Consider the following 57,671-nt stretch of genomic DNA (forward strand, 5'->3'; position numbering starts at 1 on the left):
TCTGGCCGATCTGCATCGGCGTGTACTCGTCGATCATCCCGGTGCACTCGAGCTGTCGGCGGGAATGACTTCAGATCTCGAAGCTGCCGTTCGACATGGATCGACGTGCGTGCGTGTCGGTACCGCAATACTCGGTTCTCGGCCGATAGCCTCGCCAATAGAGTCCGCGGATCACATCAGTCACAACTGACACAGTGCGAACCGAGGGCGAGCTTGCGGAACGACCCGAATGGGCCCGAGTGACCGGAGTGGAGCCAGCGGAATGACCAGAGGGAACGGAAGGCAACATCGATGAGCACCCTGCACAAGTTCAAGGCTTACTTCGGCATGGTTCCTCTCGCGGACTACGAAGACGACTATCTGGACGAACCGGACTCGAACCGGTCGTCGCGTGGTCGTGATCCGTACGCGGATGTCGACGACCGTGACGACCGGGAGTTCGCGAAGCCCAGCTTCTCCTCGCGTCGATCCTCGCGTGCCGAGATCGACGAGCTCGAGGACGAATACGACGATTACGAGGCGCCTCGGTCTGCGCCCACTCTTGCGCCGATCGGCGGGCGTTCCTCTCGTGCGGCGTCGGTAGGAGGCCGCGGTGCACCCACCCGCGGAAATCTCGCTGTCGATACCCGAATGGATGTGCGGGCCGAGACGCGCCGTAGTCCGATTGTCGACGACGGTGGACCGCTGTCGAAGATCACCACTCTGCGCCCTCGTGACTACAGCGAGGCCAGGACCATCGGTGAGCGGTTCAGGGACGGCACCCCGGTGATCATGGATCTGGTGGAGATGAGCAACGCGGACGCGAAGCGTCTGGTGGACTTCGCAGCCGGACTGGCTTTCGCTCTGCGCGGCTCGTTCGACAAGGTCGCGACCAAGGTGTTTCTGCTCTCACCCGCCGACATCGATGTGTCTCCGCAGGAGCGTCGACGAATCGCCGAGACCGGGTTCTACAGTCAGCAGTGATCGAATTTCGATATGTCGTCACCTCGCGGCTCGATCGGGCGCAGCAAGTCTCTGACCTGCTCACTTTGATCGAGCCGCGCTTTTCGGGCAGAGTATGACCTGTGGCCTTGTTCGCGGTTCTTTACTTCGTGTTGTTCATTTTCTGGCTTCTGTTGATCGGCCGCATCATCGTCGAATTCATCAGGACGTTCGCGCGGGATTGGCGTCCGTCGGGAATTGTGGTCGTATTGCTCGAAGCGATATTCACGGTCACGGATCCGCCGGTCAAGCTGCTTCGGCGATTGATACCTCCGGTGAATTTGGGTGGAGTACGCCTGGATTTGTCGATCATGGTGCTGTTGTTCGGGGTATTCATCCTGATGACGGTCGTACGGAGTTTGGGATCGTAGAAATCGAAACTTGCCAGAAGACTTCGGGGACGTGCGCGACCTGCGCTGCCGATGTGACAGAATGGACGCCAGTTACAGTTCGATTGTTCCAAACCGTGCGGAATGGGATATGACTGAATGCTTGCTCTACCGCCTCAAGACGCGTGAAGGGATCCTTCCATGCCGCTGACTCCAGCTGATGTGCACAATGTAGCGTTCAGCAAGCCGCCTATCGGTAAGCGCGGCTACAACGAAGACGAGGTAGATGCTTTCCTCGATCTCGTCGAACAAGAGCTGTCGCGACTGATCGAAGAAAATGCTGACCTCCGTCAGCGTGTAGGCGAGCTCGACCAGGAATTGGCCGAGGCCAAGAGCGCCCCGCGTCAGAGCGGTGGGTCGCAGCAGGCGCCGGTGGTGAAGGCTGCTGAGCCTGTGCGCCAGGCCGAGCCCCCGAAGCCGCCGCCCGTGGTGGCTCCGGTTGCCGCTCCGGTAGCGCCGACTCAGAGTGGCGATTCCAACATGCAGGCCGCGAAGATTCTCGGGCTCGCCCAGGAGATGGCCGACCGGTTGACGAGCGATGCGAAGACCGAATCCGAGCAGCTACTCGGAAACGCTCGCACCAACGCCGAGCGACTCGTCACCGATGCGCGCACCAGGTCCGAGGCAATGGTGACCGATGCTCGCCAGAAGTCGGAGTCGTTGTTGTCCGATGCTCAGACTCGGTCGGAGACTCAGCTTCGCCAGGCCAAGGAGAAGGCCGACGCTCTACAGGCCGATGCCGAGCGCAAGCACACCGAGATCATGGCCACGATCAACGAGCAGCGCTCGGTGCTGGAAGGCCGGATCGAGCAGCTCAAGACGTTCGAGCGTGAATACCGTGTTCGCCTGAAGTCCTACCTCGAATCTCAGCTCGAAGAGCTGGAGAACCGGTCGTCCGCTCTGCCGGTCGACAACGGTCAGGACAGCTTCAATCAGGAAAACCAGTCGTCCGGGTACAGCCAGTCCTACGCCAAGGGCAACAACTGAGGTTGTTCGTTCCCACTCGTGGTGCGTGACGGCTCGCCCCGGATCTGAAGGACGCCGAAGGGCGCATCGGGAACGAGGAGTGTCGTGCTGGTACTGACGCTGTGTGCGGCGGCAGTGGGGTTCGGACTGCTGGTCATCGCGTTGATGACCGGGTCTGTGGTGTGGGCGTGGGGATGTATCGCAGTGTGTGTCGTCGGTGCAGTCCTGCTTCTGGCTGGTGCGCTCAAACAGAAGAGTCCTCCCGAGCAGTAGTACGTACGGTGGTTCGTTAGAATCGCGGCAGGCGTCGATCCGGCTATCACCGGGGAGCCTTCGGAAGAACGGTCCGTTCGTGTATTCGAATCGACTCAGTAGAACCGAACGGGTGGGCCCGTCACAGCCCACAGCGAGTGGCACGTCGGCCGAGTAGGGCCGTCGATGCAAACGGGGTGGTACCGCGGTGCCGGCGTCGAAACGTCGGTCGTCGTCCCCGTGCCGAACACAGTGCCGCTCGTGACGAGCGGTGCGGCACGGAGGAGTCACCGCTATGACCGAGAACAATGTGACCGAAGACCATGTGACCGAAGACCACGTGACCGAGAACAGGTCGTCGACGCGTGAGTCGTATCCGCTCGTCGACATCTCCGGAACGAGAACCGGCAGCGTCTCCTTTCCCGAACTCGAAAAGAAGGTCCTGGACACATGGGCCGCGGACGGTACGTTCCGGGCGAGTGTCGACAACCGGGAGGGTGCCGAGGAGTTCGTCTTCTACGACGGACCGCCCTTCGCGAACGGCCTGCCTCATTACGGCCACCTGCTGACGGGGTACGTCAAGGATCTCGTTCCGCGCTTCCAGACCATGCGCGGCAAGAAGGTCGAGCGGCGGTTCGGTTGGGATTGCCACGGACTGCCCGCGGAGCTGGAGGCGGAGAAGCAACTCGGCATCAAGGACAAGTCCGAGATCGACGAGATGGGTCTGGCCAAGTTCAACGCGTACTGCAAGCAGTCGGTGCTTCAGTACACCGACGAGTGGCGCGACTACGTGACCCGCCAGGCGCGGTGGGTGGACTTCGACAATGATTACAAGACCCTCGACGTCGATTTCATGGAGTCCGTCATGTGGGCGTTCAAGACTCTGTACGACAAGGGCTTGATCTATCAGGGTTACCGGGTGCTGCCGTACTCCTGGTACGAGCAGACGCCGCTGTCCAATCAAGAGACCCGTCTCGACGACGCCTACAAGATGCGTCAGGATCCGGCGGTCACCGTCACGATGCCGCTTGCTGCACCTGGCGCACCGCTCGATGGCGCGAATGCCCTGATCTGGACGACCACGCCGTGGACCCTCCCGTCCAACCTTGCGATCGCCGTTCATCCCGAGGTTCGGTACCTGCAGGTACGCGGCACGGACGGTGAACGCTACGTCCTGGCCGCGGAGAGGCTGGCGCACTACGCCCGCGAGCTCGGCGACGAGCCCGAGGTCGTGTCCGAGCACACGGGAACCGAGCTGGTCGGCTTGGCCTACGCGCCGCCCTACGACTTCTTCCTCGGCCACGAGAATGCACACCGCGTGCTGCAGGCCGATTACGTCACCACCGATTCGGGCACCGGAATCGTCCACCTCGCACCGGCATTCGGTGAAGAGGACATGGACGTCGCCACGGCCAACGGCATCGAGGTAGTGCAGCCGCTCGATCCGGGTGGAAAGTTCACCTCGCTCGTGCCGCCGTACGAAGGCTTGATGGTGTTCGACGCCAACCCCGTCATCATCAAGGACCTCAAAGCCTCGGGACGGTTGTTACGCCACGAGACCATCGAGCACTCCTATCCGCACAGCTGGCGCAGCGGTCAGCCGCTGATCTACATGGCGGTCCCGTCGTGGTTCGTCGCGGTGACGAAGTTCCGCGATCGCATGGTGGAGCTCAACCAGGAGATCACCTGGGTCCCCGAGCACATCAAGGACGGCCAGTTCGGCAAGTGGCTCGAAGGTGCGCGCGACTGGAACATCAGCCGAAACCGCTACTGGGGCAGCCCGATCCCGGCGTGGGTCTCGGACGACCCCGAGTACCCACGGCTGGATGTGTACGGGAGTCTCGACGAGCTAGAACGCGACTTCGGTGTGCGACCGACCGATCTGCATCGTCCGTACATCGACGATCTGACGCGTCCGAACCCGGACGACCCGACGGGCAAGTCCACGATGCGCCGGGTCCCCGAGGTGCTCGACTGCTGGTTCGAGTCCGGGTCGATGCCGTACGCGCAGGTGCATTTTCCGTTCGAGAATCAGGAATGGTTCGACACGCACAATCCGGGCGATTTCATCGTCGAGTACAACGGTCAGACACGCGGTTGGTTCTACACGCTGCACGTGTTGGCGACTGCGCTGTTCGATCGGCCCGCGTTCAAGACCGTTGCAGCGCACGGCATCGTCCTCGGTGACGACGGTCTGAAGATGAGCAAGTCGAAGGGCAACTATCCGGACGTCAAGGAAGTGTTCGACCGCGACGGCAGTGACGCGATGCGGTGGTTCCTGATGTCGTCGCCGATCCTGCGCGGTGGCAACCTCATCGTCACCGAGCAGGGCATCCGCGAGGGTGTGCGTCAGGCGCTGCTGCCGATCTGGAATGCCTGGAGCTTTCTGCAGTTGTATGCGGGCAAGCCAGGGCAGTGGCGGACCGATTCGACGAACGTGCTGGACCGGTACGTGCTCGCGAAGCTGTCGGCGACGCGCGACGCCATCACCGACGCTCTGGAGAACAACGACATCGCAGGCGCATGCGACGAGCTCAGGACATTCTGCGATGCGTTGACCAATTGGTATGTACGACGGTCGCGTTCGAGATTCTGGAGCGAGGACGCCGACGCGATCGACACGTTGCACACGGTGCTCGAGGTGCTCACGCGGATCGCGGCGCCGCTGCTCCCACTTGTCAGCGAAGTCGTCTGGCGCGGGTTGACCGGTGGACGCTCGGTACATCTGACGGATTGGCCTGCCGCCGAAGATCTGCCGTCCGACCCGGAGCTGGTCGGTGCGATGGACGAAGTGCGGACGGTGTGCTCGACCGTCCTCGGCCTGCGTAAGGCACAGAACCTCAGGGTTCGGCTGCCGCTGCCGGAGGTCACCGTCGCGGCCGAGGACGCCGAACGTCTTCGCCCGTACGCGGACATCATCGCCGACGAGGTCAACGTGAAGAAGGTCGACCTGACCGACGACGTCGCCGTACACGGCAAGTTCGAGCTCGTCGTCAATGCGCGTGCAGCAGGTCCGCGTATCGGCAAGGACGTCCAGAAGGTCATCAAGGCGGTCAAGGCGGGGGAGTGGACCGAGGACGAGGCAGGCACGGTCAGTGCTGCGGGCATCGAGTTGCTGCCCACGGAGTTCACTCGCAAACTCGTTGCCGCCGAGCCTGATTCGACTGCTGCGTTGCCGGGCAACACAGGCCTGGTCGTGCTCGATTCCCACGTCACCGCAGAATTGGAAGCAGAGGGATGGGCGAAGGATCGGATCCGCGAACTGCAGGATGCGCGCCGCTCGCTCGGCCTCGACGTGTCGGATCGCATCGACATCGTCGTCGACGTCCCAGAGGAACGAAAGCTCTGGTTGGACACTCACCGCGATCTGATCGCCGGGGAGGTTCTCGCATTGTCGCTCGTCGATGGTGATCCCGGTGCCGATGCGCTCGAACTCGGTGAGGGTGTTCGTGCACTGATAACCCGGGTCCGATGACGGTCCGGCAGCCGTTGGAGGACGCCGTTCGCGAGTTGATCGAGTCTGCTCGCGACGGTGTCGTCCCGATCGTCACTGTCGGGGAACCAGTTCTGCGCAGGCCGGCGGAGCCTCTGGCCGATCGACTCGAACGTGCGACGCTGGGCAGGCTCGTGGAGGTCATGCGGGCGACCATGCACGATGCCCCCGGTGTCGGCCTTGCCGCGCCGCAGATCGGAATTCCGTTGCGTATCGCGGTGATCGAAGACATGTACGAGGTGAGCCGCGAGGCAGCTGCCGAACGCGAGAGAACTCCCGTTCCGTTCCGTGTGCTCGTCGACCCGGTGTACCGAGAGATCGGAACCGAGCGTCGCTCGTTCTACGAAGGGTGCTTGAGTGTGCCCGGGTACCAGGCCGTCGTGTCCAGGGCAGCGGACGTCGAACTCGAATGCACCGACCAGAACGGGAACGCGGTCGATGAGGTGTTCCACGGTTGGCCCGCCCGGATCGTCGCGCACGAAACGGATCATCTGAACGGCACCGTCTACATCGACAAGGCGATCACCCGGTCGATTGCTGCCAACGGTGTGTATGCCGAACTGTGGGCCGATCCGTCGCCGCGGCGAGCCGCCGACGCTCTGGGTTTCGAGCTCGCGACGGAGTGACATGAGAGCCAGGTCGCGGCCGTGAGCGAAGTACGCAGTGGGCGTTGGGTGCTCCATCTCGACATGGATGCCTTCTTCGCATCGGTCGAGCAGCTGACCAGGCCCACGCTGCGTGGTCGCCCGGTGTTGGTGGGCGGTGCAGGAGGCCGAGGCGTCGTAGCGGGCTGTAGCTACGAGGCGCGAGTGTTCGGCGCTCGTTCGGCCATGCCGATGCATCAGGCACGGCGGTTGGTGGGAGCAGGAGCGGTAGTCCTGCCACCCCGGGGTGTTCTGTACCAGGCGCTGAGTCGTCGCGTGTTCGATGGTCTTCGCGCGCGGATGCCGGTTCTCGAGCAGTTGTCCATGGACGAGGCGTTCGGTGAACCGGTCGAACTCGTCGGTGCGTCGGCACGCGAGGTCGCCGAGTACTGCGAAGCGTTGCGGACTCTGGTGCGGGAAGAAACGGGACTCGTCTGCTCGTTGGGTGCGGGTGCGGGCAAGCAGATCGCGAAGATCGCGTCCGGACTGGCCAAGCCGGACGGTGTGACCGTGGTATCGCCGCAGGAGCAGACCGCCCTGATGGCAGGTCTACCGGTACGAAAGCTGTGGGGGATCGGGCCGGTCGCCGACGACAAGCTTCGCCGGCTGGGGATCGACACGATCGGCAAATTCGTCGCGACGTCGGAATCGGAAGTGGCGTCGATACTCGGTGGGACCATCGGGCCTGCCCTTCATCGACTCGCGAGGGGAATCGACGACAGAGTGGTTGCCGAGCGAGCCGAGGCCAAGCAAGTCAGTGCCGAGACGACGTTCGCGCACGACCTGGTGACTCTCGCGCAGCTTCGGGCAGCCGTCGAGTCGAGTGCGGAGGCGGCGCATCGACGGCTGCTGAAAGACGGCCGCGGCGCGCGGACGGTGGTGTTGAAACTACGCAAATCGGACATGAGTATCGTCACGAGATCGGTCACGCTGCCGTATGCCACCGTGGACAAGCAGACCATCGTCGCCACAGCGCAGCGCCAAGTTCTCGATCCCGTCGAACTCGGACCGATTCGGCTGGTCGGCGTAGGTCTCGCGGGCCTGTCGACGGTACAGCAGGGCTCTCTGTTCCCCGAGCTCGAGCACGAGAGCGTCGATGTCTCAGACGGGTCCGCTCCCACGCTCCAACCGGTGGCGTCGGCGCAGGACACAGGGCCGAAGTGGCATCCGGGCATGGACGTAAGGCATCCTGAGTACGGGCACGGATGGATACAGGGGGCAGGCCATTCCGTGGTGACGGTTCGTTTCGAGACGCGATCTTCAGGACCCGGTCGTGCTCGCACTTTCGCAGAGGGGGACGAGATGCTCGTGGTAGCGGATGCACTGGAAAGCCTGGCGTGACGGCTTTGGTGAGATCTACCTACTCGTGAGTATCGACCAACCTGGCCGGGTGCGATCTTGGATGGCATAGTGGACCGCCGAGCGAACGAACACAAGATGACCCCAGAGTGACCACGCAGTAGAACTGAAGGGACAAAGCACTTGAAGCTTCGTAACACGAGAAGGGCCATCGTTGCAGGCGTCGCCATCGCAGCGGCGCTGACGATGACGGCATGTAGCTCCGACGACGACGGCGGCGACGCCAAGACGACGACGACGGCTTCGACGTCCGCGTCCGCCGCTCCCACTGCGAGCGACTACCCGCCGGTCCCGACCGCGGAAGAACTGAACGCCGAACTGGCGCGCGGACTCGATCCGGCTGTGCCGGTCGAGGAGAAGGCCGAGCTCATCCAGGGCGCAGAGGCCGATCCGGAGCTCATCAACCAGGTTGCGGCTGCAGCTGTCCAGAACGGCGCGCAGATCCAGATCACCAGCGTCGACGATCTCGGCGACGGAACGCTCAATGCAGGCGCGACGCTGACCATCGGTGGACAGGCCAACCCGGGTAACTTCACGTTCGTTGCCGAGGACGGCAAATGGAAGCTGTCCAAGCAGAATGCGTGCAACTTCGTCCAGCTCGCTCAGCTGACGTCGCCTGCCTGCGCCTGACGCGTACGGCCACGGCTTCTGTCGATGCCGGTGTCCGATCCTGCGGGATCGGACACCGGCATCGGTCGTTCTCGCGGGGCTCAGGTTCCCTTGTTCGCCCCGCGAATGTTGCCCACCGCGGTGTTCGCCAGTGCGGTGAGCGTGTCTTCGTCGACGCCGTCCTGATCGGTCGCGACGACCTGCACGACCGTCGAGTCGACGACGGCGACCACCACGTCGGACACGAGGGTGAAGCCGCCGCTCTCGATGCGTAGCCGCACCGAGGTCGATGCGTCACCGACGGTTCCTGCTGGATTGTTGCTTTCGAGGGTGTAGTCGACCGCGACGCCGTCGGCATCCGTGCCCGAGTAGGTCCCGCATGCCGCGAAAGTGGCTTGCACGGCGGCGAACGCGTCGCTCGCGCCGCGACCGGTATAGCTCGCTGCGTCCTCGTCGATGGAGGAGAAATCCGGACCCGAGTAGCGGACGTCGGCAGAGGCGACAGCGCCGGCCGACTGTTGAGCGATCGGCGCCGCCACGTCGGCGCAGCGCTGAGGATCGGTGCCCGATCGGTCCTGGTTGTCGTAGTCGGGCGCTGGATCGAGTCCGAGATCGCGCACCGGATCCGGAATCACGGCGTAGCCGTCCGGCAGCTGCTCCAGCGAGATCATCGCCGAGTGCAACACGGCGGAGTCGGTGATCGGGGCGCCCAGAAGTGGGTCGGGAGCAGTGACCGTCGACAGCGGTGCAGTCGCGTCGGCCGTCGACTCGACCGGTGTGTTCGCGCCGCATGCCAGGCAGAGCGCCGACGTCGCAGTCAGCACGATGGCCGGTCCTGCCCGCCGTGTCATGCGGTGATCCATCCGAGCGAATCGCTGATGTCCTGACGAAGCAGGGTGGTTCCCTCCGGATCGCTGTATTGCTGCGTGCCACCGACGGTGACCTCGCCTGCCACCGGGAGCGGCTTGGTCAGATCGAGCTCGACGGTGCCGGATCCGGTCATCGTGTACGAGTCGATGGCCAAGCTGCCTGCATCGTCCGGAAGCTCGAGAGTGGTCGATTCCGGTGTCTGATCGATGCGGAGATCGACCGTGAGCCGATTGCCCTCGCGTGCCCGCAACGTGGCCGTGGTGACCTGATTCAGTGTCACTCCGCTGATGACCTGCTGCGATGCGGTCCAGACCGCGCCGACCCCGACGTCACCGTCCGGGAAGGAAATCGACCGGTACACAGCCTGATTCAAAGCCTGCTCGATCGCGGCACGCGCCGAGTCCTGGGCTGCATCCGCAGGGGCGATCGTCAATGCGGTGACAGCACCTGCGTCGGTGAGCGTCAGGCCTGCCGAAGATCCCTCGGCCGGTGTCAACGCATCGGTGAGTCGCTGGTCCGCCGAGGTCGCCGCCCCGATGGCAAGGGAAACCTCGTTGCCGTCGGGTGTGGCGGTGAGGGGCAGCGTCAGCGCCGGTGTGGAAAAATCCTGGACAGCTTGGTCGTCGATCTGCTGCGTCACCGTCGTGCGAGTGGTCAGCGATACCGACTGCTCACCGGAGTAGGCCGGAACGAGCGACGAGCGTGGTTCCGCACCCGGATCGACCAGCGTCACGGTGACGGGTGTGACGGGGAGGGACACCCCGGAGGTGGTCGCTGACGTCGAGGTGTCGGCCGAGGTGTCACCACCGGAAGAACCGCAGGCCGTCAGAACTGCTGCTGCGGCGACCAGCGCGGCGAGCCCACGAAGTCGCCGTGTCGAGGTTTCGGATGTCGAGATCACCGCACCCAGGCTACGGATGCACCCTGGGAAGGTGTGCGCACGACGGTCCGGATGCGAGATGTGGTCACCCGATGCGACACAATGGGGAGGTGAGTGACGACCGACCGACAGATTCGAACGACCCGGAGAAGCCCGCGGACACGTCCGCAGCGAACGACGAGAGCAGTACGGAGTCCCCGCTCGACGCGGGTGAGCGTCGACCGTTGCGCACTCGGATGCTGATTCTGATCGCTGCCGTCGTGCTTGCACTCGACCTCGCGACGAAGATCGCCGTCGTCGCATGGATAAAGCCGGGTGACCCCGTCGAGCTGATCGGCGACGTAGTGACGCTGCGTCTCGTGCGCAATCCCGGCGCCGCGTTCTCGATGGCGACGGGTATGACGTGGCTGCTGACCGTCGTGGCCGTCTGTGTGGTCATCGGCGTGATCCGGATCGGTCGGACTCTGCGATCCCCGTGGTGGGCGCTCGGGCTCGGGCTTGTTCTCGGCGGTGCGTTGGGCAACTTGATCGACCGCTTCTTTCGTGCGCCTGGACCGCTTCAGGGGCATGTCGTGGACTTCGTCTCGGTCGGGTGGTGGCCGGTGTTCAACGTCGCCGATTCGTCGATCGTGTGCGGAGCGATTCTGCTCGTTGCCTTGAGCCTGTTCGGATTCGAACCGAACGGAAGACGCACACACTCGAAACGCGACGATGCGAAGTCGGCATCGGCGGCGGACAAGTGAGGGAATCACGATCGATGCCGGTGCCGGACGGTCTCGACGGAATGCGCGTCGACGCGGGCGTGTCGAGGCTCCTCGGGCTGTCGCGCACCGTCGTCGCAACCTTGGCCGAGGAAGGTTCCGTCGAAGTCGACGGTGCCGCGGTGGGCAAGTCCGATCGTCTGGCTGCGGGAACGTGGCTCGAGGTGGAGCTTCCCGAGCCCGCGCGTGAGCTCACGATCGTCGCCGAACCCGTCGAGGGAATGGAAATCCTCTACGCCGACGACGACATCGTCGCGGTGGACAAGCCCGTCGGAGTCGCGGCGCACGCGAGTGTCGGCTGGACCGGCCCCACGGTCATCGGTGGCCTCGCGGCCGCAGGATTCCGTATCTCGACGTCCGGATCGCACGAACGGCAGGGGATCGTCCATCGTCTGGACGTGGGCACGTCGGGCGTGATGGTGGTCGCGACGTCGGAACGGGCGTACACCCTGCTCAAGCGCGCGTTCAAGCAGAGGACCATCGAGAAGCGCTATCACGCACTCGTCCAGGGTCATCCGGATCCGAGCAGCGGGACCATCGATGCTCCGATCGGGCGGCACGGAAGCAACGACTGGAAGTTCGCCGTGCGAGCGGACGGCAAGGCGAGCGTGACGCACTACGACACGATCGAGGCGTTCCAGGCAGCGAGCCTGTTGGACGTGCATCTCGAAACAGGTCGGACCCACCAGATTCGAGTGCATTTCTCCGCGCTTCGGCACCCGTGCTGCGGCGACCTGACCTACGGTGCCGATCCCACACTCGCGGACCGCCTCGGACTCGAACGGCAGTGGTTGCACGCCAAGTCGTTGGGATTCGCGCATCCATCCGACGGCCGCTGGGTTCAGATCGAGAGCAAGTATCCCGCGGATCTGGAACATGCGCTCGAGGTGCTGCGACACGCATGAACCGGTTGCGGGGTCTCGCCGAGGCGATGGTGCTCGTCGTCGTTGCAGTGTCGCTGTGCGCGGTCGTGGGTCTCGTCAACCCACTGCCGAAACCCGGCGTCAACACCGACAGCCTCGGTCCGGATTCCGGTGAGACCGTCCAGGACTACCTCTCCCGTGCTGAGGGCAGTATCGCGGGATCCGTGGACGCCGACGACCACTGGGCGCTCGTGTCGTTCGATGCTTATGTCGCGCCGGATCGAGCGCTCTCGATGGTCGCCGGAGCACGCGTCGCGCAGGTGGTGCTCAGGGTGCCGATCGAGCGAGTTCAAACGCGCGTGATCACCGTGGGAGTGCCCGGTACCGAGGCCTCGGTCGTCGGGGCAGCCGATGTCGCAGCGACAGAGCTGAATTCCTCGACCGGGCTGTGGGATCGTCAGTCCCGGATCGATTCGGCATCGGTGGCGCAACTGGCGGCCGGGTGCGAGTGTGTGGTCGGTCTCGTCGTTCGAGCGACGCCGACCGCGTCGGTGAAGATCGAACAGACCCCTGGAATCCGCGCGGTCGAGGCACTGCCTGCGGATGCGCGGGCCGGGCACTTCGCGGTCCGCGCTCTGCTGCCGGACTACACCGACATCGTGGGTCCGCTGCCCGACGACGGCGACATTCCGACGCCGTGAGACACGCGGGGGAGCAGACGCGCCGACGGCTGGGGATCTGTCGCCGCCAAGTAATAGAGTGGGTGCACTTCCACCGGCAATCTCGACAGGCTTACCCGTTGCTCTACCGCTCGACCTCAGGAGACATGTTTCGTGGCTGACTCGTTCGTTCATCTGCACAATCACACCGAGTACTCGATGCTCGACGGGGCGGCGAAGATCGCGCCGATGTTCGCAGAGGCGAGTCGGCTGGAGATGACGGCCGTCGGCATGACCGACCACGGCAACATGTACGGCGCGAGCGAGTTCTACAACGAAGCCAAGAAGGCCGGAATCAAGCCGATCATCGGTATCGAGGCGTATGTCGCTCCCGAGTCTCGGTTCAACAAGAAGCGCGTCCTGTGGGGTGACCGGAGTCAGAAGTCGGACGACGTCTCGGGCAGCGGTGCGTACACCCACATGACGATGGTCGCGGAGAACGCCACCGGCCTGCGCAACCTGTTCAAACTGTCCTCGCTCGCCTCGATCGAGGGCCAGCTCGGCAAGTGGGCTCGAATGGACGAGGAGATCATCGCGACGCATGCCGAGGGCATCATCGCGACAACCGGATGCCCGTCGGGCGAAGTGCAGACTCGCCTCCGGCTCGGTCAGGATCGCGAAGCCATGGAAGCCGCTGCGAAGTGGCAGGAGATCTGGGGACCGGAGAACTTCTTCCTCGAGTTGATGGATCACGGTCTGTCCATCGAACGTCGCGTTCGAGAGGGTCTGCTCGAGATCGGCAAGAAGCTGTCGATTCCGCCGCTCGCCACCAACGACTGCCACTACGTCACCAAAGATGCAGCGGAGAACCACGAAGCTCTGTTGTGCATCCAGACCGGAAAGACACTCAGCGATCCGACGCGCTTCAAGTTCGACGGCGACGGCTATTACCTCAAGTCCGCCGCCGAGATGCGTGAGCTGTGGGACGACCAGGTTCCAGGAGCCTGTGACAGCACGCTGCTCATCGCCGAACGCGTGCAGCCGTACGACGACGTCTGGGCCCACCGTGACCGCATGCCGATCTTCCCGGTTCCGGAGGGGCACACGCAGGGAACGTGGCTTCGGCACGAGGTTCTGACCGGGCTCGACCGTCGTTTTCCCGACGGGCCGACCGAGGAGTATCTCGCGCGCGCGGAATACGAGATCGGGGTCATCCTCGAAATGGGATTCCCGGCGTACTTCCTGGTGGTCGGTGACCTCATCAATCACGCGAAGGACGTCGGCATCCGCGTCGGGCCCGGTCGTGGTTCTGCCGCAGGCTCGCTCGTGGCGTACGCAATGGGCATCACCAACATCGACCCACTGCCGCACGGTCTGCTGTTCGAGCGATTCCTCAACCCCGAACGTGTGTCGATGCCCGATATCGATATCGACTTCGATGATCGCCGACGCGGAGAAATGGTCCGCTACGCCACCGAGAAGTGGGGCAGCGATCGCGTCGCACAGGTCATCACGTTCGGCACCATCAAGACCAAGGCCGCCATCAAGGACTCCGCGCGAGTTCAGTTCGGGCAGCCCGGTTTCGGCATCGCCGACCAGATCACCAAGGCGCTTCCGCCGCCCATCATGGCCAAGGACATCTCGGTGGCAGGCATCACCGACCCTGCGCACGAGCGGTACAAGGAAGCCACCGAGGTTCGGGCCCTCATCGACTCCAACCCCGACGTCGCCACCATCTACAAGACGGCCAAGGGCCTCGAAGGTCTGATCCGCAACGCCGGTGTGCACGCATGTGCGGTCATCATGTCGTCCGAGCCACTCACCGACGCCATTCCGGTGTGGAAACGCGCGCAGGACGGTGCGATCATCACCGGCTGGGACTACCCGTCGTGCGAGGCCATCGGTCTGCTCAAGATGGACTTCCTCGGTCTGCGAAACCTCACGGTCATCGGTGACGCGATCGACAACATCAAGGCCAACCGCGGCATCGACATCGATCTCGATGCGCTTCCGCTCGACGACCCTGCGACCTTCGAATTGCTTTCTCGCGGAGACACTCTTGGAGTGTTCCAGCTCGACGGCAGTGCCATGCGAGATCTGCTGCGCAGGATGCAGCCCACCGGTTTCGAGGACATCGTCGCCGTCCTCGCGTTGTACCGCCCTGGTCCGATGGGAATGAACTCGCACAACGACTACGCCGACCGAAAGAACGGCCGCCAAGAGGTCAAGCCGATTCACGCCGAGCTCGAAGAGCCGTTGAAGGTGATCCTCGGCGAGACCTACGGCCTGGTCGTGTACCAGGAGCAGATCATGCAGCTGGCACAGAAGGTCGCCGGCTACTCGCTTGGCCAGGCCGATCTCCTGCGTCGCGCCATGGGTAAGAAGAAGCTCTCCGAACTGGAGAAGGCGTACGCCGGATTCCGTCAGGGCATGTTGGACAACAGTTTCTCCGAGGCCGCCATCAAGGCACTGTGGGACACCGTTCTCCCGTTCGCCGGCTACGCGTTCAACAAGTCGCACTCCGCCGGTTACGGTCTGGTGTCCTACTGGACCGCTTACCTCAAGGCCAACTACCCGGGCGAGTACATGGCAGGTCTGCTCACCAGCGTCAGCGACGACAAGGACAAGTCGGCCATCTACCTCGCCGACTGCCGCAAGCTCGGCATCACCGTGCTGCCGCCGGACGTCAACGAGTCCGAGCTCAACTTCGCCTCGGTCGGCAAGGACATCCGATTCGGGCTCGGCGCGGTGCGCAACGTCGGTACCAACGTGGTCGCGTCGATCATCAGGGCGCGGGAGGAGAAGTCGAAGTACACCGACTTCTCCGACTATCTCGGCAAGATCGACGCTCTCGCCTGCAGCAAGAAGGTCACCGAATCCCTCATCAAGGCAGGCGCTTTCGATTCACTGAATCATCCGCGTAAGGGCCTGATGCTCATTCATGCCGATGCGATCGATTCGGTGATGGGCACCAAGAAAGCCGAGGCGATCGGCCAGTTCGACCTTTTCGGCGGCGAGGACGCCGACGAATCCATCTCCGCGGTGTTCAACGTGCGTGTGCCCGAGGACGAATGGGAGTCCAAGCACCGTCTGGCCCTCGAACGCGAGATGCTCGGCCTGTACGTGTCCGGTCACCCGTTGCTCGGCGTCGAGCACATGCTGGCTGCCCAGTCCGACACGAACATCCCGGCCATTCTCGAAGGTGACATCAAGGACGGAACGCAGGTCACGATCGGCGGCATTCTCGCGTCGGTGAACCGCCGTATCAACAAGAGCGGTCTGACGTGGGCGTCGGCGCAACTCGAAGACCTCGTGGGCGGTATCGAGGTGCTGTTCTTCCCGCAGGCGTACTCGGTGTTCGGAGCCGATGTCACCGAGGACTCGGTCGTTTTGGTGAAGGGGCGGGTCTCGGTACGCGACGACCGCATTTCTCTCATCGCCAACGACCTTGCCGTACCTGACCTGTCGGCTGTCGGCGTCGCGAAGCCGCTGGCGGTTCTCCTGCCGACGAGATTGTGCACCGCCGACAAGGTCGGTGCGCTGAAGAAGGTTCTGATGAGCCACCCGGGTACGTCGGATGTTCACTTGCGACTCGTCAGCGGGGACAAGGTGACCGCGATGAAGCTCGACGACAGTCTGCGGGTCACGCCGACGTCAGCGCTGATGGGTGACTTGAAGGCGCTGCTCGGGCCGGGTTGCCTCGCAGGCTGACCGGCCGCGATTACTTCCGAAGAGTCGAGAATCTTTCGGCTGCCTTGAGGCCCCACCATGCCGCGACGGCTGCAGCGGCGGCGCTGAGCACTGCGACCTGCAGCGATGCAGTGAAAGCAAGGGCGCCGACGAATACGAGCATCCCGAGCACCAAGGCCTCGACCTTGTAGACGGGCCATGCGGTACCGGCGATGTCGACGGTGTTCACGCGTGCGGTCGGCCGCGTCGACAGCTTGGGAACTGCGTATGTCATGGAGTGCTCCGTTCGGGCGTGCTGTCTGCTGTCCTCAGGGTATACGCACACAGGGTTTCGGGCCACCGAAACTTTTCCTCGTGCCCCAGGTCCTCCCGCAAACGCACGTGCGTTTGTGTGGGTGGTGGGGTGTTGCCCCAGGTTTGTCCGCAAACGCATGTGCGTTTGCGCGGGGGTGGGTGGGTGGGTGAGACAGGTGGCGAAACAGCTGTGACGGGTGTTGACTCGAGTGCATGCCATTGACAGGTGAATACGAACCGAGCACATCCGACTGGGCGCGCAAGCAGGCCGAGCTTCTCGAAGAATCGGGCGGCGCCAAAGGTACGACCCTGAACGGAATGCCAGTCATCTTGCTGACGACGAAGGGCAACAAGACCGGCAAACTACGGAAGACGCCGCTGATGCGCGTCGAGCACAACGGCGAATACGCGGCCGTCGCTTCGTTGGGAGGCGCACCGAAGAATCCGGTCTGGTACTACAACATCGTGGCCGAACCTCTGGTCGAATTGCAGGACGGCACAGAGAAAGCCGACTACACCGCGCGTGAAGTGACCGGTGACGAGAAAGCGGTGTGGTGGGACCGGGCTGTCGCAGCGTTTCCCAACTATGCGGAGTACCAGACGAAGACCGACCGCGAAATTCCCGTGTTCGTCCTGACCAAGGCTTAGAGGAGACCCCTGAATTGAGTCCCAAGACCGCCAAGACCGTCGCCGAACAGATCATCGCTCAACTGATCGAGGCCGGCGTCGAGCGCATCTACGGCATTGTCGGCGACAGCCTCAACCCCATCGTCGATGCAGTGAGGCGTAGTGGCGGTTCCGCATCGGGCGGCATCGATTGGATTCATGTCCGCCACGAGGAGGCGGCGGCGTTCGCCGCGTCGGCCGAGGCGCAACTGACCGGCAAGCTTGCCGTCTGCGCCGGCTCCTGTGGACCGGGAAATCTGCACCTCATCAACGGTCTGTACGACGCGAACCGCTCCGGTGCGCCGGTCCTGGCCATCGCGTCGCATATTCCGGCGGTACAGATCGGGTCGAGTTTCTTCCAGGAGACGCATCCGGACCGGTTGTTCGTGGAGTGTTCGGTGTACACCGAGTTGATCAGCACTCCCGAACAGTCGCCTCGTGTGGTGCATTCGGCGCTGCAGCATGCGGTGGCCAAGTCGGGTGTCGCAGTGGTGACCTTGCCGGGTGACATCGCGGACGAGCCGGTCGGTCGCGCCGCACCTGCGTTCGTGCGGACGGCAAGGCCGTCGTTGGTACCTGCCCACGAGGACGTCGAAAAGCTGGCGCAGGTGATCGATGCGGCAGGGACCGTTGCCATCTTCGCCGGCGCGGGTGTGCGCGACGCGCGTGCGGAATTGCTCGCGCTTGCTGAGGTTCTCGGCGCGCCGATCGGGCATTCGCTGCGCGGCAAGGAATTCGTGCAATACGACAACCCGTATGACATCGGTATGACGGGCCTGCTCGGTTATGGCGCCGCGCACGACGGAATTCACGACGCGGATCTGCTGCTGTTGATCGGCACGGACTTCCCGTACGACCAGTTCCTCCCGGATCGCGTACGAACCGCGCAGATCGACAGTGCAGCGGAGAAGTTGGGCCGCAGAACGAGTCTCGACCTCGCCGTGCACGGTGACGCGAAGGACACACTTGCAGCATTGCTGGCGCAGGTGACACGCAAAACGGACCGGTCGTTCCTGGAGCGGACACTGGATCGGCACAACAAATTGATGACGAAGGTAGTCGGCGCGTACACCAAGCCGGTCAAACAGCGCACTCCGATCCATCCAGAATACGCCGCGTCGATTCTGGACGATCTTGCTGCGGAGGACGCGATCTTCACCGCAGATACCGGCATGTGCAACGTCTGGACTGCTCGATATCTCAACCCGAACGGGTCGCGCCGCTTCCTGTCCTCGGCATTGCACGGGTCGATGGCCAATGCGTTGCCGCACGCCATCGGCGCCCAGGTCGCATTCCCGACGCGGCAGGTGGTGTCGATGTCGGGAGACGGTGGACTGTCGATGCTGCTCGGGGAGTTGGTGACCGTCGCGATGTATCGCCTGCCCGTGAAAGTGGTGGTGTTCAACAATTCGACACTGGGCATGGTGAAGCTGGAGATGCTCGTCGACGGCATTCCGGATTTCGGAGTGGACGTTCCGGCGACGGACTACGCGGCGGTCGCGTCGGCGCTGGGTTTCTTCTCGAAACGAATCGAGAGTCCGGCCGATCTCGAGAGCGGTATTCGGGCTGCTCTCGAACACGACGGACCGGCGCTGGTCGACATCGTGACAGATCCGAACGCGCTGTCGTTGCCGCCGAACATCACTGGAGGGCAGGTCAAGGGCTTCGCGTTGGCGATGTCGCGCATGGTCATGAACGGAGGCGTCGGTGAAGCCGTCCAGATGGCGAAGTCGAATCTACGCAACGTTCCACTGCCGTCGCAGATCGAGCCGCGGTCCTAGCGCGAACCCACGCCCGGTTCGGGGCGAGAACTGCGCTGGTGGCAGCATGTAGCTCGTGTCCCAATCGCCTGAAGCAGTCGTATCGAGCAGCCGCCGGTTCCCCGTGACCGCGGATGACATCGACGAGGCTGCGCGGCGAATTTCGGGCGTGGTTGCTGCGACGCCACTGCAGTACTGCGAGCGGCTGTCCGCCGCTACCGGCGCGCGTGTGTATCTCAAGCGCGAGGACCTGCAGATCGTGCGCTCGTACAAGATTCGCGGCGCATACAACTTGATGGCACAGCTGAGCGCCGAGGAACTGGCGGTCGGAGTGGTGACGGCCAGTGCGGGTAACCATGCGCAGGGTGTGGCCTTCGCCTGCCGTTCGATGAAGGTGAACGGCAGGATCTACGTACCCGCCAACACTCCCAAGCAGAAGCGCGACCGGATCCGTGTGCACGGGGGTGAGTTCGTCGAGCTCATCGTCACCGGCGACACATTCGACGCAGCCGCCGAAGCCGCGGCCGCGGATGTCGTCCGGACCGGAGCCACGATGGTCCCGCCGTTCGACGACGAACGCACCGTTGCGGGCCAGGGCACCATCGCCGCGGAGATCGTCGAGCAGTTGGGGTCGGCCCCCGATACCGTCGTCATGCCGGTCGGTGGTGGTGGGTGCATTGCGGGCATCTCGGCGTATCTGCGGGAGAGGTCGCCGTCGACCGCACTCGTCGGGGTCGAACCATCCGGTGCTGCATCGATGACGGCAGCACTTGTTGCCGGTGGACCGGTCACGCTGTCCGACATCGACCCGTTCGTCGATGGTGCAGCGGTGCGCCGCATCGGCGACGTCCCGTACGCGGCGTTGCAGTACCTCGGTGCCCAGGTGGTGTCGCATGCGTCGCTGCCACTCGTCACTGCGCCCGCGTTTCCCCGAAGTGACGAGACCGCTGGGCCGTTCCTGATGACCCAGATCGACGAGGGCGCGATCTGCACGGCGATGTTGGAGCTGTATCAGAACGAGGGTGTCATAGCCGAGCCTGCAGGCGCATTGAGTGTCGCTGCGTTGCAGCAGATATCGGTGGCGCCGGGGAGCACCGTCGTGTGCCTGATATCGGGCGGCAACAACGATGTGTCGAGGTACGGCGAGATCCTCGAACGCTCACTGGTGCACCTGGGCTTGAAGCATTACTTCCTGGTCGACTTCCCGCAGGAGCCCGGTGCGCTTCGCCGGTTCCTGGACGAGGTACTCGGCCCCGACGACGACATCACTCTGTTCGAGTACGTCAAGCGCAACAACCGCGAGACCGGCGCCGCGTTGGTCGGTGTCGAGCTCGGGGTTGCGACGGGCCTGAGCGCGTTGCTCGAGCGGATGCGATCGTCGCGCTTGACGGTGGAACAGCTGGAGCCGGGTTCTCCCGCGTACCGCTACTTGACCTGATCGCCGGTCGAGCCGAGCAGGCGTTCGACGACCCGTTGGTGGAGTCCCGGATCCACCGCGGGGAGATCGAGGAGCGCACCCAGGTAGATACCGTCGCCTACGAGTCGAACGATCTCGGCGGTCACCGGGTCCGGAATTTCGGCCCGTAAACCCTCGTCCCACAGTCGCATGACCTCGGTGACGGCCTGTTGGATCTCGCCCGGGTTGCCGTCGACGCTTCGCAGCACCGCCAGCGTCGACCGGTACAGCGCGGTTTCCTTCTCCGAGATCGAGGCGGGTGGCTGAAGATACCAGTGGGCGACGGTCGTTCCTCCCGCAGCGGCCTGCGCGCGCTGCTGATCGGAGCGGTCGCCGAGCCTTCGCACCATCGCGGCGATCATCGCGTCCTTGGTATTGAAGTGGTACAGCAGGCCACCTTTGGACACGCCTGCCTTTGCTGCGACGTTCTCCAGGGTCACCTTGGTCAGTCCCTGGTCGAGAAGCATCTCTTCGAGTGCGTCGAGGATTCGGTCTCGGGTGTCGGACGACATGACGTCGACCATACAGAATTCGCTTTACCGGCTGGACGGTCGGCTGCTAGCCTGGGCTACTGTACCGGCTGGACGGTTCAGTCGCGGGAATGGGTCGAGGAGAAATCGTGAGTGAGTTGCGCATGCCGAGCATGCAACCCGCCGTTGTCGGTAAGGCGACGACACGGGACTGGTTCGGGCTGATCGTATTGGCGTTCGCCGTGCTGTTGATCGCCGTCGACGGGACGGTGCTCGATCTCGCCCTTCCGTTCATCAGCTCCGATCTTGCGCCGAGCAGCAATCAACTGCTCTGGATCATCGATGTCTACTCGTTCGTGCTCGCGGGCCTGCTCATCACGATGGGCACGCTCGGCGATCGAATCGGTCGTCGGAAACTGCTGCTGATCGGCGCGGCAGGCTTCGGTGTCGCATCTGTTGTCGCTGCGTTCTCGGTCAGCCCGGAAATGCTGATCGCCGCCCGTGTATTGCAAGGACTGTCGGGCGCAACATTGATGCCTGCGACACTCGGTCTGATCCGAACCATGTTCACAGACCCCCGCCAGCGCGTCACGGCGATCGGTGTGTGGGGTGCGATGGCAGGTGGCGGAGCAGCGGCAGGTCCGCTGGTCGGAGGCTGGTTGCTGGAGCATTTCTGGTGGGGATCGGTATTTCTCGTCAACATCCCCGTCATGATCGCGTTGATCGCGCTCGGTCCGCTAGTGATACCGGAGTCGAAGGATCCGAATCCGGGCAAGTTCGACCTGGTCAGTGCAGGTCTGTCGATGCTCGCACTCGTACCACTCGTCTACGCCGTCAAGGAAACCGCAGCCCACGGATTCAGTGGTGTGAATGCTCTTGCCGCTGTGATCGGACTCGTGGCAGGCATCGTCTTCGTCCGGCGCCAGAAGGTTCTCGACGTTCCGATGATCGATCTGCGGCTCTTCGCCAAACCTGCGTTCTCGACGGCCGTGTTCACCAACTTCCTGTCGGTGTTCGCCCTTGCGGGCGTGCTGTTCTTCGGTGCGCAGTACGTGCAGCTCGTTCTGGGTAACAGTCCGCTGGAGGCGGGGCTGCTGCTGTTGCCGGGGACGGCGTCGAGCATCGTGACCTCGCTTGTCGCTGCCTACCTGATCAGGGTGTGGCGTCCGGCAACGGTCCTGGCGGGCGGTCTCGCATTCTCTGCTGTGGGCGCAGCACTGTTGTTCGGCCTCGGCGTCGACTCCGGTCCGACGTTGTTCATCTTGGGCTTCGTTCTGGTCGGGGCTGGTGCGGGAATCGCGCTGACCTTGACTTCGGACCTCGTGGTCAGTTCCGTCGAACCGGAAAGGGCGGGCGCGGCGTCCGCTGTGTCCGAGACGGCCTACGAACTCGGCATAGCCCTGGGCGTCGCAATACTCGGCACCGTTGTGATGTCGTACTTCCGACGCGGCCTCGACGTGTCGGGTCTGGAGCCGTCGCAGGCTGCGGCGGCGCAGGAGACACTCGGCGGCGCGACCGAGGTCGCGCGAAGCCTGCCCGAGCGTGCGGCGGAACTGCTCAGCGATTCGGCGCACGCAGCGTTCGTGAACGGAATGCACGCGGCGTCGGTGGCCACGGCCGTCGTGCTGGCCGTGACTGCCGTCGCAGTGCTGGTGCGAATGCGCACCCGAGTGTGAGGGTTCACATCGGGCAGTTACCGTCCATACGCGGGCGGTGATGCAGCGAGAATAGTGAACGAATGACCGGGAATTCTTGTTGCCGAACCGGTTTCGTCCGATGTCGGCGGCTCCCACGACAGAAGTGGGGTGCCGCCGACCGGAACGGTCACGTCATTCGGAGAAAGGTTGCACACCAGGCGAATCGAACCACGATGGATGACGATCCACTGTTCGTCCTCGTCGTAGTCGACGGTCAGGTTTTCGAGCCACGGATCGGTCAACTCCGCGTATTGGCGGCGCAGCCGAAGCAATCCGCGATAGACCTCGAGCAATCTCGCGTGGTCTCCGCTGCCGAGTTCGGTCCAGTCGAGCTTGGACCTGAGGAATGTCTCCGGGTCCTGTGGATCGGGGATGTCTGCACTGTCCCAGCCGTGTTCGGCGAACTCGGCCTTTCTTCCGTCGGCTGTCGCCTTGCCCAGCTCCGGCTCCGGATGGGATGTGAAGAACTGGAATGGCGTCGACGCGCCCCATTCCTCGCCCATGAAGAGCATCGGCGTGTACGGCGAGGCGAGCACCAACGCTGCTTTGACGGCCAACTGCCCGGGGGAGAGGTAGAAGCCCGGTCGGTCTCCGGTGGCGCGATTGCCGACCTGGTCGTGTGTCGTGGTGTACGCGACGAACGAACTTGCCGGGACGCGCCTGGTGTCGATCGGACGACCGTGCCGACGGCCCCGGAAGGTGGAATACGTTCCGGCGTGGAAGAACCCTTGCCGCACCGTGTTCGCCAGTGCCTGCAAGGATCCGAAGTCGCCGTAGTAACCCTGGCGCTCACCCGAGACTGCAGCGTGGATGGCGTGATGGAGGTCGTCGTCCCACTGTGCGTCGAGACCGTAACCGCCACCCGACCTCGGCGTGATGAGGGAGGGGTCGTTGAGATCGCTCTCGGCGATCAATGTGAGTGGGCGCCCGAGATGCGCCGAGAGTCTGCGCGTGTCGATCGCCAGTTCTTCGAGCAGATGCACCGCGGTGTGGTCGACGATCGCGTGGACCGCATCGAGCCGTAGACCGTCGATGTGGAACTCCGAGAACCATCGCAGTGCGTTCTCGATGGCGTATCTGCGTACGGTGCCGGAATTCGCTTCGGCGTAGTTGATGGACTGTCCCCACGTGTTGGCGCCCTGCGCCATGTACGGGCCGTACTTCTCCAAATAGTTTCCCGACGGGCCGAGATGGTTGTAGACCACGTCCAGCACCACCGCCAATCCGCGGTTGTGGCAGGCGTTCACCAGGCGTTGCAATCCGTCCGGGCCGCCGTACGCCTCGTGGACGGTGTACCAGAGAACGCCGTCGTAGCCCCAGTTGTGGGTGCCGTTGAAGCCGTTGACCGGCATGATCTCCACGAACGTGACGCCGAGGTCGACGAGGTGGTCGAGCTTGCCGATCGCCGCATCGAACGTACCCTCGGATGTGAATGTGCCGGTGTGCAATTCGTACACGACTCCGCCTTGCAGCTGACGGCCGGTCCACGCGTCGTCCGTCCATGCCGATTCGTCGAGTCGATGCACCTGGGAGAGCTCGTGTACGCCGTCCGGCTGGCGGGGTGAACGCGGGTCGGGCAGAACGGCGGCGTCGTCGTCCAGAACGTAGCCGTACCTGCTGTCGGCCTCGGCCTCTGCGTCGACGAACCACCACCCGTCGTCCCGTCGCTGCATCGGATGGAGTTCACCGTCCAGGTGTAGGCGAACTGTCGTCGGAGTCGGTGCCCATACCTCGAAGCGGTGGTTCATCGGTCTTGCTCTCCTGCGTTCTCGCGGACCAGCAACGCCACAGGTAGCGCCCGGAACAGCTCGGCTGCCGTGCTCTCGCCGGTGTACACCGATTCGGTGAGCCGGTCACGCCACTGTCCAGGGGGGAGTACCACCGATGTCGTTCCCCAACCCTGGTGCGGGTCCTGACTTTCGGCGGCGAGGGTCAACGAGTGCCTGGTTGCCAGCGCGAGCACATCGGGATCGTCGAGCTCGGGGCCGCGCGAGAATCCGAGCACGTGCGTCGACGCCGATCCTGTTGCCTGCACCGGAGCATACGTTCCGCCGACGAAGCTGGCGGAACGCTCGCGGCGTAGTCGCAGCGCGGTTCGGACGACATGGAACTTTGCCGCCGGGTCGGTGGTGGCGGCAGTAGATGTGGTGCCCGACAGTAGATGTCGACGAACGGTGTAGTCGACCGGACGTCGGTTGTCCGGGTCGACGAGCGAGTCGTCCCACAATTCGGTGCCCTGGTAGACATCTGGAATGCCGGGTCCGACGAGGTGAAGGAGCTTCTGACCGAGCGCATCACTGCGGCCGTGTGGGTCGAGTCGTGTGACGAGCAATGTCAGCGAATCGGCGACCGATCCCCGGGTGATCGAGTCCACCCACTGGTGCACCGATGCCTCGAAGGTGTCGTCGACGTCGTTCCACCCGGTGCGAAGACCTGCCTCGCGAATCGCCTTCTCCGCGTAGGCGTGAATTCGCGACCGTAGCTCGTCGGTGACGACCCCGTCGGCCGGCCAGACGCCGAAGATGTTCTGCCACAAGAAGAGTCCGGTTGCGCCGTCCGGGCTCGGCACCAGCAACTCCCAGTCTGCGATGCACCGTGCCCACAATTCGGGTGTCTGCGACAGGACGCCGATGCGAGCACGTACGTCCTCGCCCCGCTTGGTGTCGTGGGTGGACAGCGTTGTCATCGCAGCAGGCCACCGCGCCGCGCGGTCCGCGTTCGCGAGATGGAACTGGGCGGGAGCCACGCCGAAATCGGCCGGGTCGCCGCCGACCTCTTGCAGCGAGATCAGCCGTGTCGCACGGTAGAACAAGCAGTCCTCGACGCCCTTCGCCGTCACGGCGCCGCACACCTGCTCGAACCTGACCGCCGACTCGTCGCCGATGACGAGTGCCGTTGCGACGGCATTCGATCCGGCTTCGAGGGCCGGGTTCGTCGCCAGTATCGCGCCGAGGACACGAGGCACGGTTCCGGCCAGGGGCGCGTAGTCGGATCGGTAGTACGGCATGTGCGACACCAGAGCGACGACGGCCTCGCGCACGTCCTCGAAGGGGACGTCCGATCGTGATTCTCTGATGATCGCCCGGGTCAGGCGCCGGACCTCGGGTGCCAGATCTCCCTGTGCGACCGAGCGTTTGAGCTCCAGCTCGGACTCGTGAAGCCACGTCGGGTCGCCCGAGAATCCGGTACGGGCGCGGCTGAGATCGCTCAGCGCCCCGGCACCTGCGGGGTCGACGAAGACTCCACCGAGATCGGCCAAAGCGTCGTAACCCGTTGTGCCGTCGACGGGTAGGGACTCGTCGAGAGGTTCACCGCGTGCGAGAATTTTCTCGACGACGAGCCAGCGGTCCGGTCCCATCAACTCGCGCAGCTCGGTCAGGTAACCCGCCGGGTCGGCAAGGCCGTCGGGATGATCGACGCGGATACCGTCGACCAGACCGTCCTTCATCCAGCTCGCGATCTCCACGTGTGAGGCGGTGAAGACGTCGAAGTCCTCTTGGCGAAGGCCTGCCAGCCCGTTGACCGAGAAGAAGCGGCGGTACCCCACGAGTCCGGCTTTCCAGCTGACCAGGCGATAGGCCTGCGCATCGTGTACGGCCTGCGCATCGTCGCCGTCGGTGCCCTCGGCGATGGGAAACCTGTGGTCGTAGTAGGCCAGGAGCGGCGCAGCTCCACTGCGGTCGATCGTCAGCTCGGCAGCGTCCTCCTCGGAGCCCAGGACCGGTAGCGCGATCTTGCCGTCGGCACCGTTGTCCTCGGCCCAGTCGATGTCGAAGAAGGCTGCGTACTCCGAGTCACGGCCTGCGGTGAGTACGTCCCACCACCACTGGTTCTGTCGTGGATCATCGACGCCGACATGGTTGGGGACGATGTCGACGACCGCACCCATACCCCGTGCGTGCAGCTCCGCTGCCAGCGCCTCGAGTGCGGGTCTGCCGCCGAGTGCAGGGGAGACGGCAGTGGGATCGACGACGTCGTATCCGTGGGTCGATCCTTCGGTGGCAGCGAGCACGGGAGACAGATATGCATGGGTGACGCCGAGATCGTCGAGATAGTCGACGATGCCTCGGGCATCCTCCAACGTGAACCCGTCCGGGCGGAGTTGCAGTCGATAGGTGCTGGACGGAATCGGCCTCGAAGGGGTCAACACAGTGTCAGTCCGTCTTTCGTAGAACGAGGAGTGACCGGGCAGCCACCTTCACCGGTGTACCCGCTTCGATGACATTTTCACTCGATCCCGTCGGAACAGCTGTGTCGAGTGCGACAGTCCACTCCTTCGCGTACTCACCGTCGGGTGTCAAAAACTCGATCGTCTCGTGATGTGCGTTGAAACACAGCAGGAACGAGTCGTCGACGACGCGTTCACCGCGCTGATTGGGCTCGGGGATTCCGTCGCCGTTGAGGAAGACGGTGAGGCTCTTGCCGAATCCGCTGTCCCAGTCCTCGGGTGTCATCTCTTCCCCGAACGGTGTGAGCCATGCGATGTCGCGTGCCTGCTCACCGCTTCGGATGGGCCTGCCCTCGAAGAATCGTCGACGACGGAAGACCGGATGGTCGTTGCGCAGCGCGATCGCAGTCTTGGTGAACTCGATGAGGTCCGCGTTGGTCTCGGCGAGAGACCAGTCCATCCATGCCAACTCGGAGTCCTGGCAGTAGACGTTGTTGTTGCCCTGCTGTGTCCGTCCGAGTTCGTCGCCGTGCGCGATCATCGGGGTGCCCTGGCTGAGCAGCAGTGTGGCCATGATGTTGCGAATCTGGCGGCCACGAAGTTCGAGGATCTCGGGGTCGTCGGTCGGGCCCTCCACCCCGCAGTTCCACGACCTATTGTGGCTCTCGCCGTCGTTGTTGTTCTCGCCGTTGGCCTCGTTGTGCTTGTCGTTGTAGGACACGAGGTCGTTCAGGGTGAAACCGTCGTGCGCGATGACGAAGTTGATGCTGGCACCCGGTCGTCGACCCGTCGCTTCGTACAGGTCCGAAGATCCGGTGAGCCGGGAGGCGAACTCACCGAGCGTGGCAGGCTCGCCGCGCCAGTAGTCGCGAACGGTGTCGCGGTACTTGCCGTTCCATTCGGTCCACAATCCGGGGAAGTTGCCGACCTGGTAGCCGCCTTCACCGATGTCCCACGGCTCGGCGATGAGCTTGACCTGGCTGACGATCGGGTCCTGCTGTACGAGGTCGAAGAATGCGCTCAGTCGGTCGACGTCGTGAAGTTCGCGTGCAAGAGTCGAGGCGAGGTCGAACCGGAAACCGTCCACGTGCATTTCGGTGACCCAGTACCGAAGCGAGTCCATGATCAGTTGCAGCGTGTGTGGGTGGCGAGCGTTGAGGCTGTTTCCGGTGCCGGTGTAGTCCATGTAGTGCGCGTTGTCACCGTCGACGACTCGGTAGTAGGCGGCGTTGTCGATTCCACGGAAGCTGATGGTCGGGCCCATGTGATTGCCCTCGGCGGTGTGGTTGTAGACGACGTCGAGGATCACCTCGATACCGGCCGCGTGGAATGCTCGCACCATCGCTTTGAACTCGGTCACGGCCGCGCCCGCGGTCGGATTCGAGGAGTAGTCGGCGTGTGGGGCCAGGAATCCGAAAGTGTTGTAGCCCCAGTAATTTCGGAGTCCCTGGTCGAGCAGCGTCTGGTCCTGCATGAACTGGTGCACCGGCATCAGCTCGATCGCGGTGATTCCGAGGTTCAGCAGATGGTCGATGATCGCGGGATGTGCGAGCCCGGCGTAGGTGCCGCGCAGCGATTCCGGCACGTCCGGGTGGGTGACGGTCATGCCCTTGACGTGGGCCTCGTAGATGACCGTCTCGTGATACGGCCGTCGGGGCGCGCGGTCGGCTTGCCAATCGAAGAACGGATTGATGACGACGGTGGTCATGGTGTGACCGAGCGAGTCGTGTTGCGGGAAGTCGTTGCTCGGCGACACATCGTGCGCGAGCGGTTCGGACTCGACGATCTCGCCGTCCGGATCGGCCAGGTCGTTGTCGTCCTCGAACGGCTTCTCAGGGGCCGCTGCGTCCTCCGGATCAGGAGCGTCGAAGCTGTAGGAGAACAGGGAGCGGTCGCCGTCGAACTCGCCCTCGAATGCTTTTCCGTACGGATCGAGCAGCAACTTGCTGGGGTCGCAGCGATGCCCGTTCGCCGGATCCCACGGGCCATGTACGCGGTAGCCGTATTTCTGTCCGGGTACCACCGACGGGAGATATCCGTGCCAGACGTATCCGTCGGACTCTTCGAATCTGATACGCGTCTCGGTGCCGTCGTCGGCGATGAGGCACAGATCGACGGCATCGGCGACTTCGGAGAACAGCGCGAAGTTGGTTCCTGCACCGTCGTAGGTGGCACCGAGCGGGTAGGCCGAGCCGGGCCAGACTGCGATCGCGGATGGTTCGATGGATGCGTCCTCAGTCATGGATCAACCCTACTGTGGCGCGATCGAACCGTCTCACCACCAACCGGTGGCCGCTGCCATCTGACGGCCCAGTTCGGTGGTCAGCGTCCGCATGTAGGTCGCGGTCAGGTGATGTTCGTCGCGATAGATCAGAACGTTGCCGACGATCACCCGGCAGATGTCGTCGTCGCAGAGTGCCTTCGACATGTCGAGCGGAAGGACCGAGGGGAATCTGAACGACGCCGCGAGAGCGGGGTCGAGTGGATCGAGTGCGTTGGCACGCGGCATCCCGCACGAGGTGGCGGTCCCGCCGTCCGCTAGGCAGTCGATCGCCCGGTACGCGATGCCGTCTCGCTCGAGCCACGGGTTGTCGCGCATCGCGAGAACCGGAACTCCGTGGGCGGACAGATCGGCCCAGACCTGCACGTACCAATCGGGGGTGTAGTCGCCGGGGCCGTCCTCGCGCGGTCGTGTCGAGGTGGTGAAGACGTAGTCCGGATGGGTCTGTTCGATATCGCCGAGAACTGCCTGCGTCCAATCGAGACACCCGGGATACTCCGCGTCGCCGAGCATCGGCATGGTCCCGACAGTGAGAGGACATCCCATCTTCAAGTAGGTGACGACACGGAACCCGTTCTGACGGCCGAGCAGATCGAGTGCCGTGATCCAGTGTTCGGCATGGGAGCTCCCCGCGAGCGCGACGGTGCGAGTCGCGTCCGGATCGCCGTATTCGCAGCTGATCACCTCGCTCGTGTCGAAGTCGGCGATGCAACCTTCGATGGTGGTGATCGGTAGGTCCTCCGGTGCGGAGAACAGTGCCGGCGTGGCGTCGGCATCCTCGGCGAGGGCGCCGTCGGTCATCACGAGCGCTCCAGGGTGTGTACTGAGATCGCTCGAATCGGAGGCCTGCAGCTGGGCCACCGTCCGGTCGATGTAGAAGTTCCAGCCGACCGAGCCTGCAATGACGGCGGCGGCCATGGAGGTGGCCACTGCGGTGATCGTGATCCTCGGCACCGTCCACGTCGGTGCCTGCAGAGGCTTCTCGACGAGTCGGACGGTCACCATCGCCAAGACGACCGACGCCGCGATGATCAACGTGCCCGCAGGGATACTCGCCGAGGATTCTCCCGAGACGGACAGCCAGAAAATCAGAATCGGCCAGTGCCACAGGTACAGGGGAAACGCGATCGATCCGAGCCACAGCCCGAAACGGGTACTGAGCACGCGGGCGACAGGTGTCTGCGGTCCGGCGAGAACGAGTGCGATCGTGGCGAGGACCGGGACGAGTGCCCACGGTCCGGGAAACTTCTGAACCCCGTCGAGGACGAACCCGCAGCCGACGATCGCGCCGAGTCCGGCGACGGCAAGGACGGTCAGTGCAGCCCGTCTCGGCCGGGACTCCTGCGTGGGGGCCGTACTGGCTCGTGCGGCGAACAGCGCTGCCAACGCAGCGCCGGTCATGATCTCCCACAGACGTGCGCCCGTGTCGTAGTAGTTCCACGACTGCAGGCGTGTCGCTCCGTCTGCGGCGTAGACGAAGGACAAGAGGGCAGCACCGGCGAACAGGACGAGAAACAGTCGCGGATGCGGGCTGGTGCGACCGCCACCACGGGACTTTCGAAGGAGTGCGGACAGTCCGAAGACAACCGCGATGGCCAGTAGATAGAACTGAAACTGCACTGCGACGGACCACAGATGCTGAACCGGGCTGACGGTGGGATCGGCAGCAAGGTAGTCCTGCGATGTCCACGCCAGTTCCCAGTTGGCGAAGAAGAAGACTCCGGAGACGAGTTGATCACCGACATCCGCCCAGCGGGTGCGCGGCAGAACCACCACGGTTGCCACCGCGATGCCCATCAGGACGAGAACAAGGGGTGGTCCCAGCCGCCTCAGTATGCGGCCGACACGTGTCAGCGGATTCAGGCTGCCGCCCGACTGGGCGGTTCGGATCAGGGACGCAGTGAAGAAGAATCCCGTCAACGTCAGAAAGACGTCGACACCGCCCGAGACGCGGCCCATCCAGATGTGGAACACCACGACGAGGGCGATCGCGACGCCGCGGAGACCGTTGAGATCGCGGCGAACATCCGGCCGTGCGCTCGGCGCACTCGTTTCGGCAGGCCGGTCCGATACGCCGAGTGGTTGGTAATGCGCATGCATAAGAGGGGGAAGGCTCCGACGGTCGACGTGTATCAGGACGGCGTTCTGTTACTCGGCCACACGATACTGGTCCGAAGCCTCGGGTGAACAATCACGCAACGGACGCCGACGCTCCGGTGGGTAAAGCGTGAATGGCGTCGACCAGCGATGCCAGCTCCGGGAGCTCTCGCGCCGACGCCAGGGCATTTTCGAGCACCGCGTCGTGTGTAGGGCGTGCCCGGTCGAGGAGAGCGCGGCCGTCTTCGGTGAGTTCGGTGTAGATGCCGCGTCGGTCGTCCTTGCACAGAATGCGGGTGAGAATTCCTCGGTCCTCCAGTCGATTCACGAGGCGAGTCGTCGCGCTACTGCTCAAAGCCGATGCCCGGGCGAGTTGTTGCATGCGCATGTGCCACCCGTCCTGGCGGCTCAATGCATCGAGGACCGTGTACTCGACGACCGACAGTGAGTGCTCGGTCTGCAGCGTCCGCTCCAGGTCGCCTTCGATGTGAGCATGCAACGCAGCCAGCGTTCTCCACCCTTGTGCGCGGATGAGTGATGAATCGTCTGCGATTCCCATGACGTGCTCCTTGTGCCGTGAACACGGTCGACTTTAGCAGCTTGCGCAGTAATGACGCGTGTGCAACTATTTACGACGCGTGTGCAACTACATGCATACGCTAGATATCAGCTCGTGCATCGATCAAGGAGTTCTTCTCATGCCGTTAGGTCTGCTCGCACTTGCCATCGGTGGGTTCGGCATCGGTCTGACCGAGTTCGTCATCATGGGGCTACTACCGGAAGTAGCCTCCGATTTCGGCGTGTCCGAGGCGACCGCAGGGTGGCTCATCACCGGCTACGCACTCAGCGTCGTCGTCGGCGCACTCGGTGTGACCGCTCTGGTCACGCGATTTCCGCGCAAGAACGTACTCGTCGCGTTGATGGGGCTGTTCATCGTAGGCAATCTCATGTCCGCGTTGGCCTCCTCGTACGAGGCAATGATGCTCGGCAGAGTCGTGGCAGCTCTGTGCCACGGCGCGTTCTTCGGAATCGGCGCCGTGGTAGCTGCATCCCTGGTGGCTCCGGAGAAGAAGGCGGGCGCCATCGCGATGATGTTCGCGGGCCTCACCGCCGCCAACGTGCTCGGTGTTCCGTTCGGAACGTTCCTCGGCCAGACCTACGGTTGGCGTTCGACCTTCTGGGCCATCACCGTCGTCGGAGTCGTGGCGATGGCCGGGATTCTCGCTCTCGTCCCGGCGACCTCGAATTCGGAAGCGCCCGGAAATCTTCGCGCGGAGCTCGGTGCATTCACGCGCGTACAGGTGTGGCTGTCCATCGCGATCACAGTTCTCGGCTACGGCGGAATGTTCGGAGCCTTCACCTACATCGCCTTCACCCTCACCGACGTCAGTGGATTCGCGGCGAGTTCGGTTCCGTGGCTGCTGATTCTCTTCGGAGCAGGTCTGTTCATCGGCAACTACCTGGGTGGAAAGGCCGCCGACCGGAACCTCACGGCAACCCTGTTGATTCTGCTCGCGGCATTGACGGTCGTCCTCGTGTTCTTCGCCGTCACCGCGGAAAGTCGAATCGCGACAGTCGCATCTCTGTTCCTCATGGGAGCATTCGGGTTCGCCACGGTGCCCGGGCTGCAGATGCGCGTGATGTCGTTCGCCGAGGATGCACCAACCATGGCGTCGGGAGCCAACATCGCCGCGTTCAACCTGGGCAACGCACTCGGCGCATGGATCGGCGGTATCACCATCACCGCAGGCCTCGGCTACACCTCACCGATCTGGGCCGGCGCGGTGATCACCGTCGCGGCGTTCGTCGTACTGATCGTGGCTACGGTGATGCAGCGGGACCGGGCGTCTGTGCTGGTGTAAGCGCTCGCACCAGGGCCGCTGGGTCGTCGACCTGGATACCGAGCGATGACACCGCCTCCTGCACACGCCGAGTGACGAGTGTCGCGGGAAGTTCCGCCACCACCGGCGTCGACAGTTCGATGTCGACGCCGGTGCCGTCCTGAGTAGGCAGAAACAGTCGCCCGTCCTCGATCGCCGCGGACACGACGCCGAATCGGCGGTGGACTCGCGCTGCGACGATCATCTCGCGTGGGATCTCGGCGACGATCTTTCCGTTCGATCGCAGTGTCAACGCGTCGGGCGACAGGACATGAGGATGGACCCTGTGTAACGCAAGGAATCCAGCGAAGGAGATCAGCCCCCACAACGACGCGATCAACAGCGTCCACTGCAGCCAGGGCCACGGGACCAGGAGATGGGCCGCTACCATCTCGATCACTCCCGCGACGCCGAACGCTATCGGCGTCCCGAGTGTGCCGCGTTCGGCGGTGAAAGCCACGGAGTCGTCGGCAACGGGCGCTCTGCGGCCGGTGATCCACCAGAGCAACGATCTGTATTTCATCGCGCCACTACTTTCATCACTCGCATCAGGACGGCTCGCTGGGCAAGGTCGGGGACGACGTCGTGAATGTCCAGGAGTATCGGGCTGTCGGCCAGCTTGGACTCGGTGAAATCGACGTCGTGCAACAGGGTCGCCACATGGTCTGCAAGGGAATCGATCTCGTGAGCAATCGATGTCGGATCCGCGCCCGACAACGCCGACCATCGTGAAAGAACTGCGAGGTACGACGCGACCGCATCGGGTTCGCGCAGCGCGTCGATCATCGCGAGCGCCAGCTGATCGGAAAGACCGCCCGACAGTGCAAGCAATTCCAGGTGGTCGCGTTCACGTTCCAGTTCGACGCGTGTGACGTCGTTACTGTCGTCGATCAGGTCGGCGATGCGATCGGCCAACGGTCGGGGGAGTGTGCTGAGCGGCCTGCCGTCCTCGGCATCCGCGAGTAGATCGAGCAATCGTGACTTCTTCGTCTCCAGAGCCTTCTGTTCGCGTTCGATGCTCGCGATCAATTCGGTGAGGTCGTCGATCACATCGCCGTCGGCGCCGTCGTGCAGCATCGCGGCGATGGAACCGAGAGGAACTCCGCTCGACGCCAGGCGTCGAATCCGCATGAGGCGCACGAGGTCCGTCATCGAGTAGTCACGGTAGCCGGACGACGTTCTCGCCGCTTCGGGAATCAGCCCGAGGCGGTGGTAGTGCCTGACTGCCCGCGGTGTGGTTCCGGCTGCCTGGGCGAGAACTCCGATTCGCATGATCTGATTCTCGACCTTGACGCTGCGTCAAGGTCAAGCTCCGGTGTTTGCGCAGATCGGTACTGTGACGGCCTGTCTGGGGAGGAGCGGAAGAATGGCAGGTGGACCACCGGGCAGCAACCTACCTGGCCGGAGGTCATCCTTCTGGTCGGTTCCTCAGTTCCAGCCCGATCTGCTCGGCATCGAGCACGGTGAGCGCCCTTTCCAAGGAATCGGCGTCGAACAGCCCGTCGTCACGGGCGTCGAGGAGAGCCGATCTCTGGGCCGAGATCTCGGCGGACCGATCCTGTCCTTCTGTCGTGGCGTCGATGAGCAGGCGCCGAATTCCTTCCTGCTGAGCGTTGTCCTCCTCGGCGTTGTCGTCGTCGGTGTGCGGAGTGACCCAGCCCACGACGCGTTCGAGCGATCCACCCTGCAACAGAAGTGACCCGGCGGCGACGAGAAAGGCGATCAAGATCAGCAGTGATCGTGCAGGCGTGTCCTCCGGCAGGGTTTGCGCAGCTGCGAGGGTCACGGCACCCCGCATACCCGCCCACACCACGACGGTTCCGTCCCGCCAGTCGAGCGGGGCGGCCAGGAAGTAGTCGATGTCCGCGAGACCACGGCGTATTCGTGTCCGAAACCGTTCGACCTGCCCTGCCGACGGTGCTCGCCGACGACCGTGGAACAAGTAGTCGTCAGCGGTCCCGTCGAGCCTGCCTGCAGCATCGCTCAGCCTCGGCTTCATGCTCTCACCGCGCGCAGCGCGCCTTCTCAGCCAGCGGATCAGCGGCGCGACGAATGCTGCACGTACCAGGATCGTGAGCACGAGTGCTCCTGCCGCTATCACTGCCGCGCTGCCGATACCTCGATGGTCGTCGACGACGTCGGCAACGATCGAGGCAAGTTCGAGGCCCATCGTCAGAAAGACTGCGCCTTCCAAGACGAGCTCCACCGCGCGCCAGTTCTGAGCGTCGGACAGCCTGTGGCGAGGGGACAGTGACCTCGGCGCCCCGTGCCCGGTGACGAGCCCTGCGACGACGGCCGCAACCAACCCGGATGCACCGAGTTCTTCCGCCGGAATGGCTGCGAGGAAGGGAACGGTGAACGAGATCACGGTGTTGACGGTCGAATCGGCGACCCGCGATCGAACGGCGAGATTCAGGTGACCGATCACGAATCCGATCACGGCCGCCACTGCCACCGCGAACGCGAAGTCGCCGAGTACGCCCCACAGCGACACCGACGCTGCAGCACCGGCGATGGCAGTGCGCAGCAGTACCAGGGCGGTGGCGTCGTTGAGCAGTCCTTCGCCTTCGAGAATCGACACGACGCGTTTCGATACCGGTAGACCGCGGACTATGGACGTGGCAACGGCGTCGGTCGGGCTGACGATGGCGCCGAGAGCTATGCCCCACCAGATGTTCAGGTCCGGAATCACCCAGCTGAAGAAAAAGCCGAGCACGACTGCGCTGAGGACCACGAGTAGGACCGACAGTCCGCCGATGGCTCCGAACTCGCGTCGGAAGTCCATCGCCGGCATCGACACCGACGCCGAATACAGCAGCGGCGGAAGAACTCCGGCGAGTATCCATTCGGGTTCGAGCTCGATCTCGGGCACGAACGGAAGGACGCTGATGCCGATACCCAGAAGCACCAGAAGAAGAGGCGCCGCGACACCGATCCGGTCGCCGAGCATCGATGCTGCCGCTATGGCCAGCAGCCCGGCCACCATGACGATGAGAATTTCCACGTGCACATCCTGTCAGGCGCGTGCAGGGCTACGGGTACGTAGACGGCCCGCGAACTGCACAATGGCCCCGAGCATGTGCTCGGGGCCAGTGTGGGATCGATCGTGCTCAGCTGTTCGCAGCCTCGCGATGCGGCAGCTTCCATCCGGGTCGTACGAAGTGGCAGGTGTAACCGCTCGGATAGTTCTGCAGGTAGTCCTGGTGCTCGGGTTCGGCTTCCCAGAACGGGCCCGCGGAGGTGACTTCGGTGATCACTTTGCCCGGCCACAGGCCGGAGGCGTCGACGTCCGCGATGGTGTCGAGTGCCACCTGCTTCTGTTCATCGGACGTGTAGTAGATCGCCGAGCGATAGCTCAACCCGATGTCGTTGCCCTGACGGTTCTTCGTGGACGGATCATGGATCTGGAAGAAGAACTCGAGGAGATCACGGAACGAGATGACCGAGGGGTCGAACACGATCTCCACGGCCTCGGCGTGTGTGCCGTGATTGCGGTACGTGGCATTCGGAACGTCGCCGCCCGAGTAGCCGACCCGCGTCGACAGGACGCCCGGCTGATGCCTGATCAGCTCCTGGGCTCCCCAGAAGCATCCTCCGGCGAGGATTGCGGTCTCGGTGGTTGCAGTCACTTCTGCGCTCCTTCGTCTGAACTTCCGTCGATCTGTGCAGTTGATTCTTCGAACTGTGCGCGGTATTCACCGTAGCCTTCGGACTCGAGCCGATCCACCGGGACGAATCGCAGCGCAGCAGAATTCATGCAGTAGCGCAATCCGCCCTCGTCTTTCGGGCCGTCTTTGAACAAGTGTCCCAAGTGGCTGTCACCGGTGGCCGAGCGAACTTCTGTCCGAACCATCAGATGGCTGAAGTCTCGCTTCTCGACGACACTGGTGTTGTCGACAGGCTTGGTGAAACTGGGCCAACCCGAGTGACTCTCGAACTTGTCGGCCGAGGAGAACAACGGCTCGCCGGTCACGACATCCACGTAGAGACCTGGCTCGTGGTTGTCCCAGTACTCGTTGTCGAATGCTCGTTCGGTGCCGTTCTTCTGGGTGACCCTGAACTGCTCGGGGGTCAATCCATCGAGCGACTTCGGGTCCTTCGCGTATGAGCGCGCCATTGCCGTCCTTCCTGCTGAGTGAGGCATTCCGGCCCCACAGAGGTAAACAACCTCGACCCGCCGATATTCCAGCGGAAACAGCGCACACTCGAGGGATGGACGATGTCCCCTTGCCTGCTCGGAGATCTGTTCCTCGGGCAGTGTGGGCCTACATTCGGCGCGCTCCGGGAACCTACGTCTGGTTGGTGATTCTGCTGGTCACGTCGGTGGTGGCGAATCACCTGTCTCCGGACGTGCTCGATCATGTGCTGGGTAATCGTTCGACCAATCTGCATCATCTTGCCGAAGACCCCGTTCGAGTCCTCGTCGCGAGTGCGTTCTGGCTCGCAGGCGGCGGCTGGATCACCTATTTCGTCGTGTTCAACGTCTTTCACGTGCCGGCCGAGCGTTGGCTGGGGACATTCCGGTGGTTGTGCGTCGTGGTGATCGCGCATGTCGCAGCGACCTACATCAGCGAGGGCGCCTTGTACTGGGCAATTCGCCACGACTACGCCCCCGCATCGGCGGTGAATACGCTCGATGTCGGAGTCAGCTACGGACTTGCAGGCGTCGTTGCCGTTCTCACCTACCGCATCGCTGCGCCGTGGTGCTACGTCTACGTCGTCGGCGTGCTGGCGTTCTTCACGGTTCCCGTTCTCGTCGACGTCGATTTCACGGCCGTCGGGCACCTGTCCGCCACGGTGGTCGGTCTCGGCTGCTACCCGCTGGTTCGCGCACGCCCGGGCAAGTGGTCTCCGGGCGAGACCGTTCGGCGTGTGCGACATCAGTAGGCTGACCGAAACGGTGCCCGCAGCATCGCAGTCGACGTCGTAGGTAGGGATTGGCAGATGGCTCTGGGTTCTGATCGACTGTGGCGCGTTCTCGGACGTTCGGCGCAGAAGGCTCACACACGTTCTCGAAGCACCGTGGACCAGGCATCGAGCCTTGCGTCGTGGGCGAGCGGGAAGTCGGACGCGGACATCGCCGAAGCAGCATCGGATCTACGTGTCGGCGCCATCGACAAGCTCGATGTGCCGCGGTATCTGGCACTCGTTCGGGAAGCAGCGGAACGATCGATCGACATGACGCCGTTCGACGTCCAATTGCTCGGCGCCGTGAGGATGCTCGAGGGCGACGTCGCCGAAATGGCGACCGGTGAAGGAAAGACGCTCGCCGGCGCGATCGCCGCCGTCGGCTACGTGTTGTCCGGGCGCCGGGTCCATGTCGTGTCGATCAACGACTTTCTCGCGCACCGTGACGCGACATGGATGGCACCCCTGTACGAGATGCTCGGCATCGGCGTCGGGTGGGTTTCGGAAGCGTCGACCCCGGCCGAGCGTCGAGCCGCGTACGCCCGCGACATCACGTATGCGTCGGTCAACGAGATCGGATTCGACGTCCTGCGTGACCATCTGGTCGACGACGTCGCCGACCTGGTCTCGCCGGTTCCCGACGTCGCGTTGATCGACGAGGCGGATTCGGTTCTCGTCGACGAAGCGCTCGTACCGTTGGTTCTGGCAGGGTCGGTGTCTGCCGACGTCCCGACGGAGAAGGTGTTCGACGCGATCCGGTTGCTCCACGAGGGAACGCACTACGACACCGATGCCGACGGGCGCAACGTCTTTCTCACCGAAGACGGAGCGGCTCGTCTCGAGCAGGAATTCGGCATCGACCTCTATTCGGAGGATCACGTCGGAACCACACTCGTGGCGGTGAATGTCGCTTTGCATGCACAGGTACTCGTCAAGCGCGATGTTCACTACATAGTTCGCGACGGCAGAGTTCAGCTGATCAACGCATCACGCGGACGGGTCGCCGAACTCCAGCGCTGGCCCGACGGTCTGCAGGCCGCTGTCGAAACGAAAGAGCGGTTGATCCGGACCGAGACCGGTGAGATCCTCGACACCATCACCGTGCAGGCGCTGATCGGCAGGTATTCGACCGTCTGCGGCATGACGGGTACGGCGCTGGCAGCGGGCGAACAGCTCAGGACGTTCTACGGACTCGGTGTGTCCGTGATTCCGCCGAACCAGCCGAACATCCGTGTCGACGAGCCGGACCGGGTGTACGACACCGCTGCGAACAAGAACGCAGCGGTGGTCGCGTTCGTGAAGTCGATCCACGAGACCGAGCAGCCGATACTGATCGGTACTCACGACGTGGCCGAATCCGAGGATCTCGCAGCGCAGCTGGAGGACGCCGGAATTTCGAGCGTCGTGCTCAACGCCAAGAACGACGCCGAGGAAGCGACGGTGATCGCACGCGCGGGCATTCGCGGAGCTGTGACGGTGTCCACCCAGATCGCCGGCCGAGGCACCGACATCAAACTCGGAGGAGCCGAAGGCGCCAAGGACGCGGCGATCAAGGACGCCGTCGTCGATCTCGGCGGATTGCTGGTGGTCGGGACGGGACGACACACGACCGAGAGACTGGACAACCAGCTCCGCGGTCGCGCAGGCAGACAGGGCGACCCCGGCCGTTCGGTGTTCTTCTCGAGTTGGGAGGACGACGTCGTCGTCGCCAATCTCGGTCCGAAGGAACAGCCGAAACGACACGACGACACCGGCCTCATCACGTCGGGAGGTGTGTCGGCCAAGATCGACCACGCGCAGCGAATCGCCGAGGGAGCGATGCTCGAAGTCCATTCGCGCACATGGCGATACAACCAGTTGACGGCCCAGCATCGCGAGATCCTCGACCGCAGGCGCACATCGTTGCTCGAGTCCGACGAAGCTCTGCAGCTGTTGGTCTCCGGTGCTCCGGACCGCGCGAGCGAGCTCGAGAAGACGGTGTCGACGAAGACACTGGAGGTCGTCGCGCGCAGAATCGTGTTGTTCCACCTCGATCGCTCGTGGTCCGACTACCTGGCGCACCTCGCCGACGTTCGGGAGAGCATCCATCTGCGGGCGCTCGGGCGTGAGAATCCGCTCGACGAATATCACCGCATCGCAGTCGATGCCTTCAGGACGGTCTCGACCAAAGCGGTCGAATTGGCCGTTGCGACGTTCGAATCGGCCGAGATCACCGAGGACGGAATCGATCTGGACAGCGCCGGACTTGCCCGACCGACGTCCACATGGACGTACATGGTGCACGACAACCCGTTCGCGAACAGCACTGCGAACAGCGCAGGTCTCGGTGTGATCTTCGGCGGTCAGTAGACGCCCGATCGCCGCCGGAACAGAGTGGCCCAAGCCGGACCGTTTGGTTCCAGGTGGGGGAGGGCCGGTCAGATGCGCTCGGCTGCTCCGAGTTCGTGTCGGACTCCGCCGACGAACAGGTTGAGTCCGAATTCGAATCGGCTGGTGGGGTCGGGGCTTTCGAACAGCGGAGATGCCTCGTCGGTGAGGGCGCCCACCGAGTCCATCTGCATGCGCGACTGCTCGTCGACCGTCTGTCCGAGTACGTAGTACAGCATGGTGTCCGCGGTCAGTTCGGCGTTCTCGCGTGTGAGACCGGCGCGAATGCATATCGACGCAAGTCGTTCGCGTACGCCGTTGGTCACGAGCCGTGACGCGTACGTGGCTGCGACCAGTTCTGCTCCGTCGCGGTGCGAGAGCAGTGCGTTCCGCACGCGATGGGCCACTTCGCGTAGCTGTTCGTCCCAGCGAACCGTGCGTGCGGGCGCATCGACGTCGGCGAGCACGTGGTCCGCGATGGCGCCCAACAGTGTCTGCTTGTTGGGGAAGTGCCAGTAGAGCGCACCGGGCTGCACGTGAAGCAGGGTGGCGAGCCTGCGCATGGTCAGGTCGCCGAGTCCGTATTCGTCGAGAATCGAGATCGCACCCTCCAGAACGTCTGCTCGTCGCAGCTGCACTATGCGCCCCTGTCTCGTGTATCGGCTTTGACACCCATCGATGCCCAGCATAACCTGAACGCCGTTCAACTTGAACACCGTTCAATCTTGTCCAGGAATCATGCTGAGGAGCCGCTCGTGACACAGGTATCGACCGACATTCTCGCGGTTGCCCGCGAACAGGTGCTCGCCGAAGGCACGGGATTGTCTCGGGAGCAGGTTCTCGACGTTCTGCACCTACCCGACGACCGCCTGGAGGAACTCCTCGCCGTGGCGCACGAGGTACGCATGACCTGGTGTGGGCCGGAAGTCGAGGTCGAGGGGATCGTCAGCCTCAAGACCGGTGGCTGCCCGGAGGACTGCCACTTCTGCTCGCAGTCCGGATTGTTCGAGTCTCCCGTGCGAGCAGCGCGCCTGGACATTCCCAGTCTCGTCGAAGCGGCAAAGCAGACCGCCAAATCGGGGGCGACCGAGTTCTGCATCGTCGCGGCTGTCCGCGGTCCGGACGATCGGCTTCTCGCTCAGGTAGCAGCGGGGATCGAGGCGATCAGGAACGAAGTCGAGATCGACATCGCGTGCTCGCTCGGGATGCTGACTCAGGACCAGGTGGACCAACTCGCAGGCATGGGAGTGCACAGGTACAACCACAATCTCGAGACGGCCAGGTCGTATTTTCCGAACGTCGTCACCACGCACACGTGGGAAGAGCGCTGGGGAACGCTGCGCATGGTCAGGGACGCAGGCATGGAGGTGTGCTGCGGAGGAATTCTCGGGATGGGGGAGTCCCTGGAACAGCGAGCCGAGTTCGCCGCCGATCTGGCGTCGCTCGAGCCGGACGAGGTCCCACTCAATTTCCTCAATCCCCGCCCCGGTACGCCGTTCGGTGACCTCGAAGTCCTTCCCGCCTCCGAGGCCCTTCGAGCGGTCGCGGCATTCCGCCTGGCATTGCCGAAGACGATCCTTAGGTTCGCCGGTGGCCGCGAGATAACCCTGGGCGATCTGGGTGCGCGGAAGGGAATCCTCGGCGGAATCAATGCGGTGATCGTGGGCAACTACCTGACAACCCTCGGTCGGCCCGCGGAACAGGACCTCGACCTGCTCGACACCCTGAGCATGCCGATCAAGGCTCTCGGCTCGACCATCTAAGGTGGGTTGCGTGACGAGCGAGGAGCGGTACAACCCCTTCACCGGGCAGCCCGTGGTGGCAGGTGTCATCGTTTCCGTGCCTGCTGCGGCGCGGCTCGGCCTCGAACCCCCTCGCTTCTGCCGTGAATGTGGTCGCCGGATGATCGTGCAAATCGTTCCCGACGGGTGGTCGGCCGTCTGCTCGCGGCACGGCGTCACCGACTCGACGTCTCACGACAGGCGTTAGAGCTGTGTGGCGCAGTGGTGCCGGCGTAGGACGCGCCGGAACGGTGCTGGTGGTGGCTGCTGTCTCGGCCGGCATCGGAGTGATCGGCGGCGTGGTGTGGGCGCTGTGTGCGCCGGCCGAGCAGTTCGTCGTCGTGGCACCGGGGCAGGGCGCCGCACTCACGGGCGAGAGTCTGCACCGATTCGACTCGCTCGCTCTTCTCGCGTGCATCTCGGTGATCGTCGGCGTCGTGCTGCCGGTCGCATTCTGGACGTGGCGAAGCAGGCGTGGGCCCGTGCTGTACCTCGGTCTGTTGATCGGGACGGTCGTCGGTTCCGCGATCACAGTAGGTCTCGGCGTCTGGATCGCGGGGCTCGTCCACTCCCGCCCCGACGATCCCGAGGTCGGCAGCGTCGTCGCCGTGGCACCAGGAATGGAATCGCCGCTCGTGTTGACGATCACCCCTCTCGTGATGTCACTCGTCGTGGTGTTGCTGGCGGCGATGAACCCGCACGACAACCTGATCGATACACCGGACGAGCACACACTGGATGTCGCTGCCGACGCGTCGTCGATGGAGAGCGATCACGCCTGACCAGGAGGTCGGAGGGCGGCGAATTCGTCGGTGACGCGCAGGGACGCGTCGGCGAACCGGTAGAGGGCGGGAGGTCTGCCGCCTGCTTTCCCCGACGGCGACGTCCTTCCCGTCGCCTCCAACACTTTCCGTCGCGCGAGCACTCGCTGCAGGTTGGTGGCATCGACCTGATATCCGAGCGCGGCGGCGTAGATCTCTCTGAGGGTCGACATCGCGAATTCGACGGGCGCAAGCGCGAACGCGATGTTGGTATAGGAGAGTTTCGCGACGAGACGTGTCCGGGCGTGGCGTACCACTGTTCCGTGGTCGAACGACGTTGCGGGAAGCCGGGCGACGGGGTGCCACGCGGTGTCGACCGGAAGCGTCGGGTCCGACGAGATCGGCACGAGGCCGAGGAAGTTCGAGGCGATGCGGCGGTCGCCGGGCACCCGGTCGGGATCACTGAAGATCGAGAGCTGCTCGAGGTGAGCGACCGTGCGGACATCGACCTTTTCGGCGAGCTGCCTCCTGGCCGACGTCGACAGGTCCTCGTCGGTTGCGAGGACGCCGCCGGGAAGTGACCAGGATCCTTCCTCGGGTTCGCGGGCACGCTGCCAGAGCAGCACCGCGAGTTCGGGTCCCTGTGCCGCGGTGAAGGTCCGAACCTGGAACACCGCGATGAGTACTTCGTGCACAGTGATACGATGTGTCATGTTTTCGATTCTAAGTCGAAAACCCCCACGAAGGAAATCTGGACCGGGAGCGGAACCTGCAGGGCGGTAACCAGCGGGATTCACATACCGGACGATCGATGAAGGAGTACCGCCATGACGAGCAGTGCAACCCGTGTCGAGACTGTCGGTTCGGCAACCGGCCACTCGATCGCCGACGGCTCGATGCGCGCCGATTCCGCATGGGCGGGGTACGCGAACATCGTCGACGGTCCAGGGGGATACGGCGGCGTGGAACCGACCGAGGAGTGGGCCGCCGAGATCAAGCGACTTGCTCGTCAGCGGGGAGCGACGCTGCTGGCGCACAATTACCAGCTGCCTGCGATTCAGGACGTCGCGGATTACGTCGGAGACTCGTTGGCTCTCTCGCGTATGGCAGCCGAGGTACCCGAGGACGAGATCGTCTTCTGCGGCGTGCACTTCATGGCGGAGACAGCCAAGATTCTCAGCCCGTCCAAGACCGTCCTGATTCCGGACCAGCGGGCCGGGTGCTCGCTTGCCGACTCGATCACGGCAGACCAGTTGCGTGAGTGGAAAGCCGACTTTCCGCATGCGATCGTCGTCTCGTACGTCAACACGACGGCGGAGATCAAGGCACTCACCGACATCTGCTGCACGTCGTCCAATGCCGTCGAGGTAGTCGAGTCGATCGACCCGAACCGCGACATTCTGTTCCTTCCCGACCAGTTCCTCGGTGCACACGTCAAGCGCGTGACCAAGCGCGACAATCTCCATATCTGGGCGGGCGAGTGCCACGTACACGCGGGCATCAACGGCGACGAACTTGCCGAGAAGTCGCGTAGCCACCCCGACGCGGAACTGTACGTTCACCCCGAATGCGGCTGCGCCACATCCGCTCTGTACCTCGCGGGCGAGGGTTTCGTCGCACCCGACAAGGTCAAGATCCTCTCGACGGGCGGCATGCTCGACGCAGCGCGGCAGACGGGTGCCAAGCAGGTTCTGGTGGCTACCGAGATCGGAATGTTGCACCAGCTGCGCCGCGCTGCACCCGATGTCGATTTCCAGGCGGTCAACGACCGTGCATCGTGCGGCTACATGAAGATGATCACCCCGGCCGCCTTGCTTCGCTGCCTCGTCGAGGGCAAGGACGAGGTCCATGTGGATCTCGAAACCGCGCACGTGGCCAGCAAGTCGGTGCAGCGCATGATCGAGATCGGCACGCCTGGCGGCGGAGAGTGACGCCACCCGTCGGGGGGATATCACCGTCGGTCGCATGGGAGGCGACGGCGGATCTGGTGGTCGTCGGCGGAGGAGTCGCGGGCCTGAGCGCGGCGATCTCGGCCTCGCGTCGTGGACTGGCGGTCCTGACGGTCAGCAAAGGTGGTCCGACGGATACCGCGACGCAGTACGCGCAAGGCGGTATCGCGGTGCCGGGGACCGCCGTCGAAGGTGATTCGGTGGAGTCGCACGTGCAGGACACATGCGACGCAGGCGCGGGATTGTGCGACGAGGAGGCCGTACGATCCATCGTCGACGCAGGCCCGGAGGCCGTCGCCGTCCTCGAGTCCCTCGGAGCGATGTTCGACCGAGGGGTCGACGGCGGTGTCTCGCGGACCATGGAGGGCGGTCACCGAGTACGCCGCATCATTCACTCGGGTGGCGATGCGACCGGTGCGGAAGTCCAACGTGCACTGAACGAGTCGGGCCATACCGTGCTGTTCGGAACGTCGGTGGTCCGAGTGCTGACCGTGCAGGGCGACGTCGCCGGAGTGCTGGCGCATTCGTCCGCGGGCTACGGCGTCATCCATTCACCCACCGTGCTGCTCGCGACCGGTGGACTCGGACAGTTGTACTCGTGCAGCACCAATCCGCCGGGAGCCACCGCAGACGGGATCGCACTGGCTCTCGATGCAGGTGCCGAGGTCTCGGACATCGAATTCGTCCAGTTCCACCCGACCGTTCTGTTCGCGGCAGGTTCGACGGGCCGCAGACCCCTTGTCAGCGAGGCTGTTCGAGGTGAAGGCGCGCACCTGGTGGACCTGGAAGGCACCCGCTTCATGACCGGGGTGCACCCGCTGCGTGATCTGGCACCGCGGGATGTGGTCTCGCGCGCCATCGCCGAGCAGCTTCACCGCACCGGCACGGATCACGTCCTGCTCGACGCGCGTGCGGTACGCGATTTCCACACTCGCTTCCCGACGGTCACCGCGTCCTGCCTCGCGGTCGGAATCGACCCGCAGGCTCAGTTGATACCCGTTGCCCCGGCGGCGCACTACTCGTGCGGTGGTGTGGTGACGGATGTATGGGGTCGCACCGGTGTTCCAGGTCTGCTCGCGGCAGGAGAAGTTGCCCGAACCGGACTGCACGGCGCCAACCGTCTCGCGTCGAACAGTCTCCTCGAAGGCCTCGTCGTGGGTGGGCGTGCAGGCATCGCAGGGGCGCAACGGCTCGGACGTAGGGCTGATCCTGCCGACATCTCGCTGCCCTCGACCGTGAGCGTTCCCCGGCATCGACTGCAGACGTTGATGACCGAGCATGCCGGTGTGGTCCGAGACCGAGACGGTCTCGATGTCGTCACGCGAGCGGTGAACGGTGCTGTCCCTGCGGAACCGCGCGGATCGGTATGGGAGGACGCCGCCCTCACGGTGTCCGCATCTGCTCTCGCGCTCGCCGCGTCCGAACGGACCGAGAGCCGCGGTTGCCATACGCGCCGCGACCACCCAGGGGCGGACCCGGCCATGAGGCGAAGCACACGAGTACGCCGGAATGCGCACGGAGATCTCGAACTTCGTGTGCCATCCGGCGTCGACGACATGGATCTCATGACGGGAGTGGGATAAGTGAATGCATTGACCGAACAGGGACTCGATCCCGATGAGGTCCGCGCGCTCGTTCGGCTCGCCCTCGACGAGGACCTGCGTTACGGGCCCGACGTGACGACCACTGCCACTGTGAGCGCCGACGCCGTCGCCACTGCATCGGTCGTCGCGAGGGTGCCGGGCACGATCGCCGGTATCGACGTCGGACTCGTGGTGCTCGACGAGGTGCTCGGCGCAGGAACCTACGAGGTGGCGGATCGATCGGACGACGGATCGACGGTTGTTCCAGGACAGTCGGTTCTCACGGTCACCGCCCCCACACGCGGACTGTTGACCGCCGAGCGCACGATGCTGAACCTGATCTGCCACCTGTCCGGGATAGCCACGGCGACTGCAGCGTGGGTTGCCGAGGTCGCCGACACCGACGCGAGAATTCGCGACAGCCGTAAGACCTTGCCGGGTCTGCGGGCGCTGCAGAAGTATGCGGTCCGTGCAGGCGGCGGGGTCAACCATCGCATGGGTCTCGGTGATGCGGCCTTGATCAAGGACAACCATGTCGCGGCCGCGGGCTCGGTCGTCGCAGCGTTGAAAGCCGTGCGGGCTGTGTCTCCCGATATCGAGTGCGAGGTCGAAGTGGACAGCCTCGAACAACTCGACGAGGTACTGGCCGAGGACGTCGAACTGGTGTTGCTCGACAACTTCGCACTGTGGCAGACCCAGATGGCGGTGCAACGACGAGCGAAGCTGTCTCCGGCAACGAAGCTCGAATCATCGGGCGGACTGACCATCGACGTGGCGCACGATTACGCCAAGACGGGTGTCGACTTCCTCGCAGTCGGAGGGCTGACGCACTCGGTGACGGTGCTCGATCTCGGGCTGGACATGTAAATTCGGTGTCGATGCCCGAAAATCAGAGCGTTCGTCTCGACAGTTGGATCTGGGCGGTCCGCCTTTTCAAGACCCGATCGGCCGCTGCTGCAGCGTGCCGGTCGGGCCACGTCCGTGTGAACGGCACCGCCGCGAAGCCAGGCCAGCGCGTCGGCCCCGACGACGAGGTCCGGCTGCGTGTCGGCGGGCTGGAGAAGATCGTCGTGATCATCCGCCCCATCTCGAAGCGGGTGGGTGCCGCCGTGGTGTCCGAATGCATGATCGACCGTAGTCCACCGCCGCCGCCGAAAGAAGTACTGGCATCGGTCCCGCGCCGCGATCGAGGCGCAGGTCGACCGACCAAACGTGAACGCCGAGACATCGACAAACTGCGAGGCCTCGGCATCTGATCGCGCTTACTTGCGTTTCGGGCGATTGCCTGTCGGCGGCTTTCTGCGCGGATCCCGGCTCGCTTTGCTCGGCGGTGGCTTCTTCGTTCGAGCCGGCTTCCTTCGCGCCGGCGCGGTTGGTGTCGACGCCGGGCCTCGCGAGCTGCGGACCGACCGGCCGCGCACGATACCGACGAACTCTTCGACCTGCTCGGTGGTCTTGGACGTGGGCCAAGCGATCGCGATCGGCGATCCCGCGACCCCGTCGACCGGGCGGTACACGAGGTCTTTCCGGGCGTGCAGACGCGCGATCGACTGCGGAACCACGGCGATACCCAAGCCGGCTGCGACATATTCGAGGAGCTCGGCGTTGGAGTGCACCTCGGGTGGCGTCGAACGTGTGCCATCGGCGATCTCCGTCGCCACGGCGGCCCATTCGGGCACCGTGACCGGGTCTTGCAGCAGATGCTCGTCGGCGAGATCGGTCACCGGCACGCGGTCGTAGGCGGCAACGGGATGGTCTTTCGGGACGACGACGACGACGACCTCCTCGTACAAGGTGATGACACTCAACCCGTCGCGCTCGATGGGCAGACGCACGAAGCCGACGTCGACGGAATCGTCGAGCAGGGACTCGAGCTGTGTCGGAGCTGTCGTCGACACGAGGTTCAGCTCGATGTCCGGGAATCGCTCGGCCCAGATGCGAGTCCACTTGGTCAGTGTGACGCCCTCGGTGTATCCGATGGTGAAGGTGGGGGACAGCCTGTCCGCCGCCTCACGGCGCCGTAGTTCTTCGTCCTCTGCCACGATTCGCCGCGCCTCGGGGAGGAACTCGGATCCGGCTTCGGTGAGTGTTGTCGGCGACGCGCCTGGGACGAACAGCGGGTAGCCCAGTTCGGTCTCGAGATCTGTCACGGCTCGGCTCAACCGAGTTCGGGCGATGTTCAGCGACTTCGCCGCGCGCGCGAAATGCAGCTCCTCCGCCACGGCGATGTACCAGCGCAGGACCTGTACTTCGAGATTCACGTGTCAACAGTATGCGACGAACACCGCGTGCCCGGACGGTGGCGTCGACCCTTCGTCCGTGCGGATAAGCTGTACGGGTGAGCCCGGAGAAGAAGCAACAGCACATGAAGCCCCTGACCGCGGCGAGCAAGCTCGGTATCTACCTACAGGCCGCGCCCGAAGAATTTCAGAACACGCCGCTGTCCAGGGCCGATCTCGACGCGATTCGCCGGGAGCCGCCCGCCTGGCTTTCGGAACTTCAGGAGAACGGACCGTTTCCCAAGGATGTCATCGCGCGCAAGCTCGGCGTCTCGATCGCCGGATTGGCGCGTGCCGAGGTGACCGAGGCGCTGACGGCAGCGCAGATCGAAGAACTGCTCGAATCCAAGCCCGCGTGGTTGGTGAAGGAGCGACGCACTCAGGCCGAGGTCCGTGCCGAGGCCGAGCGGGTCAAGGCGAAGGAAGAAGCGCGCCGAGCCGCGACGAACCGTCCGCAAAAGCTCCGCAAGTAGTCACCGGGCGGCCGGTCACTCAGCTGCCGGTCACGACTCCATCCATGTAGACCCACAGGCCGTCGCGACGGACGAAACGACTCGTTTCCGTCAGCACGCCGTTGCCGTCGGGATGCTTGTAATACGCACTGAACTCGACGGTGCCTTCGTCGTCGAGGATTCCTCCTGCAGTCGAGCCGTGGACGTCGAGCCGGTACCACTTCTGTAGCGGATCGAGCGTCAGATCACGCGGCGCCGTCGCCGGGTGCCAGCTGCGGTAGAGGTAGTCGATGTCCCGCACGCTGAACGCGGAGTAGCGCGATCTCATGAGGTGCTCGGCCGTCGGCGCTGCCTTGTCTCCGCGCAGGAACGGCAGGCAGCACACCTCGAACGGCTCGCCCCGAAGGCATGGACATGCCGACACTGCACCCTTACTGCTCACCGGCCCAGTGTCTCAGAACTGGTTCCACCATTCGGCGACGGCGTTGTAGACCAAGCTCAGCCACCCCCATACCGGAGGGATGGGCCAGATGTCGGGTAGGTGTCCGATCATGGACCATGTATCGCAGCTCGCAGGGCGCATGTCAAGGCGGCGCATGTCAAGGCGGCGTATTTCAAGGCATGGATCAGACCGGAGTCACACGGCGAATCGTTGCGAGGAATGTTGCCGCGACGAAGAAGAGCCCCGCAAACGTTCGGTTCACACCGAGTTGCTGGCGGCGCGAGCGCATCACGCGCAGAACCCTGGAGGCCAGAGCGGTGTATCCGGTCATCACCAGCATGTCGATGGCGACCATCGTCGCGGCGATCACGAGGTACTGAGGGAGCAGCGGGCTCGTCGGATCCAGGAACTGTGGCAGTACTGCCAGCATGAACACGACGGCTTTCGGGTTGCTGGCGTTGACGAGGAACCCGCGAGCGACCATCGCGGCACTGCCGTCCGCCACCGGCGGCGCATCCGCGATGTCGGTCGGTGCCGCTCGCCACTGCCGTATCCCGAGGTAGACGAGATAGAGAACCCCGAACCACTTGATGGCCGAGAATGCCAGTGCGGAGTTCGCCAGAAGTGCTCCGAGCCCCACTGCGACGATCGCGATCTGAAGTACGAGGCCGATCTGCAAGCCGGCGATGTTCCAGTATCCGCGTCGCAGACCGTAACGCAGGCCGGTGGACATCGACGCGATGGCACCGGCACCGGGCGAGAGACTGATGACGACGCTCGCGCCGAGAAAAGTGAGCCACACTTGCCAGGTCATCGATCCATTGAACTACGCAGGTCAAATCGCGTGGCTTGAAGGTCGCCGCTGTGGGTACCGTACGCACATGGCTTCGATACGAACGATCGACAGAGGTAACCGCGTGGTGGCACGGCAGATCGAGGTCAATGCCTCGGCCGCAGAGCTTTTCGCGATCGTGGCCGACCCGCATCGACACGGCGAACTGGATGGCTCGGGAACGGTCAAGGAGACGGTCAAGGGCCCCGAGCGGCTTGCGGAGGGCGCCAAGTTCTCGGTGGGTATGAAGCAGTACGGGGTGCCCTACCGCATCACGAGCACGGTGACGAGCTTCGTCGACGCCGACACCACCAAGGTCATCGAGTGGCAGCATCCGCTCGGACATACGTGGCGATGGGAGTTCGAGGAGAAGCAGCCGGGAGTCACCACGGTGACCGAAGCGTTCCAGTACGGCACGGCGAAGGCGCCCAAGGTGCTGGAGGTCTTCAAGATGCCGCAGCAGAACGCGAAGGGAATCAGCTCGACGCTCGAGCAATTGGCGCGCAAGTACGCCTGAGGTCAGGAACGGCCTGAGGTCAGGAACGGCCTGAGGTCAGGAACGGCCTGAGCTCAGGAACGGCATCGGGGGATCTACACTCGCGGCATGGCGATAGTCCCTGACACCAAGAACTGGACGTGGGTGCTGGAACGACCGTGCCCGGAGTGCGGATTCTTCGCCGGTGCCGTGACGATCGACGCCGTACCCGATCTGATTCGGTCGGATCTTCACGCGTGGGAATCCGTACTCGCACGGCCCGACGTGTCGATCAGGCCGGATCAGCAGACGTGGTCGCCCCTCGAATACGGCGCCCACGTACGAGACGTGCATCGAATCTTCCGCGAGCGACTCGCGCTCGTTCTGGAACAGGACGCTCCGCTGTTCGCGAACTGGGATCAGGACGCGACGGCGATGGCCGAGGACTACAACGCCCAGAATCCGGCGACGGTCGCCGCCGAGCTGAACGAGGCTGCGTGCGCTCTTGCGTCGGCCTTCGAGGCTGTTTCGCCGTCGGAGAGATCGCGGGCCGGCCGTCGCAGCGACGGTGCCGAGTTCACCGTCGAAACCCTGGCGCAGTACTACATCCACGACCCGATCCACCATCTGTGGGACGTGCGGCGATAGCCGACATCGCAGCAAACTATCCTTGAGCTTCGACACCCGGAACTTTCGAAGGGATATCACTATGCCTGCCCGCATCGAGCTCGCCCGCGTGGATCTGCGCGGCCGAACTCCATCCACCGCCGAACTACGCGGCGCCCTCCCTCGCGGCGGAGTGGATGTCGACGCGGTGCTGCATCACGTCCGTCCGGTCGTCGAGGCAGTGCGTGACCGCGGTGTCGACGCAGCACTCGACTACAGCGAGCAGTTCGACGGAGTTCGTCCGGATCACGTCCGTGTTCCGGCCGAGGCACTGGAGAAAGCACTCGGCGAGCTCGATCCTGCGGTGCGCGATGCGCTCGACGTCGCGATAGCCCGAACCCGTCTCGTACACGCCGATCAACGACGCACCGACACGACAACCGAGGTCGTACCAGGCGGAACCGTCACCGAGCGGTGGGTTCCCGTGGAGCGCGTCGGCCTGTACGTGCCAGGGGGCAACGCCGTCTACCCGTCGTCGGTCGTCATGAACGTCGTCCCTGCCCAGACTGCAGGCGTCGGTTCGCTCGTCGTCGCGTCACCTCCGCAAGCCGAATTCGGCGGACTGCCGCACCCGACCATTCTCGCGGCGGCGCAGCTGCTGGGCGTGGAGGAAGTGTGGGCTGTCGGCGGTGGCCAGGGCATCGCATTGCTCACCTACGGCGGCACCGACACCGACGGAGGTGAACTCGCACCCGTCGACCTCATCACCGGTCCGGGCAACATCTACGTCACGGCAGCGAAGCGACTGTGCCGCAGTCTCGTGGGTATCGACGCCGAAGCAGGCCCGACGGAGATCGCGATCCTCGCCGATCACACGGCGGACCCACTGCATGTCGCCGCGGATCTGATCAGTCAGGCCGAGCACGACGTCATGGCCGCGAGCGTCCTCGTCACCACCAGTCCCGAGCTGGCCGGCGCCGTGGACGAGGCGTTGCAGGCGCAGCTGGGTGTGACCAAGCACGCCGAGCGGGTGGCTACCGCACTGTCCGGCGCACAGTCGGGAACGATTCTCGTCGACGACCTCGATCAGGGATTGGCCGTCGTGAACGCGTACGCGGCCGAACACCTCGAGATCCAGACCGAGAACGCATCCGACATCGCGAGCCGAGTACGCAGTGCCGGAGCGATATTCGTGGGTGCATGGTCGCCGGTGAGTCTCGGCGACTACTGCGCCGGATCGAATCACGTTCTGCCCACCGCAGGATGTGCACGCCACTCGTCCGGGCTGAGCGTGCAGACGTTCCTGCGCGGCATTCACGTCGTCGACTACTCGAAGGCGGCGCTCGAAGACGTTGCCGGTCACGTGATCGCCTTGGCGAACGCCGAGGACCTTCCGGCGCACGGTGAAGCCGTCCGTCTCCGATTCGAAGGATTGACGTCGTGACCTCCGTCGCGGGACAGTCCGTTTCGCTCGACGACCTGCCGCTTCGGGAGAGCCTGCGCGGCAGATCCGCCTACGGTGCGCCACAACTGACGGTGCCCGTTCAGCTCAACACCAACGAGAACCCGCACCCGCCGACGCAGGCACTGGTCGACGATGTCGCCGAGTCCGTCCGTGTCGCGGCGACACAGCTGCATCGATACCCCGACCGCGACGCCGTCGAACTGCGGTCTTCGCTGGCGGAGTATCTGACCACGCAGACGTCGTTCGCGGTGGATGTCTCGAACGTGTGGGCCGCCAACGGCTCCAACGAAATTCTGCAGCAACTGCTGCAGGCGTTCGGCGGACCGGGACGTTCGTCCCTCGGCTTCGTCCCCTCGTACTCGATGCACCCGATCATCTCCTCGGGCACGCAGACCGAGTGGATCGAGGCACTGCGGCGCGAGGACTTCTCACTGGACATCGACCATGCGGTGTCGGCTGTGGCCGAGCGCAACCCGGACGTGGTGTTCGTGACGAGCCCCAACAACCCGACCGGCCACAGTATCCCCGAGGGTGACCTGAGGCGAATTCTCGACGCCGCCAACGGAATCGTCATCGTGGACGAGGCGTATGCCGAATTCTCGGCACTGCCCAGCGCGATCGGACTCATCGACGAGTATCCGACGAAGCTGGTCGTCAGCCGCACGATGAGCAAGGCCTTCGCCTTCGCGGGTGGGCGGCTCGGATATCTCGTCGCGGCGCCCGCCGTCGTCGACGCGATGCTGTTGGTGCGCTTGCCCTATCACCTGTCGGTCGTCACGCAGGCTGCAGCGCTCGCTGCGTTGCGGCATGCGTCGGAGACGCTCGGCAGCGTGGCCAGGCTCTCGTCGGAGAGGGATCGGGTGATGGCTGCACTGACGAGTTTCGGGTACGACGTCATCCCGAGTGATGCGAATTTCGTACTGTTCGGGCGATTCTCGGACGCGGCCGCGACCTGGAAGCGCTACCTCGACGAGGGAGTGCTGATCCGCGATGTCGGGATAACCGGATATCTGCGTACCACCATCGGTCTCGACACGGAGAACGATCGATTCCTCGACGTCAGCGCCTCGCTGGCGCGAGGCGAACTGGCGACCACACCGGAACCGGAGACCAACCGATGACCACGGCACCGCGCATCGCGCGCATCGAACGCGCGACCAAGGAGTCCGACATCACCGTCGAACTGAATCTCGACGGTACCGGCATCGTGGACATCTCCACCGGTGTTGCGTTCTTCGACCACATGCTGACCGCGCTCGGTACGCATGCACGCTTCGATCTCACCGTGCATGCCAAAGGTGATGTCGAGATCGACGCACACCACACCGTCGAGGACACTGCGATCGTCCTCGGCCAAGCGCTCGGGCAGGCCCTCGGCGACAAGTCGGGTATCACCCGTTTCGGCGACGCATTCATTCCGATGGACGAGACGCAGGTACACGCCTCGGTCGACGTGTCGGGGCGACCGTACTGCGTGCACACCGGCGAGCCGGACTACCTCGTTCATTCGGTCATCGGCGGCTACCCGGGTGTTCCGTACTCGACCGTGATCAATCGGCACGTGTTCGAATCGCTGGCGATGAACGCGCGAATCGCGCTGCACGTTCGAGTTCTGTACGGACGCGACCCGCACCACATCACCGAGGCAGAGTTCAAAGCGGTGGCGCGCGCGCTGCGTCAGGCCGTCGAGTTCGATCCGCGGGTCACCGGCATCCCGTCGACCAAGGGAAGTCTGTGACGCCTCCTTGAGTTCGCTGCTGTCCATCCGTGGCCTTCCCGCCGCGATGGCCATGGGGGCTGCAGCATTCGGTGGGTGGGGACTACTTCTTCCTGTCGTACCGCTGGCCATTTCGGTCGGTGGTGGATCGGACGCCGTAGCGGGCGCCAGCACGGCACTGTTCATGGCAACGACCGTCGCGACGCAGTTGTTCGTCCCGCGGATGCTGGTTCGGTTCGGACACCGCCTCGTGCTCGCGGCCGGTTGCATGTTTCTCGGGTTGCCTGCGTTGGCGTTCGCGATGTCGGTGAACGTGATTCCAGCCCTGACGGTGTCGGCGGTGCGAGGCATCGGTTTCGGGATGCTCACGGTGGCAGGCGCTGCGCTCGTCGCCGAACTTGCGCCCGCCGCGCAGCTCGGCCGCGCGACGGGTGCGCAGGGGATTGCGGTGGCGCTCGCGCAGATGGTGACGTTGCCCGTCGGGCTTGCCGTGTTCGCGGCGGCGCCGACGGTGGTGTTCGTGCTGGGTGCGGCAGTGCCTCTCGCCGGCCTGGTGGCCATCGCATTTCTTCCGCCGGTCCGCCCTGCAGCGCAGCCCAGCGGCCCATCGTCGGGCCAACGGTGGACCTTCCGCCGGGTCGCGATTCCGTGCTTCGCCATCGCAGCTGCATCGGCGTCGTTCGGTGGCCTGTCCAGTCTGCTTCCCATCGCCGAACCAGGTCGTGAATCGCTCATCGGTGCTGCACTCGCCGTCGTCAGCGGCTCGATGCTCATCGGCCGCTACGGCGCGGGTGCGATTGCCGATCACCTCGGAATCGGTAGAGCACTCGCCCCGGCGCTCGTGCTCGTGTCGGCGGGTGTTGCGGTGTTCGCGTACTCGGTACACGGGCCCAATCCCGCTTTTGTCTTCCTGATCGCCGCGGTCGTCTTCGGTATCGGATACGGCGCCACCCAGAACGACAGTCTCGTGATGACGTTCGACGCGGCAGGCCCCGAGCGGTACAGCCAGGCCAGTGCAGCATGGAACATCGGCTTCGACGCCGGAACAGGAGCCGGGGCGATGGCGCTCGGAATCGTCGTCGGAACTGTCGGCTACAGCTCTGGATTCGCGATGGCCGCTGTGTTCGCGGTGGCGATGGCCGCGGTGGTGGCGATATCGCGCCGAGTACAGCCGGATAGACTCGCGTCATGAAATCTGTGGCGTTGCTCGATTACGGCTCGGGCAATCTGCACTCGGCCAAGCGTGCACTCGACCGCGTCGGGGCCGACGTGGAGGTGACCTCCGATCCCAAGGCCGCGTTGGCCGCAGACGGTCTTGTCGTTCCTGGCGTCGGCGCATTCGCGGCGTGCATGGAGGGTCTGCTCGGCGTCAAGGGTGACCGGATCATCGATCAGCGGCTCGCAGGGGGCCGTCCGGTGCTCGGTATCTGCGTCGGGATGCAGATCATGTTCGAGAAGGGCGTCGAGTTCGGCGTCGAAGCCGACGGCTGTGGTGAATGGCCCGGCACGGTCGAGCGCTTGCCTGCGGCGGTACTGCCGCACATGGGATGGAACACCGTCCGGGCCCCGGAGAAGAGCGTGTTGTTCGACGGTATCGAGGCCGACACCCGTTTCTATTTCGTGCATTCCTATGCGACGCAGCGGTGGGAGATGGATGTGTCGGATACCCTTCCGGCGCCGCTGCTGACATGGGCGGAACACGGTGGCGACTTCCTCGCTGCAGTGGAGAACGGAGCTCTGTCGGCAACTCAGTTCCACCCCGAGAAGTCAGGTGACGCGGGCGCTGCTCTGTTGAAGAACTGGGTCGACTCGCTGTGAACGATGTGAGGTAGGTCCGGTGAGCGACCGAGAATTCTCGTTCGGCCGCCTTGCGCTGGCGTCACTGGGCAGCGCCACCCTGGTGCTCGCGCTTACCACCCTTGTGGTGGCACTGGTGCGTCCTGGACCCGGATGGGGTCTTCTCATCGTTGCCATCGGTATCGCTGGGGCCATCACAGCCATGGGCGTCGTATCCACCCGGATGACGCGGCGAGGGCTCGGCGACGACGACTGACCCTGTAGCCGACCGCGCCGACGAGGGCAGTAGCATAAGCGCACGTGAGCCTGGTCCTATTGCCTGCTGTCGATGTCGCAGGCGGCGAAGCTGTCCGTCTCGTTCAGGGAGAGGCGGGAAGCGAAACGAAGTACGGATCTCCGCGCGATGCTGCGTTGGCGTGGCAGAACGACGGCGCCGAGTGGGTGCATCTGGTGGACCTCGACGCTGCTTTCGGTCGCGGATCCAACCGCGAGCTCCTCGCTGACGTCGTCGGAGAGTTGGACGTCAAGGTCGAGCTGTCCGGCGGTATTCGCGACGACGAGTCTCTGCGCGCGGCTCTCGCAACGGGTTGTGCGCGTGTCAATCTCGGGACCGCCGCGCTCGAGGATCCGCAGTGGTGCGCCCGCGCGATCGGCGAGTTCGGGGACCGGGTCGCGGTCGGCCTCGACGTGTTGATCGTCGAAGGTCAGAACCGACTTCGCGGACGCGGCTGGGTCAGTGACGGCGGTGATCTGTGGGAGGTGCTCGAGCGCCTCGAGCGTGACGGGTGCTCGCGCTACGTCGTCACCGACGTCACCAAGGACGGCACACTGACCGGCCCGAACCTCGATCTGCTGGCGCAGATGTGCGCCAGAACCAACGCACCCGTCATCGCATCGGGCGGGGTGTCGACCATCGACGACCTGCGTGCGATCGCAGGTCTCGTGGAATCGGGTGTCGAGGGTTCGATCGTCGGCAAGGCCTTGTACGCAGGACGGTTCACCCTGCCGGACGCACTCGCGGCAGTCTCCGGATAACGCCGTGAGCCTGCCGGAGGATCCGAAACGGTTGTTG

At 64.2% G+C, this 57,671-nt stretch carries 57 protein-coding genes (2 of these 57 cut by a window edge); 38 read left to right on the forward strand and 19 right to left on the reverse strand.

All coding sequences use genetic code 11. The annotated features are described in order from the left end of the window. The 9 genes from RY1_RS22855 to RY1_RS22890 all read left to right on the forward strand — a co-directional run. Positions 1–190 carry the 3' portion of a YggS family pyridoxal phosphate-dependent enzyme gene (locus RY1_RS22855; RefSeq protein ID WP_245819881.1) on the forward strand. Its footprint begins 578 nt before the window's first position, so only the last 190 of its 768 coding nucleotides appear in the window; its start codon lies beyond the left edge, outside the window; its stop codon occupies positions 188–190. Between the two features lie 101 nt (positions 191–291). Then, entirely contained in the window at positions 292–963 is a 672-nt protein-coding gene (locus RY1_RS22860; protein ID WP_072806346.1) for a cell division protein SepF, read from the forward strand. Between the two features lie 101 nt (positions 964–1,064). Further along, the gene (locus RY1_RS22865) at positions 1,065–1,352 is read left to right on the forward strand and encodes a YggT family protein (RefSeq protein WP_068420693.1); all 288 of its coding nucleotides are present in this window, start codon (positions 1,065–1,067) and stop codon (positions 1,350–1,352) included. A 159-nt stretch (positions 1,353–1,511) separates the two neighbouring features. Then, on the forward strand, positions 1,512–2,357 hold the full coding sequence (wag31, locus tag RY1_RS22870) for a DivIVA-like cell division protein Wag31 (RefSeq protein ID WP_072806347.1): 846 nt from the start codon (positions 1,512–1,514) through the stop codon (positions 2,355–2,357). Positions 2,358–2,441: 84 nt separating this feature from the next. Next, entirely contained in the window at positions 2,442–2,609 is a 168-nt protein-coding gene (locus RY1_RS30220) for a hypothetical protein (protein WP_169914803.1), read from the forward strand. A gap of 274 nt (positions 2,610–2,883) precedes the next feature. After that, the gene (gene ileS, locus RY1_RS22875; protein ID WP_072806348.1) at positions 2,884–6,063 is read left to right on the forward strand and encodes an isoleucine--tRNA ligase; all 3,180 of its coding nucleotides are present in this window, start codon (positions 2,884–2,886) and stop codon (positions 6,061–6,063) included. Then, complete coding sequence (locus RY1_RS22880; RefSeq protein WP_072806349.1) at positions 6,060–6,707, forward strand: peptide deformylase; 648 nt, start codon at positions 6,060–6,062, stop codon at positions 6,705–6,707. The genes ileS and RY1_RS22880 overlap by 4 nt, the downstream gene beginning before the upstream one ends. A gap of 63 nt (positions 6,708–6,770) precedes the next feature. Beyond that, entirely contained in the window at positions 6,771–8,066 is a 1,296-nt protein-coding gene (locus RY1_RS22885) for a DNA polymerase IV (RefSeq protein WP_442972252.1), read from the forward strand. Positions 8,067–8,207: 141 nt separating this feature from the next. Further along, a complete protein-coding gene (locus RY1_RS22890) occupies positions 8,208–8,714 on the forward strand; it encodes a WKL family lipoprotein (protein WP_072806351.1) in 507 nt (168 codons plus the stop codon). Between the two features lie 80 nt (positions 8,715–8,794). Here RY1_RS22890 and RY1_RS22895 read toward each other — a convergent pair whose 3' ends face one another. Both RY1_RS22895 and RY1_RS22900 read right to left on the reverse strand, forming a co-directional pair. Beyond that, complete coding sequence (locus RY1_RS22895) at positions 8,795–9,544, reverse strand: hypothetical protein (RefSeq protein ID WP_072806420.1); 750 nt, start codon at positions 9,542–9,544, stop codon at positions 8,795–8,797. Beyond that, positions 9,541–10,464 carry a hypothetical protein gene (locus RY1_RS22900; RefSeq protein ID WP_245819882.1) on the reverse strand — a complete coding sequence of 308 codons (924 nt, stop codon included), beginning with the start codon at positions 10,462–10,464 and terminating at the stop codon, positions 9,541–9,543. The genes RY1_RS22895 and RY1_RS22900 overlap by 4 nt, the downstream gene beginning before the upstream one ends. A gap of 215 nt (positions 10,465–10,679) precedes the next feature. Here RY1_RS22900 and lspA point away from each other — a divergent pair, with 215 nt between their 5' ends. From lspA to dnaE, 4 genes are all read left to right on the forward strand, one after another. Then, positions 10,680–11,186 carry a signal peptidase II gene (lspA, locus tag RY1_RS22905; RefSeq protein WP_245819893.1) on the forward strand — a complete coding sequence of 169 codons (507 nt, stop codon included), beginning with the start codon at positions 10,680–10,682 and terminating at the stop codon, positions 11,184–11,186. Next, entirely contained in the window at positions 11,183–12,109 is a 927-nt protein-coding gene (locus tag RY1_RS22910; protein ID WP_072806353.1) for an RluA family pseudouridine synthase, read from the forward strand. Before lspA ends, RY1_RS22910 begins: the two co-directional genes overlap by 4 nt. Beyond that, entirely contained in the window at positions 12,106–12,768 is a 663-nt protein-coding gene (locus RY1_RS22915; protein WP_072806354.1) for a hypothetical protein, read from the forward strand. Before RY1_RS22910 ends, RY1_RS22915 begins: the two co-directional genes overlap by 4 nt. Positions 12,769–12,900: 132 nt before the next feature. Continuing rightward, positions 12,901–16,437 carry a DNA polymerase III subunit alpha gene (gene dnaE, locus RY1_RS22920; RefSeq protein WP_072806355.1) on the forward strand — a complete coding sequence of 1,179 codons (3,537 nt, stop codon included), beginning with the start codon at positions 12,901–12,903 and terminating at the stop codon, positions 16,435–16,437. Between the two features lie 10 nt (positions 16,438–16,447). Here dnaE and RY1_RS22925 read toward each other — a convergent pair whose 3' ends face one another. After that, the gene (locus RY1_RS22925; RefSeq protein ID WP_072806356.1) at positions 16,448–16,690 is read right to left on the reverse strand and encodes a hypothetical protein; all 243 of its coding nucleotides are present in this window, start codon (positions 16,688–16,690) and stop codon (positions 16,448–16,450) included. 233 nt (positions 16,691–16,923) lie between these two features. Between RY1_RS22925 and RY1_RS22930 the strand changes: the two genes are divergently transcribed. Genes RY1_RS22930 through ilvA form a run of 3 tightly spaced genes read left to right on the forward strand, consistent with a single transcriptional unit; the run spans position 16,924 to position 20,574 of the window. Beyond that, positions 16,924–17,358: a nitroreductase family deazaflavin-dependent oxidoreductase gene (locus RY1_RS22930; protein ID WP_072806357.1), complete on the forward strand. Its 435-nt coding sequence runs from the start codon at positions 16,924–16,926 to the stop codon at positions 17,356–17,358. Positions 17,359–17,372: 14 nt separating this feature from the next. Then, entirely contained in the window at positions 17,373–19,157 is a 1,785-nt protein-coding gene (locus RY1_RS22935) for a pyruvate dehydrogenase (protein WP_072806358.1), read from the forward strand. A gap of 55 nt (positions 19,158–19,212) precedes the next feature. Then, complete coding sequence (ilvA, locus tag RY1_RS22940) at positions 19,213–20,574, forward strand: threonine ammonia-lyase IlvA (protein ID WP_072806359.1); 1,362 nt, start codon at positions 19,213–19,215, stop codon at positions 20,572–20,574. Here the strand turns inward: ilvA and RY1_RS22945 are convergent. Next, positions 20,562–21,104, reverse strand: coding sequence for a TetR/AcrR family transcriptional regulator (locus RY1_RS22945; RefSeq protein WP_072806421.1), 543 nt, complete (start codon positions 21,102–21,104; stop codon positions 20,562–20,564). The genes ilvA and RY1_RS22945 overlap by 13 nt on opposite strands. 122 nt (positions 21,105–21,226) lie before the next feature. Between RY1_RS22945 and RY1_RS22950 the strand changes: the two genes are divergently transcribed. Beyond that, positions 21,227–22,738 carry an MFS transporter gene (locus RY1_RS22950; protein ID WP_072806360.1) on the forward strand — a complete coding sequence of 504 codons (1,512 nt, stop codon included), beginning with the start codon at positions 21,227–21,229 and terminating at the stop codon, positions 22,736–22,738. Between the two features lie 17 nt (positions 22,739–22,755). Here the strand turns inward: RY1_RS22950 and treZ are convergent, their stop codons facing one another. The 5 genes from treZ to RY1_RS22975 form a co-directional block, all read right to left on the reverse strand. After that, positions 22,756–24,507 carry a malto-oligosyltrehalose trehalohydrolase gene (treZ, locus tag RY1_RS22955; RefSeq protein WP_072806361.1) on the reverse strand — a complete coding sequence of 584 codons (1,752 nt, stop codon included), beginning with the start codon at positions 24,505–24,507 and terminating at the stop codon, positions 22,756–22,758. Continuing rightward, on the reverse strand, positions 24,504–26,906 hold the full coding sequence (gene treY / locus RY1_RS22960; RefSeq protein ID WP_072806422.1) for a malto-oligosyltrehalose synthase: 2,403 nt from the start codon (positions 26,904–26,906) through the stop codon (positions 24,504–24,506). Before treY ends, treZ begins: the two co-directional genes overlap by 4 nt. A 7-nt stretch (positions 26,907–26,913) precedes the next feature. Continuing rightward, on the reverse strand, positions 26,914–29,169 hold the full coding sequence (glgX, locus tag RY1_RS22965; RefSeq protein WP_072806362.1) for a glycogen debranching protein GlgX: 2,256 nt from the start codon (positions 29,167–29,169) through the stop codon (positions 26,914–26,916). 33 nt (positions 29,170–29,202) lie between these two features. After that, complete coding sequence (locus RY1_RS22970; protein ID WP_072806363.1) at positions 29,203–31,308, reverse strand: acyltransferase family protein; 2,106 nt, start codon at positions 31,306–31,308, stop codon at positions 29,203–29,205. Positions 31,309–31,399: 91 nt separating this feature from the next. Continuing rightward, positions 31,400–31,864 carry a MarR family winged helix-turn-helix transcriptional regulator gene (locus RY1_RS22975; protein ID WP_072806364.1) on the reverse strand — a complete coding sequence of 155 codons (465 nt, stop codon included), beginning with the start codon at positions 31,862–31,864 and terminating at the stop codon, positions 31,400–31,402. A 139-nt stretch (positions 31,865–32,003) separates the two neighbouring features. Here RY1_RS22975 and RY1_RS22980 point away from each other — a divergent pair, with 139 nt between their 5' ends. After that, positions 32,004–33,167 carry an MFS transporter gene (locus RY1_RS22980; RefSeq protein WP_072806365.1) on the forward strand — a complete coding sequence of 388 codons (1,164 nt, stop codon included), beginning with the start codon at positions 32,004–32,006 and terminating at the stop codon, positions 33,165–33,167. Here the strand turns inward: RY1_RS22980 and RY1_RS22985 are convergent. The 5 genes from RY1_RS22985 to msrB all read right to left on the reverse strand — a co-directional run bounded on the left by RY1_RS22985 (position 33,127) and on the right by msrB (position 37,302). Then, positions 33,127–33,708 carry a hypothetical protein gene (locus RY1_RS22985; RefSeq protein ID WP_072806366.1) on the reverse strand — a complete coding sequence of 194 codons (582 nt, stop codon included), beginning with the start codon at positions 33,706–33,708 and terminating at the stop codon, positions 33,127–33,129. The genes RY1_RS22980 and RY1_RS22985 overlap by 41 nt on opposite strands. Beyond that, positions 33,705–34,457: a helix-turn-helix domain-containing protein gene (locus tag RY1_RS22990; RefSeq protein WP_072806367.1), complete on the reverse strand. Its 753-nt coding sequence runs from the start codon at positions 34,455–34,457 to the stop codon at positions 33,705–33,707. Before RY1_RS22990 ends, RY1_RS22985 begins: the two co-directional genes overlap by 4 nt. Before the next feature lie 136 nt (positions 34,458–34,593). Beyond that, entirely contained in the window at positions 34,594–36,171 is a 1,578-nt protein-coding gene (locus RY1_RS22995; RefSeq protein WP_072806423.1) for a cation:proton antiporter, read from the reverse strand. A gap of 124 nt (positions 36,172–36,295) precedes the next feature. Beyond that, the gene (msrA, locus tag RY1_RS23000; protein ID WP_072806368.1) at positions 36,296–36,814 is read right to left on the reverse strand and encodes a peptide-methionine (S)-S-oxide reductase MsrA; all 519 of its coding nucleotides are present in this window, start codon (positions 36,812–36,814) and stop codon (positions 36,296–36,298) included. Next, positions 36,811–37,302 carry a peptide-methionine (R)-S-oxide reductase MsrB gene (gene msrB, locus RY1_RS23005; protein ID WP_072806369.1) on the reverse strand — a complete coding sequence of 164 codons (492 nt, stop codon included), beginning with the start codon at positions 37,300–37,302 and terminating at the stop codon, positions 36,811–36,813. Before msrB ends, msrA begins: the two co-directional genes overlap by 4 nt. Positions 37,303–37,397: 95 nt before the next feature. Between msrB and RY1_RS23010 the strand changes: the two genes are divergently transcribed. Continuing rightward, positions 37,398–38,072 (forward strand): rhomboid-like protein, encoded by a 675-nt coding sequence (locus RY1_RS23010; RefSeq protein WP_072806370.1) that lies wholly within the window; start codon positions 37,398–37,400, stop codon positions 38,070–38,072. A gap of 57 nt (positions 38,073–38,129) precedes the next feature. After that, positions 38,130–40,442 (forward strand): accessory Sec system translocase SecA2, encoded by a 2,313-nt coding sequence (gene secA2 / locus RY1_RS23015; protein ID WP_072806371.1) that lies wholly within the window; start codon positions 38,130–38,132, stop codon positions 40,440–40,442. A 68-nt stretch (positions 40,443–40,510) separates the two neighbouring features. Here the strand turns inward: secA2 and RY1_RS23020 are convergent, their stop codons facing one another. Then, a complete protein-coding gene (locus tag RY1_RS23020) occupies positions 40,511–41,098 on the reverse strand; it encodes a TetR/AcrR family transcriptional regulator C-terminal domain-containing protein (RefSeq protein ID WP_072806372.1) in 588 nt (195 codons plus the stop codon). Between the two features lie 117 nt (positions 41,099–41,215). Between RY1_RS23020 and bioB the strand changes: the two genes are divergently transcribed. The 3 genes from bioB to RY1_RS23035 are packed head-to-tail and all read left to right on the forward strand — an operon-like array spanning position 41,216 to position 43,023. Further along, positions 41,216–42,223: a biotin synthase BioB gene (bioB, locus tag RY1_RS23025; protein WP_072806373.1), complete on the forward strand. Its 1,008-nt coding sequence runs from the start codon at positions 41,216–41,218 to the stop codon at positions 42,221–42,223. Between the two features lie 10 nt (positions 42,224–42,233). After that, complete coding sequence (gene bsaP / locus RY1_RS23030) at positions 42,234–42,449, forward strand: biotin synthase auxiliary protein BsaP (protein WP_072806374.1); 216 nt, start codon at positions 42,234–42,236, stop codon at positions 42,447–42,449. A gap of 52 nt (positions 42,450–42,501) precedes the next feature. After that, the gene (locus RY1_RS23035; protein ID WP_169914805.1) at positions 42,502–43,023 is read left to right on the forward strand and encodes a DUF2567 domain-containing protein; all 522 of its coding nucleotides are present in this window, start codon (positions 42,502–42,504) and stop codon (positions 43,021–43,023) included. On the opposite strand, the gene RY1_RS23040 is transcribed toward RY1_RS23035, so the two are convergent. Continuing rightward, entirely contained in the window at positions 43,014–43,715 is a 702-nt protein-coding gene (locus tag RY1_RS23040) for an NUDIX hydrolase (RefSeq protein ID WP_072806376.1), read from the reverse strand. The genes RY1_RS23035 and RY1_RS23040 overlap by 10 nt on opposite strands. Positions 43,716–43,898: 183 nt before the next feature. Here RY1_RS23040 and nadA point away from each other — a divergent pair, with 183 nt between their 5' ends. The 4 genes from nadA to RY1_RS23060 are packed head-to-tail and all read left to right on the forward strand — an operon-like array spanning position 43,899 to position 47,790. Further along, complete coding sequence (gene nadA / locus RY1_RS23045; protein WP_072806424.1) at positions 43,899–44,933, forward strand: quinolinate synthase NadA; 1,035 nt, start codon at positions 43,899–43,901, stop codon at positions 44,931–44,933. Continuing rightward, a complete protein-coding gene (locus RY1_RS23050) occupies positions 44,930–46,534 on the forward strand; it encodes an L-aspartate oxidase (RefSeq protein ID WP_072806377.1) in 1,605 nt (534 codons plus the stop codon). The genes nadA and RY1_RS23050 overlap by 4 nt, the downstream gene beginning before the upstream one ends. Continuing rightward, on the forward strand, positions 46,535–47,401 hold the full coding sequence (gene nadC / locus RY1_RS23055) for a carboxylating nicotinate-nucleotide diphosphorylase (protein ID WP_072806378.1): 867 nt from the start codon (positions 46,535–46,537) through the stop codon (positions 47,399–47,401). Between the two features lie 11 nt (positions 47,402–47,412). Next, positions 47,413–47,790: an RNA-binding S4 domain-containing protein gene (locus tag RY1_RS23060; RefSeq protein WP_072806425.1), complete on the forward strand. Its 378-nt coding sequence runs from the start codon at positions 47,413–47,415 to the stop codon at positions 47,788–47,790. 6 nt (positions 47,791–47,796) lie between these two features. Here the strand turns inward: RY1_RS23060 and RY1_RS23065 are convergent, their stop codons facing one another. Beyond that, the gene (locus tag RY1_RS23065; protein WP_072806379.1) at positions 47,797–48,795 is read right to left on the reverse strand and encodes a LysR family transcriptional regulator; all 999 of its coding nucleotides are present in this window, start codon (positions 48,793–48,795) and stop codon (positions 47,797–47,799) included. Positions 48,796–48,872: 77 nt separating this feature from the next. Here RY1_RS23065 and RY1_RS23070 point away from each other — a divergent pair, with 77 nt between their 5' ends. Further along, the gene (locus RY1_RS23070; RefSeq protein WP_072806380.1) at positions 48,873–49,286 is read left to right on the forward strand and encodes a DUF5997 family protein; all 414 of its coding nucleotides are present in this window, start codon (positions 48,873–48,875) and stop codon (positions 49,284–49,286) included. Positions 49,287–49,305: 19 nt separating this feature from the next. On the opposite strand, the gene RY1_RS23075 is transcribed toward RY1_RS23070, so the two are convergent. Together RY1_RS23075 and rhtB are read right to left on the reverse strand one after the other, a co-directional pair. Next, positions 49,306–49,707, reverse strand: a complete 402-nt coding sequence (locus RY1_RS23075; RefSeq protein WP_245819883.1) for a YchJ family protein — start codon at positions 49,705–49,707, stop codon at positions 49,306–49,308. A 184-nt stretch (positions 49,708–49,891) separates the two neighbouring features. Continuing rightward, on the reverse strand, positions 49,892–50,521 hold the full coding sequence (gene rhtB / locus RY1_RS23080; RefSeq protein ID WP_072806381.1) for a homoserine/homoserine lactone efflux protein: 630 nt from the start codon (positions 50,519–50,521) through the stop codon (positions 49,892–49,894). Between the two features lie 67 nt (positions 50,522–50,588). Between rhtB and RY1_RS23085 the strand changes: the two genes are divergently transcribed. The 10 genes from RY1_RS23085 to RY1_RS23130 form a co-directional block, all read left to right on the forward strand. Further along, positions 50,589–51,056: an SRPBCC family protein gene (locus RY1_RS23085; protein WP_072806382.1), complete on the forward strand. Its 468-nt coding sequence runs from the start codon at positions 50,589–50,591 to the stop codon at positions 51,054–51,056. An 87-nt stretch (positions 51,057–51,143) separates the two neighbouring features. Further along, positions 51,144–51,662 carry a DinB family protein gene (locus RY1_RS23090; RefSeq protein ID WP_072806383.1) on the forward strand — a complete coding sequence of 173 codons (519 nt, stop codon included), beginning with the start codon at positions 51,144–51,146 and terminating at the stop codon, positions 51,660–51,662. A 61-nt stretch (positions 51,663–51,723) separates the two neighbouring features. Beyond that, positions 51,724–53,064: a histidinol dehydrogenase gene (hisD, locus tag RY1_RS23095; protein ID WP_072806384.1), complete on the forward strand. Its 1,341-nt coding sequence runs from the start codon at positions 51,724–51,726 to the stop codon at positions 53,062–53,064. Beyond that, positions 53,061–54,206 carry a histidinol-phosphate transaminase gene (locus RY1_RS23100; RefSeq protein ID WP_072806385.1) on the forward strand — a complete coding sequence of 382 codons (1,146 nt, stop codon included), beginning with the start codon at positions 53,061–53,063 and terminating at the stop codon, positions 54,204–54,206. Before hisD ends, RY1_RS23100 begins: the two co-directional genes overlap by 4 nt. Then, complete coding sequence (gene hisB, locus RY1_RS23105) at positions 54,203–54,823, forward strand: imidazoleglycerol-phosphate dehydratase HisB (RefSeq protein ID WP_072806386.1); 621 nt, start codon at positions 54,203–54,205, stop codon at positions 54,821–54,823. Before RY1_RS23100 ends, hisB begins: the two co-directional genes overlap by 4 nt. 46 nt (positions 54,824–54,869) lie before the next feature. Then, positions 54,870–55,994 (forward strand): MFS transporter, encoded by a 1,125-nt coding sequence (locus RY1_RS23110; RefSeq protein WP_072806387.1) that lies wholly within the window; start codon positions 54,870–54,872, stop codon positions 55,992–55,994. Beyond that, complete coding sequence (gene hisH, locus RY1_RS23115) at positions 55,991–56,620, forward strand: imidazole glycerol phosphate synthase subunit HisH (protein ID WP_072806388.1); 630 nt, start codon at positions 55,991–55,993, stop codon at positions 56,618–56,620. The genes RY1_RS23110 and hisH overlap by 4 nt, the downstream gene beginning before the upstream one ends. Before the next feature lie 19 nt (positions 56,621–56,639). Further along, positions 56,640–56,855, forward strand: coding sequence for a hypothetical protein (locus RY1_RS23120; RefSeq protein WP_072806389.1), 216 nt, complete (start codon positions 56,640–56,642; stop codon positions 56,853–56,855). 44 nt (positions 56,856–56,899) lie between these two features. Further along, positions 56,900–57,634 (forward strand): bifunctional 1-(5-phosphoribosyl)-5-((5-phosphoribosylamino)methylideneamino)imidazole-4-carboxamide isomerase/phosphoribosylanthranilate isomerase PriA, encoded by a 735-nt coding sequence (priA, locus tag RY1_RS23125; protein ID WP_072806390.1) that lies wholly within the window; start codon positions 56,900–56,902, stop codon positions 57,632–57,634. Between the two features lie 4 nt (positions 57,635–57,638). Then, positions 57,639–57,671, forward strand: the 5' portion of a protein-coding gene (locus RY1_RS23130) for an inositol monophosphatase family protein (RefSeq protein ID WP_072806391.1). The gene runs 798 nt beyond the window's last position; the window shows 33 of its 831 coding nt (coding positions 1–33); it begins with the start codon at positions 57,639–57,641; its stop codon lies off the right edge, out of view.

It is taken from the genome of Rhodococcus yunnanensis NBRC 103083 (genome assembly GCF_001895005.1).
In the GTDB taxonomy this organism is placed as follows: Bacteria; Actinomycetota; Actinomycetes; order Mycobacteriales; family Mycobacteriaceae; genus Rhodococcoides; species Rhodococcoides yunnanense.

Bases quoted from the DNA above. Each gene is read 5' to 3' on its own strand.
- RY1_RS22860 (WP_072806346.1), top strand. From the start codon at position 292: ATGAGCACCCTGCACAAGTTCAAGGCTTACTTCGGCATGGTTCCTCTC.
- wag31 (WP_072806347.1), top strand. From the start codon at position 1,512: ATGCCGCTGACTCCAGCTGATGTGCACAATGTAGCGTTCAGCAAGCCG.
- ileS (WP_072806348.1), top strand. From the start codon at position 2,884: ATGACCGAGAACAATGTGACCGAAGACCATGTGACCGAAGACCACGTG.
- RY1_RS22880 (WP_072806349.1), top strand. From the start codon at position 6,060: ATGACGGTCCGGCAGCCGTTGGAGGACGCCGTTCGCGAGTTGATCGAG.
- RY1_RS22885 (WP_442972252.1), top strand. From the start codon at position 6,771: ATGGATGCCTTCTTCGCATCGGTCGAGCAGCTGACCAGGCCCACGCTG.
- RY1_RS22895 (WP_072806420.1), bottom strand. From the start codon at position 9,544: ATGACACGGCGGGCAGGACCGGCCATCGTGCTGACTGCGACGTCGGCG.
- lspA (WP_245819893.1), top strand. From the start codon at position 10,680: ATGCTGATTCTGATCGCTGCCGTCGTGCTTGCACTCGACCTCGCGACG.
- RY1_RS22915 (WP_072806354.1), top strand. From the start codon at position 12,106: ATGAACCGGTTGCGGGGTCTCGCCGAGGCGATGGTGCTCGTCGTCGTT.
- RY1_RS22925 (WP_072806356.1), bottom strand. From the start codon at position 16,690: ATGACATACGCAGTTCCCAAGCTGTCGACGCGGCCGACCGCACGCGTG.
- RY1_RS22930 (WP_072806357.1), top strand. From the start codon at position 16,924: ATGCCATTGACAGGTGAATACGAACCGAGCACATCCGACTGGGCGCGC.
- RY1_RS22945 (WP_072806421.1), bottom strand. From the start codon at position 21,104: ATGTCGTCCGACACCCGAGACCGAATCCTCGACGCACTCGAAGAGATG.
- RY1_RS22950 (WP_072806360.1), top strand. From the start codon at position 21,227: ATGCCGAGCATGCAACCCGCCGTTGTCGGTAAGGCGACGACACGGGAC.
- treZ (WP_072806361.1), bottom strand. From the start codon at position 24,507: ATGAACCACCGCTTCGAGGTATGGGCACCGACTCCGACGACAGTTCGC.
- glgX (WP_072806362.1), bottom strand. From the start codon at position 29,169: ATGACTGAGGACGCATCCATCGAACCATCCGCGATCGCAGTCTGGCCC.
- RY1_RS22970 (WP_072806363.1), bottom strand. From the start codon at position 31,308: ATGCATGCGCATTACCAACCACTCGGCGTATCGGACCGGCCTGCCGAA.
- RY1_RS22975 (WP_072806364.1), bottom strand. From the start codon at position 31,864: ATGGGAATCGCAGACGATTCATCACTCATCCGCGCACAAGGGTGGAGA.
- RY1_RS22980 (WP_072806365.1), top strand. From the start codon at position 32,004: ATGCCGTTAGGTCTGCTCGCACTTGCCATCGGTGGGTTCGGCATCGGT.
- RY1_RS22985 (WP_072806366.1), bottom strand. From the start codon at position 33,708: ATGAAATACAGATCGTTGCTCTGGTGGATCACCGGCCGCAGAGCGCCC.
- RY1_RS22990 (WP_072806367.1), bottom strand. From the start codon at position 34,457: ATGCGAATCGGAGTTCTCGCCCAGGCAGCCGGAACCACACCGCGGGCA.
- RY1_RS22995 (WP_072806423.1), bottom strand. From the start codon at position 36,171: ATGGTGGCCGGGCTGCTGGCCATAGCGGCAGCATCGATGCTCGGCGAC.
- msrB (WP_072806369.1), bottom strand. From the start codon at position 37,302: ATGGCGCGCTCATACGCGAAGGACCCGAAGTCGCTCGATGGATTGACC.
- RY1_RS23010 (WP_072806370.1), top strand. From the start codon at position 37,398: ATGGACGATGTCCCCTTGCCTGCTCGGAGATCTGTTCCTCGGGCAGTG.
- secA2 (WP_072806371.1), top strand. From the start codon at position 38,130: ATGGCTCTGGGTTCTGATCGACTGTGGCGCGTTCTCGGACGTTCGGCG.
- RY1_RS23040 (WP_072806376.1), bottom strand. From the start codon at position 43,715: ATGACACATCGTATCACTGTGCACGAAGTACTCATCGCGGTGTTCCAG.
- nadA (WP_072806424.1), top strand. From the start codon at position 43,899: ATGCGCGCCGATTCCGCATGGGCGGGGTACGCGAACATCGTCGACGGT.
- RY1_RS23060 (WP_072806425.1), top strand. From the start codon at position 47,413: ATGCCCGAAAATCAGAGCGTTCGTCTCGACAGTTGGATCTGGGCGGTC.
- rhtB (WP_072806381.1), bottom strand. From the start codon at position 50,521: ATGACCTGGCAAGTGTGGCTCACTTTTCTCGGCGCGAGCGTCGTCATC.
- RY1_RS23085 (WP_072806382.1), top strand. From the start codon at position 50,589: ATGGCTTCGATACGAACGATCGACAGAGGTAACCGCGTGGTGGCACGG.
- RY1_RS23090 (WP_072806383.1), top strand. From the start codon at position 51,144: ATGGCGATAGTCCCTGACACCAAGAACTGGACGTGGGTGCTGGAACGA.
- hisD (WP_072806384.1), top strand. From the start codon at position 51,724: ATGCCTGCCCGCATCGAGCTCGCCCGCGTGGATCTGCGCGGCCGAACT.
- hisB (WP_072806386.1), top strand. From the start codon at position 54,203: ATGACCACGGCACCGCGCATCGCGCGCATCGAACGCGCGACCAAGGAG.
- RY1_RS23110 (WP_072806387.1), top strand. From the start codon at position 54,870: ATGGCCATGGGGGCTGCAGCATTCGGTGGGTGGGGACTACTTCTTCCT.
- hisH (WP_072806388.1), top strand. From the start codon at position 55,991: ATGAAATCTGTGGCGTTGCTCGATTACGGCTCGGGCAATCTGCACTCG.